Below are 57,542 nucleotides of genomic sequence, written 5' to 3'. Positions count from 1 at the left end.
ACTGAGCTCTCTCACGACGCACAGGAGAAGGATTACGACAGCGTTCGCACGGGCATTTCGCGTGGCGTCGCCCAGATGCTGTTCTTCCTGATTCCGTTCGCGCTGTACCTGATTGTCTTCGCGCGTCCGCTCAACATGATTTACTGTGCCGGCAAGTTCGATGAATCCGGCGTGGCGCTGGTGTCCGAGTTCCTTGTCTACCTGGCGTTCTCGCTGCCGCTCTACGGCGTGGTCGTGTTGATGCAGAAGAGCTTCTCTGCCTTGCTCGACATGAAGCCCTATAGCCGCTATTGCCTGTATTCTGCCATCGGCCAGGCCGGCTCGGTTCTGCTGTTTGGCGTTGTGCTGGGCTTCGGCATGCCGGCAATCGCGCTTTCGTATGTCGTCGACTACGTGATCTTGGTCGGTTGTTCGCTGTGGTGGCTGCGTCGTCGTCTGCGTGGCCTTCAGGTCAAATCTATCCTGCATGGCGGTTTCTTTGGCCTTTTGCTCGGTGGCCTGGGTGCTGCCGCAGGCGCCGGCGTCATGTGGGCGCTTGAGCACTTTGTCGGGGCACTTGGCGGCTCGATTCTGATTACTCTTGGCTATGTTTGCGTTGCGGGTGTCGTCTCGCTTGCTGTTACCTTTGGCCTTGCCGTCGTCCTTAAGATGCCCGAGGTCTCGGCGCTGCTTCGTCGTAAGTAGGTGCGCGTGGCCGGTCACGACAACATTCCAACGCTTGCCGAGCAGGTTTCGCGCGTTCCCACACAGCCCGGATGCTACCTTTGGAAGGATGCCAAGGGCGATGTCATCTACGTGGGCAAGGCGAAAAACCTACGCGCCCGTATGCGTCAATACGTGACACTGCAGGATGAGCGTCAAAAGATCCCGCTGATGATGCAGCTGGTGGCGAGCTTTGACTATATCGTGGTGGAGACCGAGCATGAGGCGTTGGTGCTCGAGCGCAATTTGATTGGTCAGTACCATCCGTACTTTAACGTCGACCTCAAGGATGACAAGAGCTACCCCTTTATCGCCATTACAAAGGGCGACCTGTATCCCGCTATCAAATATACGCGTGAGCGTCATAAGCCGGGAACGCGCTATTTTGGACCCTATACCGATAGCCGTGCGGCACGTGAGACGATAGATACGCTGCGCAAGGTTATCCCCATCTGCTCCGCATCCTGTGCGGAGTGGCGTCGTTGTCGTCGTATCGTCGAGTCCCACAAGGGCGAGGAAGACATCGTCAATATGATTTGCGCGCAAAACGGGCGTCCCTGCTTTGACTACCATGTCGGGCGCGGCCCGGGTGCGTGTGTCGGCGCGATTTCCCCGGCAGACTATGCCAAGAACGTCAAGCGTGTCGAGCGCTTTTTGTCGGGCCATCGCAAGGATGTCGTCGATGAGCTGACCTCCGAGATGACGGATGCCGCCGAGGCGCTCGACTTTGAGCGCGCGGCACGCGTCAAACGTCGTTTGGAGGTCATCAGGGGTCTGGACGATCGTCAGCAAGTCGTTTTTCCCTCCAGTGTCGATATCGATGTCATCGGTTTCTATCGCGAGGAGACCATCTCCGCCGCTTGCGTCTTTGTCGTGCGTGAGGGTCGAACGGTTCGAACCTGCGAGTTTATTCTCGATAAGGGTTTGGATGTCGACGAAGAGGAACTTCAATCGGGCTTTCTTAAGCGCTATTACGACGAGACGGCTGATATTCCAGCTGAGGTCAACCTTTCCGTCGAGCTTGAGGATGCGGAGGCGCTGGGGGAGTGGCTTGCGGGCAAGCGCGAGCGTTCCTGCCATCTCCATAGGCCGCAGCGTGGCGAAAAGCACCGTCTGCTCGATATGGCATCCAAAAATGCGCGCCATGCCCTCATGCGCTACATGATGCGAACGGGGTACGCTGACGACCGCACCAATCAAGCGCTCCTGGAGCTCGAAAGTGCGTTGGCGCTGCCGGCGCCGCCGCTGCGTATCGAGTGCTTCGATATCTCTACACTGCATGGCACCTTTACGGTCGCCTCGATGGTGGTGTTTACCAACGGGCGCGCCGACAAGAGCCAGTACCGTCGTTTTAAAATTCAGGCCGAATTGGACGAGGCAAACGACTTCGTGTCGATGTCCGAGGTTTTGGGACGACGCTATGCTCCCGAGCGCATGGCCGACGAGCGCTTTGGCTCGCGCCCCGATTTGCTCGTTGTCGATGGCGGTAAGCCGCAATTGACCGCTGCGATCAAGCAACTTGAAACTCTTGGGCTCGATATACCAGTTTGTGGCTTGGCAAAGGCCGATGAGGAGGTTTTCGTGCCTTGGGACGAGACTCCCGTCGTGCTTCCAACCGGGTCCGCGTCGCTCTATCTAATTAAACAGGTGCGCGATGAATCGCACCGTTTTGCCATCACGTTCCATCGCGAATTGCGCGATAAAGCCATGACGGTTTCGGTACTCGATGACGTTCCAGGCGTGGGACCCACCAGAAAACGTGCCCTTATGCGCCATTTTGGCTCGATGAAGCGTTTGCGTGCGGCAAGCGAGCAGGAGATTGCAGAAGTTCGAGGCGTTCCGGCCGATGTCGCCAAAGCGGTCCACGAGGCACTTGTTGCATGGAATGCCGAGCTCGCCCAGACATCGGCCAACCGTTCCGAAAACTAAATGCGCTTCTAAACAACTGATATACATGATTGGCCGATTTTCAATCATTTATTTCGCGGCGATTACCAGCCGATTTCTGGTTTTATTAACGCTAAAACGTTTGACTAGCCATGGTGAACAACCCTGCTATCCTGCGGGTTGACGAAGACTGATATCTCACCTCGTCGATACATACTGTCTGACGAATCGTTTGTCAATGAATTCGGTGAACGGTAGTAAATACCGTTCAAGCGTATGTATGTATCGGTCGCCGAGCGCGGCACCTCAGTTGGGTACGTCGGTAGGTAAGGTATATATCGTCCGCAAGTTGCGCGGGGGCAAGTCTAGGTGCTCCCGAGTAAGATTCTCTATTGATAGGAGAAGACATGGCCATCATCAACAAGGGTATGTCCAGGCGTTCGTTCCTCGGCCTCACCGGCAGCGTCGCTGCTGTCGCAGGGCTTGGTCTCACCGGCTGCGGCGGCAGCTCTAGCGACGAGGGTTCCGCTTCCGGTTCCACCGATTCCGCCAACCGTGGCGGCGGCGTGATCACCGCTGGTTCCGCTTACGCTCCGTCCAGCTTCGATCCCGCCAGCACCGGCTCCGCTGTGGGCCTGGGTGCTAACTGGCACGTCGTCGAGGGCCTCTACGGCATCGATTACCACGACTACAGCACCTTCAACGAGCTCGCCACCGACGATCCCAAGTCTGTGGACGACACCACTTTCGAGGTCACCATCCGCAAGGGCGCCAAGTTCTCCGATGGCACCGAGGTCACCGCTGACGATGTCGTTGCCTCCTACACCGCTTGCGCCGCTTCCGCTACCTATGCTCCGTTCTTCCAGCCCTTCGAGTCCATCGAGGCCAAGGACGCCAGCACCGTGACGGTCAAGACCAAGGTCCCCAACTTCTCCCTGCTCAAGGATCGTCTGGCCATCGTCCGCGTTACCCCGGCCACCCAGACCGAGGAGGATCGCGCCAAGCAGCCGATCGGCTCCGGCCCCTGGATGTACGACTCTATCTCCGATACCGAGATTACCCTGGTTCCCAACCCCGAGTACAACGGTGAGTATGCTGCCGAGGATAAGAAGATCCAGTACAGCATCCTGACCGACCCCACCGCTCGCGTTACCGCTCAGCAGGAGGGCTCCACGCTCGTTATGGAGCTCGTTACCGCTGACGCCGTCGACCAGCTCGAGAGCGCCGGCTGCAAGATCGATAACGTTCAGGGTTTCGGCACCCGTTTCATCATGTTCAACGTCGCCAAGGAGCCTTGGAACAACGTCAAGGTCCGTCAGGCTGTCATGTATGCGCTCGACACCGAGAAGATGGTCAGCAACACCTTCGCCGGCCTTGCCACCGCTGCCAGCTGCTACCTGCCCAAGAGCTTCACCAACTATCATGAGGCTTCCACGGTGTACAAGACCGACGCCAAGAAGGCTAAGAAGCTCATCGAGGAGTCTGGCATCACCCCGGGTGCCATCACCCTGCGCACCACCGACAACGAGCAGATTAAGGGCATGGCCGCCCAGGTCAAGAACGACCTCGACGCTCTCGGCTTCGATGTGACCATCCAGACCGATACCTCGCCGGCCACCTACGCTGCCATCGACGGCGGCGAAGCCTACGATATCCTCCTTGCCCCTGGCGATCCTTCCTGCTTCGGCGCCGACCCCGACCTGCTGCTCAACTGGTGGTACGGCGACAACGTCTGGATGCAGACCCGTTGCCCGTGGAAGGAGTCCGCTGAGTGGCAGAAGCTCCACGGTCTCATGGACGAGGCTCTTGCCGCCGAGGGCGACGAGCAGCAGAAGAAGTGGAACGAGTGCTTCGACATCATTGCCGACAACGCCGTTCTGTACCCCGTTGTCCACGTCAAGACCGTCTCCGCTTCCTGGGACGATCCGTCCACTGCGCCCAATGGCGAGGCCCTCGATGGCTTCAAGGGCATCGGCACGACGAGCATGTCCTTCAGGGGCGTTGCGACCGTCAAGGCGTAAGACTCGCTTGAGTCTGTATGCAGGATGTCGGTCGTTGGGACCGTATCCTCATAGTTGAAACAAAGACCCGGGCGGCAACGATGTCGCTCGGGTCTTGTAATGAGTATCCGTACTCATATACCAGTTGGTCCTACCGACAAAAGAAAGGGGAGAGAACGTGAACAACTTGCTACGTTTGATTGGAAGGCGTCTTGTGGCGCTGCCGATCATGGCATTGGGCGTCACCGTCCTGGTGTTCTTCCTTATGTCGTTCTCCAAGACCGACCCCGCCTACACGGCGTTGGGTGACGGTGCCTCGCCCGAGGCGGTTGCCGAGTACCATGAGAAGTATGGTCTGGACGACCCCTGGCCCGTGCGCTACGTGCGCTATATGGGCGATCTGATCCATGGCGACATGGGCACCTATGGTGCTGCTCGCAACTCCGTTGCCAAGCGCATCTCCACGGCCCTGCCCGTCACGATGCAGCTGACCTTCATCGGTCTTGCCATCGGTGCGGTCGTTTCGTTTTTGCTCGGCGTCATCGCGGCACTGTATCGCGACAAATGGCCGGACCAAGTGATCCGCGTCTTTTCCATCGCCGGCTTGGCAACCCCGTCGTTCTGGCTTGCCGTTCTGTTGATCCTGCTGTTCTCTTCCTACCTTAAGGTGCTCCCGGCATCGGGTGCTCTGCCTCACTTCACCACGAATCCGGTTGGCTATCTGGGACGTATGATCATGCCCGCTATCGCCTTGGCATTTCCGCTGACGGGCCAGATGACTCGTATCGTGCGTACCGCCATGGTCGAGGAGCTCGACAAGGATTATGTCCGTATGGCTCGCGGCGCCGGCGTTCCCGAGAAGGTCGTCGTCGGCATCAACGTTCTTCGCAATGCGCTGATCACCCCGGTCACCACCCTCGGTCTTAAGATCGGTTACCTCATGGGCGGCGCCGTCGTCATCGAGGTTATCTTCAACCTCCCCGGCATGGGCACCGCGATTCTGCAGGGCGTTCAGGGCAACGAGGCGAACCTGGTTCAGGGCGTCGTTATCGTCGTTGCTCTTGCCTTCATCATCATCAACATCGTGGTTGACATGCTCTACCTGCTCATCAACCCGCGCATCAGGACGGTGTAGATTATGGTAAAGATTCGAGAGAAGCAAACCGAGCAGCTCGAGAAGGCTGCCTCTAAGGGGCTCAAGCTCGGTGGCTGGAAGAAGATGACGCTGTCTTCTAAGATTGCAGCCGTCGTGCTGGTGCTGGTCGCCCTGACTGCGATTCTGGCGCCCCTTCTTGCCCCCTATAGCCCGGTCGAGATCTTTACGGCTCGCCAGGCTCCCGGCAACGGATTTATTTTCGGTACCGACGATAAGGGTCGCGACATTCTGTCGCGTATGCTCTACGGTGGTCGTTACTCGCTGATTATCGGCTTTGGCGCCACTGCCATGGCTCTGGTCTGCGGCTCGGTCGTGGGCGCCCTTGCAGCGGTTTCGCGCAAGGCCGTCTCCGAGACGATCATGCGTATCTTGGACATCATCATGTCCATCCCGGGCATCGCCCTCGCGGCCGTCTTCGTCTCCATCCTGGGCAACTCCGTGCCGTCGATCATCTTCGCCATCGGCTTTATGTACACTCCGCAGATTGCCCGTATCGTACGCGCTAATATCGTGTCCGAGTACGGCGAGGACTATGTCCGCGCGGTCATCGTTTCCGGCGCCAAGGCTCCGTGGATTTTGATCAAGCATGTTCTGCGTAACTGCATCGCCCCGATCATGGTCTTCACCGTTACCCTGGTCGCCGACGCCATCATCTTCGAGGCTTCGCTGACCTTCATCGGCGCTGGTATTCAGGAGCCCACCGCTACCTGGGGCAACATCCTCGCCGACGCCCGCGGCGGCGTGCTCGCCGGCCGTTGGTGGCAGGCGCTGTTCCCGGGCCTGGCCATCATGATCACCTGCCTGGCGCTCAACATCCTCTCCGAGGGCATTACCGACGCCATGGCCGCTGCTCCCTCCGCCGCCCTGGATCCGACCGATTCCTCCAAGCGTCGCGAGGCCGACCTGCTGGTCTCCGACCCCGTTCGCGCCTACAAGGAGCAGGCCCAGTCCCTCTCCGCTCGCCTTGGCGCCCTGCGCGATGTCGAGCTCAAGCGTGACGATCGCCATGTGCCCGACGAGTCTGTCGAACCGATTCTCTCGGTCCGTGACTTCTGCATTCAGTTTGAGCATCACGGTGATATCAACGTTGTCGACCATGTCAACTTTGACGTCCGTCCTGGTCAGACCATGGGCCTGGTGGGCGAGTCCGGTTGCGGTAAGTCCATCACCACGCTGGCCATCATGGGCCTGACCGATGAGGACGAGCACCTTTCCGGCGAGGTCCTCTGGGAGGGCCGTGACCTGCTCAAGATGAGTAAGAAGGAGTGGTTCGGCCTGCGCGGTACCGATATCGCTATGGTCTATCAGGACGCCCTGTCCTCGCTCAACCCCTCCATGCTCATCTCTGCCCAGATGAAGCAGCTCACTAAGCGCGGCGGAACCCGCAGCGCCGAGGAGCTTCTGGAGCTCGTCGGCCTCGATCCCAAGCGCACGCTCGAGAGCTATCCGCACGAGCTTTCCGGCGGCCAGCGTCAGCGTGTCCTGATCGCTATGGCCCTTACCCGCGACCCCAAGCTGGTCATCTGCGACGAGCCCACGACCGCTCTGGACGTTACCGTCCAGAAGCAGGTCATCAAGCTGCTCAACGATCTTCAGGCCAAACTCGGCTTTGCCATGATCTTCGTTTCGCACGACCTGGCGCTGGTCGCCGAGGTCGCCCACAACATCACGGTTATGTACGCTGGCCAGGTTATCGAGCAGGCGCCCACCAAGGAGCTGCTCACCAACCCGATTCACGAGTACACCCGCGGTCTTCTGGGTTCCGTTCTGTCCATCGAGAGCGGTTCGGGCCGCCTGCACCAGGTGCCTGGCGCCGTTCCGAGCCCGCGCGATTTCCCCAAGGGCGATCGCTTCGCGCCCCGCTCGAGCCATCCGCGTATTGGCCTGGACACCCGTCCGGTCTTCAAGCGCGTGCCCGGCACCGAGCACTTCTATTCCGAGCTCCCCGACGAGGTGCTCAAGGCAAATGGTTTGACCCCTCACGCGGAGGTGATGTAGATGAGCGAGACCGCAGTCAACGGCGTCGAGCCGATCATCTTCCTTGATGACGTCCACGTCACCTTTAGGACCCGTACCGGCTCGATTCTGCACCCCAACCTGGTTCACGCCGTCCAGGGTGTAACGATTAAGCTCAGGCCCGGTCAGACGATCGGCATCGTCGGCGAGTCCGGTTGCGGTAAGTCCACCACCGCCAACGTCATGTGCGGCCTGCAGGCCCCCACGAGCGGCAAGGTCTACTTTAAGGGCAAGGACGTTACCAAACGTACCGCCGAGGACCGTCGCCACATGGGTCGCGTCATCTCGGTCGTGTTCCAGAACCCGGCCACGGCGCTCAACCCCCGCATGGTCGTTCGCGAGCAGCTGCTCGACCCCATGCGCGTCCACAACCTGGGTACCGAGGCCGAGCAGGAGGAGCGCGTCAAGGAACTCTTGGAGCTCACCGGTCTGCCCAGCTCCGCTGCCGAGGTTCTTCCCGGCCAGCTTTCGGGCGGCCAGCGCCAGCGCGTCGCAATTGCCCGTGCCCTGTCGCTGAACCCCGACGCCATCATCGCCGACGAGCCCACCTCGGCTCTGGACGTTTCAGTCCGCGCACAGATTCTGAACCTGCTGACCGACCTTAAGAAGGAGCTCGGCCTGGCCATGGTGTTCATCAGCCATGACATCCAGACGGTCCGCTATATCTCTGACGACATCATCGTTATGAATGGCGGCAAGATCGTCGAGCAGGGCGAGGCCAAGCAGGTCTTCCAGCACCCCCAGGACCCCTACACCAAGATGCTGCTCGGCGCTGCGCCGTCGCTGCTGCATCCCAAGCTCGGCGAGTAGCCTCGCATTCCCTCCCGTGCGCCCGGTTCCCTTGCCGGGCGCACCTCCGTTGCGATTTCGAAAGGTTGGGTTCACGAGCCATGCCAAGTGCTCAGGAGCTACAACATCAATTTGATGAATATCGAGGCGCCATGCCCCGTCCATCAGATTTCGATCTCTTTTGGAAGGATCGCATGGCCGAGGCCGACGCCGTCGGGCTTGACTATGCGATCGAAACGGCATCGGTCGCCGATGCCGCGACCTGCCAGCTTTTCGACCTCTGGTATACCGGCATGTGTGGCGCGCGCCTGCATGCCAAGTACCTTAAACCCGTCTCGGACGAGCCCGTGCCATTGGTACTTCAGTTCCATGGGTATCCGGGTGCAAGCCGCAGCTGGTTTGAGCAGGCGACGTTTGCGGGCATGGGCATGGCACTCATCGCCCTCGACTGCCCCGGCCAAGGAGGTCCCTCCGAGGACATTGGTGGATTTGAGGGCACAACGGTTGCCGGTCATATCGTTGCCGGTATCGACGGCGACCCGGCCAACCTCTACTATGTCCGCTTGCACCAAGATATTCGCATCCTGTGCCGCATCGTTCGCGAGCTCGAGGGCATTGATCTTGCGCGTGTGTTTGTGAACGGCGCGTCGCAGGGTGGCGGTTTGGGCATTGCGACCTGTGCACTTAACAGCGAGCTTATCAATCGTGCCGCCATCCTCTATCCCTTCCTGTCAGATTTCCGCCTGGTCTGGGATTTGGATGCCGACGACATTGCCTACGAGGGCCTGCGCTATTGGTCTCGCTGGTTTGACGAGGACTCGACTCGTATTGACGAAGCCTATGCCAAGCTGGCGTACTTCGATTCCAAGAACTTTGCCCCTATGGTCAAATGCCCCGTGCTGTTTGGCACTGGCACAGCCGATATCGTCTGTCCGCCAGCGACGCAGTTTGCAGTCTATAACAACCTGACCTGCGAAAAGCGTCATGAGTTCTTTGAAGGCTTTGGCCACGAGGAGATTCAGGATTTTGACGATCTGATCATTCCGTTTTTCTGCAAGGGAGGGGAGGCTCATGTCTAAGTGCGAGAGCAATGTTGACGAGCTGATTGTCCCCGGGCTCGTGGGAATTCCTGGAACGGTTTCGTCAAGGCTCGCAGAATATCGGGACTGGCACGGTGATGTCCAAGCAGATGTTTCTGATTTAGAGACATGCGCTTCGAATCTTGAGATTCAAGGCCTGGCCATTACGGCGATTGACTTTGTTAACCCCTGCGCCCGTTACTCGGAGGTCTCCTTTGAGCTCGGTGACGATGCGATTCACGCTCGTTTGATCGAGCCTGTCGGTCGTGCCCGAGTATCTGAGCGCGTGCCGCTGTGCCTGATGTTCCACGACATCGATCGGCCTGTGCGCGGCTGGCATCACATGACGAGATTTGCCGCCATGGGGTATGCCGTCCTCGCGCTGGATGACGATGTTGCTGGTGCGGACGATCTGCAGCGGGGGATTTCTTCGCCCGCTTTTGTCGAGCGCGCCCGTTGGGGTTGCGCGCTGGCGAAGGTGGCGCGCAATCTTGATGGCATGGACCCCGACCGCATCTTTGCATGGGGCGAGGGTCTTGGCGGCGGAGTCGCACTGGCGGTTTCTGCTCTGGACGAGCGGGGCCTCGCCTGCACGGCGGTTGCCAATCCAATTCCCGGTGGCCTCGAGGCGCTGTCGTCTCGGGTGCGCGGATCGGTGCTCATGGGCACATCGCTTATGGATACCGTGAGCGATTCCAAGGATCAGTTTGCCGTATTCAACGGTCTTGAGTGTGACCGGAGGCATATCATCTATGCAAAATACGCTCACGAGCGCATCAATGCGTTCGAAAACGAAGTCGTCGACTTTTTTAACCAAACGTTCTACTCGTGTTCTTTGGCCTAGACGGCCTGGACACTGCCAACAAGAGTGGGTGGCATAGGGCCGCCCGCCAGACAACTAAGGAGATTCTTGTGGCAACTCAGAAATTCACCGGCGTTATCCCTCCCGTCGTTGTTCCCGATACCGAAGATCACCAGCTCGACGTTGCCTCCTTTGAGCGCAGCATCAACCGCATGATCGATGCCGGCGTCGATGGCCTGTTCTTCTTGGGATCCTCGGGCGAGGTCGTCTTCTCCACCGACGAGCGCCGTCGCCAGATTATCGCCGAGGCCGTTCGTATCGTCGACCACCGCGTTCCCGTTCTGGTCGGCATCATCGACACCGAGACCGAGCGCATGATCGAGCACGGTAAGGTCGCTCAGGAGCTGGGCGCCGATGCCCTCGTCGCCACCTGCCCGTTCTATGCCCTGCAGGGCATGACCGAGGTCGAGGAGCACTTCCGCATCCTGCATGAGGAACTCGACCTGCCCATCTTTGCTTACGACATCCCCGTGTGCGTCCACACCAAGCTCCCCTGGAAGCTCCTTGCCAAGCTCGGCGCCGAGGGCGTTCTGGCCGGCGTCAAGGATTCCTCGGGTGATGACATCTCGTTCCGCTACCTCGTTCAGGAGAACGAGAAGAACGGCCATCCGATGAGCATCCTCACCGGTCACGAGGTTGTTGTCGACGGCGCTTACCTCGGTGGTGCCGACGGTTCCGTCCCGGGCCTCGCCAACGTTGAGCCTGAGGGCTACGTGCGTCAATGGAAGGCCGCTCAGGCTGGTGACTGGGCTACCGTCAAGGCCGAGCAGGATCGCCTCAATGAGATTTCGCACATCTGGGATGTCACCTCGGGCGTCCAGGGCTATGCCGGTGGCGTCGGCGCCTTCAAGACCGCTATGAACCTCATGGGTATCTTCGACAGCCCGACCATGCCGCGCCCGGTGAAGGCCATGACCGGCGAGAACGTCGAGGCGATTAAGAAGGTCCTTCAGGACAACGGTCTCCTGTAAAGCTTCCCCAGGCACCCGATCTTGGGGCTCAAGTGGTCGGGCTTGACCCATTAGGTCAACGCCCGACCACTTTCACCCCAACCTCGGGCACCCGGGAAACCTTTACTAAGTTGCGGCGATAACACCGCCTTCATTTCCTGTAGTTGTTTTTTATCTCCTAAGGAGAGCGACATGGAGAACAAGTACGTCTGCTCTGTCGATATCGGCGGAACTAAGATCGCGACTGCCATCATGGAGTACCCGGCTGACGGCAGCGTGCCCCATCCCGTTTTTGAGGCCGAGGTTCCTACCGAGGCCCAGGAGGGCGGCGAGGCCGTCTTCCAGCGTATCGAGGCGTCCATCAAGGCTGCTCTCGAGGCGAATCCCGATGTCGAGGTCCTTGGCGTCGGTATCGGTGCCGCCGGCGTCGTCGATCCCAAGACGGGCGCCATCGCGTATGCCAACGAGATCATGCCCGGCTGGTCCGGCGTTCAGTTGGGGCCGCGTCTGCGCGAGGACCTCGGTCTTCCCGTTGCCGTTGTAGGCGACGTGCAGGCTCATGCACTGGGCGAGGCCCACTGGGGCGTCGGCAAGGGTAAGTTCTCCGTCTTGTGTCTTGGCATCGGTACGGGCATCGGCGGCGCATATGTCGAGAACGGCCGCGTGATGCAGGGCTTCCATGGTGCTGCCGGCCATATGGGCCACATCGAGTGCTCGGCTGCCGCCGGCATTCCCTGCGCCTGCGGGCGTTCCGGCCATCTGGAGTCGGTTGCTTCGGGCACTTCCATTGGTCGAATGTACGATGAGCGTTTTGGCCGCGTCGACCCCAGCCGTCCTTCGGTCGGTCGCGATGTGAACGACCTGTGCCGTGCGGGCGACGCAAAGGCGACCGAGGTCATCCATGACGCCGGCTTTGCGCTGGGCGCCAGCTTGGGCTCGCTCGCTAACATCCTGGACCCTGAGGTCATCGTGCTTTCGGGCGGCGTGATTCACCAAGGTCCCGATTGGCGTTCGCAGACGTGGAAGGATTCGGTGCACGAAGGCTATGCCAGCCAGGCGCTCGATCCGCTTCAGGACACGCCGATCCTCATCGGTTCTCTGGAGGGCGATGCTCCGCTCATCGGTGCCGCTGAGCATCTTCTTGCCTCGTTGAAGTAAAAGTATCTGCTGTAGGAGCCTCCCGAGACAACACGCCTCGGGAGGCTGTTCTAAGAAAGGTTGCAGCCTTATGACCGTCGATCCTTTGATTCAATCCCTGAAGGGCAAGCTCGTCGTGAGCGTTCAGGCGTATATGGGCGAGCCGCTTCGTACGCCCGAGACCATGGCGCAAATGTCTCGCGCTTGCGAGCTCGGCGGCGCCGCCGCCATTCGCTGCCAGGGCCTTGCCGACATTGCCGCCATTAAGGGTCGCTGTGAGGTTCCCGTCATCGGCCTGTGGAAGGATGGGCACGAGGGCGTTTACATCACGCCGACGCTGCGTCACGCTCGCGCCTGTGTTGCTGCCGGTGCCGATATCGTGGCGATCGACGCCACCGATCGTCCGCGCCCCGATGGCAAGACGGTCGAGGATACCTTCCGCCCGCTGCACGAGGAGGGTGTGCTCCTGATGGCGGATTGCGCCACCATCGAGGACATTCGCCGTGCTGTTGATATGGGCTTCGACCTTGTATCCACCACGCTTTCTCACGGCGTCGCCGCCATCGACTGCACCATGGCCGATGGCCCCGACCTGCCGCTCCTGCGTCAGGCGACCGAGGAATTCCCCGGCCTTCCCATCATTTGCGAGGGTCGCGTGCATACGCCCGAGGAGGCTCGCGCCGCGATCGATGCTGGCGCCTGGGCCGTTGTCGTCGGCACCGCCATCACGCACCCCACGAGTATTACGAGTTGGTTCAAGGCTGCGCTTGAGGCGTAAGACAGGCCTCGTATCCGCTCGGGGCGGTATACTCAATATAGGCAATTGACCGCGCGGGATCCGGGTTGCTGGGTCCCGCGCTTGTTTTCGGGAGGCAGCACATGCAAAAGGGAGATGCCATGGATGCGGCGGAGCGCTCGGAGCGCATCCCCGATATCGTCATCATCACCGGAATGTCCGGATCGGGCCGCACACAGGCCATGCACGTGTTCGAGGACATGGGCTATTTTTGCATCGATAACCTGCCTCCGCGTCTCATCGCCCAGCTTGCCGAGCTCGTCGGCATCAATACGGGCGTGGGCAGGCATCTCGCCGTCACCTGTGACCTGCGCAGCCAGGGCTTGTTCGATGAGCTGCTCGATGCCGTTGCCGCACTCGAGGAGCGCGAGATGAGCTGCGACATCGTGTTCCTGGAGGCTTCTGACGAGGTACTGATTCGTCGCTACAGCGAAAATCGCCGCCGTCATCCCATTGCCAAGCCGGGGGAGACTACGGCCGATGCCATTCAGCGCGAGCGCCTTCAGCTGCAGGGCGTGCGCGATCGAGCCGATATGATTATCGACACGAGCCGTCTGCGCACCTCTGCGCTGCGCAACAAGCTACGTATGGCATTTTCCGAGCTGTCCGACCAGCAGCTCATGGACGTCCATGTGTTCTCGTTTGGCTTTAAGCACGGCATGCCCGTCGAGGCGGACATTATGATCGACGTCCGCTTCCTGCCCAATCCGTTCTACGATCCCGAGATGCGCACCATGACCGGTCTCGATAAGAAAGTCTCCGACTTTGTTCTGGACCATCCTAAGACGCAGGAGTTCTGGAAGGCCTGGACGCAGCTGCTCGATACGGTCATGCCCGGTTATATCGCAGAGGGCAAGCCGCAGCTTTCTATCGCCATCGGCTGCACGGGCGGCCAGCACCGCAGCGTTGCTATTGCCGAGGCCACGGCCCGTTACCTAGAAGGCGCTCAGTACCACGTGAGCATCTCCCACCGCGACCTCTCGCGCGCCAACACGAAGGCATAGGCCTGCATGTCGTTTACCGCTGAGGTGCGTGACGAGCTTGCGCGCTGCGAACCCGAATGTGAATACTGCGACTTGTCGACGCTTGCCGCCCTCACGCGCGTGAGTGGTACGCTCTCGCTTACCGGCTCCGGGCGGTACCGTTTGACGGTTGCGACCGAGACGGGAGCCGTCGCGCGCACGATGATCACGCTGACGCATCGCATCCTTAAACTCAAAACGGAGTTCACCGTCCGCAAATCTGTATTGCATAAGGTTCGAAATTACCTCATCACCTTGCCCGATCAGCCCGATTTGGATAAGGCTTTGGTGCTGCTGGGTATCCTCGACCGGAGGGGAGGACTTGTCGCCGGCGTGCCCCGGCATATCGTTGCCCGTCCTTGCTGCAGACTTGCCTATATCCGCGGCGCGCTCATTGCGGGCGGCTTCGTGGCCGATCCACGCGGCGATTTTCATTTGGAGATCGCGGTGCAGGGCGAGCAATATGCCAAGGGGCTTTGCGACCTGTTGGGGCAGATTGGGGTCCATGCTCGTGTTAATGCACGGCGGGGGTCATATGCCGTGTACATTAAGAGCGCCGAGGAAATCGAGCATCTATTAAAGCTGATTGGTGCCAAGCGCAGCGTTGCCGAGATTGAGGAGGCGCGCGCGGTCAAGTTGGTTAAGAACGATGTGAACCGTCGCGTGAACGCCGAGCTCGCCAACCAGACCAGAAGCGCCGGTGCTGCCCAACATCAGCTTGCGCTTATCGATGAGCTCGAGCAGCGCGGCCTTCGCGATGCGCTTCCGGATGCCTTGGCGGTCTTTTGCGACCTGCGCGAGCGCTATCCCGATCTGTCGCTGCGTGATTTAGGGGAGATGGCTGACCCTCCCTTGTCGAAGTCGGCCCTCTACCATCGAGTTTTGAGGCTTGAAAAGCTCATTGAAGCAAATCGGTAGTTTAAAGTATCGACTTATATACGGATTTAGCTGCTATTTTATTCTTTAAAACGTTTTAACGTAAATTTGATTTTCAATTTCGACTATTCTCGTGAAATTCAAGTCAAAAAAAAGGTATATTAGGCGAGTGGTTAGTTTGTGGGCCTCAACGGCGGGCGCTGTAGCTTGCGGGGGCCTTACGAAAGGAGACACAATGGCAGTAAAGGTTGCTATTAACGGCTTCGGTCGCATCGGTCGTCTGGCTTTCCGTCAGATGTTCGGTCATGAGGGCTCCGAGATCGTCGCTATCAACGACCTCACCTCTCCCGATATGCTCGCTTACCTGCTGAAGTACGACTCCACGCAGGGCAACTACGCTCGCGATCACGAGGTCGTTGCTGGCGAGGATTCCATCACCGTTGACGGCAAGGAGATCAAGATCTACAAGGAGGCCGACGCCAACAACCTGCCTTGGGGCGACCTCGACGTCGACGTCGTTCTCGAGTGCACCGGCTTCTACACCAGCAAGGCTAAGGCTCAGGCCCACATCAACGCTGGCGCCAAGAAGGTCGTCATCTCCGCTCCGGCCGGCAGCGATCTGCCCACCATCGTGTACAACGTCAACCACGAGACGCTGACCGCTGAGGACAACATCATCTCCGCTGCTTCCTGCACCACCAACTGCCTCGCCCCGATGGCCAAGGGTCTGAACGACTTCGCTCCCATCGTGTCCGGCATCATGACCACCATTCACGCCTGGACCGGCGACCAGATGCCGCTCGACGGCCCGCAGCGCAAGGGCAACAAGCGTCGTAGCCGCGCCTGCGCCGTCAACATCGTCCCCAACACCACCGGTGCTGCCAAGGCTATCGGCCTGGTTCTCCCCGAGCTCAACGGTAAGCTCATCGGTGCCGCCCAGCGCGTCCCGACGCCGACCGGCTCCATCACCAACCTCTACGCTGTCGTTGACAAGAAGGTCACCGTCGACGAGGTCAACGCCGCTATGAAGGCCTACGCTTCCACCATCTCCGAGACCTTCGGTTACAACGAGGACGACATCGTCTCCACCGACATCATCGGCGAGACCCACGGCTCCATCTTCGACGCCACTCAGACCATGTGCTCTGACCTCGGCAACGGCCAGACCCTCGTTCAGGTCACCTCTTGGTACGACAACGAGAACTCCTACACCTCTCAGATGGTCCGCACCATCAAGTACTTCGAGAAGTTCGTTGCTTAATTTAGCTTTTAGCGAATAGCTCGTTGAGCGTCTAAAGAAGGGCGCGGCCTCATAGGGCTTACACCCTAGGGTCGCGCCCTTTTTATAGGAAATCGTCTGCCGTAATGGGAGGCAGACACGTACGAAAGGTAGAAGCAAACATGGCCTTTACCAAGAAGACCGTCCGCGACATCGATGTCGACGGCAAGCGCGTTCTCGTCCGCGTTGACTTCAACGTGCCTATCAAGGATGGCGTCGTTGGCGACACCACCCGCATCAAGGCTGCCCTGCCCACCATCAACTACCTCGTTGAGCACAACGCTCGCGTCATCCTCATGAGCCACCTCGGCCGTCCCGATGGCACCGGCTTCCAGCCTGAGCTCTCCCTTGAGCCTGTCGCCAAGAAGCTCGCTGAGCTCTCTGGTCTCGATGTTGCCTTTGTCGCCGACACCTACGGCGAGAAGGCTGCTGAGGCTGTTGCCGCCGTCGAGCCGGGCAAGGTCCTCGTTCTCGAGAACGTCCGTTTTGACAAGCGTGAGAAGAAGAACGATCCCGAGATCGCCAAGAAGCTCGCTTCCTATGGTGACGTCTTCGTTCTCGATGCTTTCGGTACCGCTCACCGCGCCCAGGGTTCCGTCGTGGGTCCCGCCGCTTACCTGCCTGCCGTCGCCGGCTTCCTGCTCGAGAAGGAGGTCGACACGCTGACTGGCATCTTCGCCGAGCCCGAGCGCCCCTTCGTCGCTATCGTCGGCGGTTCCAAGGTTTCCTCCAAGATCGGCGTTCTCGATCACCTCATCGACTCCGCTGATACCCTGATCATCGGTGGCGGCATGGCCTACACCTTCTTCCTGGCTCAGGGCCTGACCGTCGGTCAGTCCCTCAAGGAAGAGGACTGGGTCGAGCGCGCTGGCGAGATGCTCAAGAAGGCCGAGGAGAAGGGCGTCAAGATCCTGCTCCCCATCGACAACCGCGTTGCCGATCACTTTGGCGAGGACGCTGTCCCCGAGGTTGTCGCTTCCGACGCTATCCCCGACGATCGTGAGGGCATGGACATCGGCCCCAAGACCGAGGAGCTTTACGCCGAGGCCGTCAAGGGTGCCAAGACCGTGTTCTGGAACGGCCCCATGGGTGTCTTCGAGTTCGACAACTTCGCTCACGGCACCCAGGCTATCGCCGAGGCCGTCGCCGAGGCCGACTGCACCTCGATCATCGGCGGTGGCGACTCTGTCGCGGCTGTCAACAAGTTCAACCTGGCCGACAAGATGAGCTGGATCTCCACCGGTGGTGGCGCTTCCATGGAGCTCGTCGAGGGTAAGGCCCTGCCCGGAGTGGAGGCGCTTCTCGATGCCTAGTCGCACCCTTCTTATCGCTGGTAACTGGAAGATGAACAACGACGTCGCTGAGGCCGCCAAGCTCGCCGACGAGCTGGCTCAGGCTCTGCCCGAGGTTCCGGCTGGCGTCGAGGTGCTCGTCTGCCCTCCGACCATTGACATCACCACGGTTCATGACCGCATTCAGGCTGCCCCCATCGCCCTCGGTGCACAGAACGTGTACTGGGAGGCCAAGGGTGCCTTCACCGGTGAGTCCTCTTGCGACATGCTCAAGTCCGCTGGCTGCACCTACTGCATCATCGGCCACTCCGAGCGTCGCGACTACTTCCACGAGACCGACGAGGACCAGAACAAGAAGGCCAAGGCCCTCGTTGCCGCCGGTCTTGTTCCCGTCTTCTGCTGCGGCGAGTCCCTCGAGGTCCGCGAGGCTGGCACCTATGTCGAGCACGTCGTGAACCAGGTCAAGGCTGGCCTTGCTGGACTTGAGATCACCTGCCCCAAGCAGGTCGTCGTCGCCTACGAGCCCATCTGGGCCATCGGCACCGGAAAGACCGCTACCGCTGAGGACGCCCAGGAGGTCTGCGGCGCTATCCGTGAGACCCTCAAGGAGATGTTTGGCGAGGAGCTCGCCGACGGTATCCGCGTCCTGTACGGTGGTTCCGCTAAGCCCGGCAACATTGCCGAGCTCGTCGCCAAGCCCGACGTTGACGGCGCCCTCGTGGGCGGCGCTTCGCTCAAGGCTGCCGACTTCGCCTCTATGGTCGTCAAGGCAGGCGAGTAGGACATATGGCACAGCGTCATCTTCCTGCACTCCTGATCATCATGGATGGCTGCGGCCTTGCTCCGGCCGATGGCGAGAACGCCGTCGCCGCTGCCAAGACGCCCTTCCTTGATAGCCTGTACGAGAAGTATCCTCACACCACGCTCGGTGCTTCGGGCGAGGACGTGGGCCTTCCCGACGGTCAGATGGGCAACTCCGAGGTAGGCCACCTCAACATCGGTGCCGGCCGCATCGTGTTCCAGGAGCTTTCGCGCATCAACAATGCCATCAAGGACGGCTCCATCGCCAAGAACGAGGTCTTCGTCAAGGCTATGGACGACGTCAAGGCTGACGGCAAGACTCTCCACCTCATGGGCCTTATGAGCCCTGGCGGTGTTCATTCTCACATGAACCACGTCGAGGCTCTGGTCAAGATGGCTGCCCAGCATGGCATCAAGACCGTTCGCGTCCACGCCTTCATGGATGGCCGCGACGTTGACCCGCAGTCCGGTGCCGGCTACATGAGCGAGTTCTGCGCCTTCCTGGCTAAGATCTCCGAGGAGACCGGTTGCGACGCTCGCGTTGCCACCGTTTCGGGCCGCTATTGGGCCATGGACCGCGACAACCGTTGGGAGCGCATCCAGCGCGCCTACGACGTCATGGTTAACGCGTCCGATGCCGATACCGACCCCGTTGCCGGTATCAAGGCCTACTACGAGAAGGATCCGCGCGGCGACGAGTTCGTCGAGCCTTTCGCGGCCCACAACGAGGGCATCCACGAGGGCGACGCGGCCATCTTCTTCAACTTCCGTCCCGACCGCGCTCGTCAGATGACCCGCGTGTTCACGGACAAGGAGTTCGATGGCTTTGAGCGCGAGCAGATTAAGCTCTCGCACTTCGTGACGATGACCGAGTACGATCCGACGTTTGACGTCGAGGTCGCCTTCCCCAAGACGTTCCCCGAGAACGTCCTGGCCGACGTTATCGCCGCCAATGGCCTGAAGCAGCTGCACACCGCCGAGACCGAGAAGTACGCCCACGTGACGTTCTTCCTCAACGGCGGCATCGAGGAGCCCAAGGAGGGCGAGGAGCGCGTGCTCGTCGCTTCCCCCAAGGTCGCTACCTACGATCTGCAGCCCGAGATGAGCGCTCCCGAGGTTACCGAGAAGCTTGTTGCCGCTATCAACGAGGATCGCGCTGATTTCTACATCGTGAACTTCGCAAACTGCGACATGGTTGGTCACACCGGTGTCTTCGACGCTGCCGTTAAGGCCGTCGAGGCTGTTGACGATGCCCTGTCCAAGGTTGTCCCGGCGATTCTCGCCAAGGGCGGCTTTGCGCTGATTACCGCCGATCACGGCAACGCCGATCACATGTTTGACGTTGCTTCCGACGGTTCCAAGCATCCGTTTACGGCTCACACCACCAACCGTGTGCCGTTCATCATCGTTGATGAGAAGGCGCAGCTCACCGGTATCGAGGACGGCCGTCTTTCCGATATCGCTCCGACCATGCTCACCATGGCTGGCATTGAGCCTTCCGCCGAGATGACGGGTCGCGTACTCGCCACCGAGGCCTAATAGAAAACAAATACCGTTTTCTAGTAAGGGGGTTGTCCGCAACCGGACAACCCCCTTTTTGGTATTTCTGCCATTTCTACCCCGTCCCCAAATGGCAGGTGGGGGAGTGCTGGGGGTTGTGGTACAGTACTGGAGTTTGAATTGTTCTATTAAGGAGCTTATCTATGGGTCCGTTTCAGATTCTTCTGTTTGTCGTTTGGGCTGTCTCTGCCGTGGCGTTGACGATTCTCGTCCTGATGCATTCCGGTAAGGGCACCGGCGTTTCGGATATGATCGCTAGCTCGCTGTATAACTCCAGCTCTGCCACGGGCGTCATGGAGCAGAACCTCGATCGCCTGACCGTCATCATGGCTGTCGTATTTGCCGTGTGTGTCGTTCTGTGCATGTTCTTCTTCCCGCAGGGCATCGTCGGCTACTAAGCATCGGCGTATATACGTTTGTAAAGGGTCCCGCACGTGCGGGACCCTTTTTGTTTACAGACTTGTAACAGAGTCAAAATATCCCCACATACTTCGCCCAACTAAAGAAATTCTCGACCGTTAACCGGAATTAGCGCCATATTGTGCATAAAATGCGCTACTGTATTGCGAAACGTTGGTCCGCACTGCATAACCAGCCATAACGGCGGACCGCGTTTGAATGGTTCGAAAGGGCTGTCTCGACGTTGCCCGGCCGAATTCACTTTGTCCTATCTCATAAGGAGGATGGCATGGCTGATTCTATGTTCCACCAGCCCGTTATGGGTCGTCGCGCCTTTGTCGGCGGTACCCTTGCTGCGAGCTCCATGGCTTTTCTTGCCGCATGCGGCAAGAAGGGCGGCGACGCTTCCGGTTCTGAGTCCGGTTCGACGCTGAACTTCTACATCAACAACCCGGTCTGCATCGACCCCTACAACGTCCAGGAGGATCAGGGCACTCAGGTCGAGTACCAGCTCTTCGACGCTCTGACGGAGTACGATAACGAGAAGGGCGAGATCGTTCCGCTGGCTTGCGAGTCCTTTGAGGCTAACGACGACGCCACCGAGTTCACCTTCAAGATCAAGAAGGCTAAGTTCCACAACGGTGACGACGTTACCTCCAAGTCCTTCAAGCTCGGCTGGGAGCGCCTGGTCAACACTAAGTCAGCCATCGCTACCGAGTATGGTCCTTCCGAGGTCTCCTACCACCTTTCCATGGTCGAGGGCTATGACGATCTGCTTGCCGGTAATGCTACCGAGCTGTCCGGCGTTACCTGCCCGGATGACGAGACCCTCGTCGTCAAGCTGACTTCCGCCTACGCCGACTTCCCGTTCGTCGCCTCTCACCCGGCTCTGTCCCCGGTTCCCGAGTGCGCCGAGTCCGATGTCAAGAGCTTCTACCTTGCCCCGGTCGGTAACGGCCCGTTCATGATGGACGGCAAGTGGGAGGATGGTCAGGAGATCAACCTCAAGAAGTTTGACGATTACTATGGCGACAAGGCCAAGATCGACGCCATCCACTTCCAGGTCATCAAGGACGTGGAGACCGCTTACAAGGAGTTCCAGGCCGGCAACCTCGATGTCTGCGACGTTCCCGTTGCTCAGATCGACGCCGCCAAGAAGGACCGCGGCGAGTCCAAGGATGGCTACACCATGGGTGATGGCGAGCGCATGCTGCTCGGCTCCGAGCCTTCCACGTACTATCTGACGTGCAACACCACGGCCGAGCCGTTCAACAACGCTGACCTGCGCAGGGGTATCTCCCTGGCTATCAACCGTGAGGCCATCTGCAAGACCATCTTCAAGGGCACCCGTACCCCCGCTGACGGCATCGTTCCTCCGGGAATCGCCGGCTACAAGGAGGGCGCATGGGAGTTCTGCGCCTATGACGTCGACAAGGCTAACGAGTACCTCGACAAGGTCGCTCCCGCTGGCGCTAACGGCGATCGTGGCATCAATGTGACCCTGTCCTACAACCAGGACGGTGGCCACAAGGAGATCATGGAGTCCATCATCGGCGACCTCGCCAAGGTGGGCGTCACCGCCGTCTCCGATACTCCCGAGTGGTCTGCCCTGCTTGAGCAGTATCAGAACTTCAACTATCAGTTCGGCCGTCTGGGCTGGATCGCCGATTACCCGATCATGGACAACTTCCTGTACCCGCTGTTCCACTCCGACTCCCTCGGTGGCGACAACCGCTCTGGTTACAACAACTCCGAGTTCGATGCCAAGGTCGATGAGGCCCGTGCCACGGTTGACGACGACGAGCGCATCGCCAAGATGCAGGAGGCTGACGCTATGGTCGCCGCTGACTGCCCGGTTATCCCGGTGATGTTCTACACGCACACCATCGTCGGCTCCGATCGCGTCAAGTACCTCTATGTCGATCCGCAGAAGCACGCCGATCTGGGTACCGCTGAGCTCGCCTAAGAGTTTTGCAGCTTCCATGAGGGTCAAGTATTTACGTAGACCTCATGGGAAACATACAGTTCTCCCTAACCTGGGGTAAACTGGCTGATGGTAATTTTGGGATGCCGGTCTGGCGATCGGCATCCCATTTAGGTTAATCCCTAGATAGGGGAGTGGTATGGGTAAGTACATCGTTAAACGTGTGCTTCAGTTCATCCCGGTATTTTTGGGCGTTACGTTGATTCTGTTCGCCCTCCAGAATATTGTGCCGGGAGACCCGATCAAGCTGATCGGTGGAGACAAGGCTCTGTCCCCCGAGGTAGAGCTTCAACTTCGCGTGCGCTATCACCTGGTCCAGGCGGACGAGGACGGCAACGCGATCCTTGACGAGAACGGCGATCCCGTTCCAACGTCGCTTGTGGACCAATACTTGAATTACATGAATGGTCTGCTTCATGGCGATCTGGGCAATTCGTATCAGCGCAAGCTGCCGGTTGCGGAAATCTTTGCCCAGAAGTATCCGTATACGGTTAAACTCGCCGCGTGCGCCATTGTGCTCGAGGCAATCATGGGTATCGGTGCGGGTATCATTTCGGCGGTAAAGCGCTATTCCTTCTGGGATATTTTGGTAACGCTCACCACGTCGATCCTCGTTGCTGTTCCTGCCTTCTGGCTCGGCATGCTGCTGCAGCTGTTCTTTGGCGTCATCCTTAAGGATGCCACCGGCGGCGCTTTCTCCATGCCGATTTCGGGTGCCGGCGGCTCCAGCTCTCAGTATCAGGATTGGATGCACTATGTGCTTCCGACCATCACGCTGGCTTCGGTTTCGACCGCCTATGCTGCCCGCATCATGCGCTCGCAGCTACTCGACGTCATGAATCAGGATTACATCCGCACGGCAAAGGCCAAGGGTCTCTCCAATCGCGCGATCATCGTCAAGCATGCGCTTAAGAATGCACTCATCCCCGTTGTTACCTATATTGGTGTCGACTTCGGCGGCATGCTTTCGGGCGCCATCCTGACCGAGACGGTCTTTAACTGGCCCGGTATCGGCTCTGAGGTCTACCGCGCCATTAGCATGCGCGACTGGCCCATCGTTATGGGCGGCGTTACGCTCATCGTTGTCGTCGTTATGGTGATCAACCTTCTCGTCGACATTAGCTATGCATTCCTCGACCCGCGTATCCGCCTCGGCGGTCCGTCGGATAAGGCCTAAGGGAGGTACGTCTCATGCAGGAAACTGATTCTCAGTCTCAGGAGCAGGCTACCGCCACCAAGGCCGCATCTGCTCCCGCCAAGTCCCGCACGCTGTGGGGCGACGCTTTCAAGCGTCTTCGCAAGAATAAGCTCGCCGTTATCGGTATCTGCTGGATTATCATCGTCGTTTTGGTTGCCTTGACCGCAGACCTGTGGGCTAAGCCCTGGCTCGGGTCGCCGACGGCTTCTGACTCGACGACCATGGCCGAGACTTCGCTGCTGGCTCCGTGTGCCGAGCACCCGTTTGGTACCGACGCCCTTGGCCGCGACATTCTCGTCCGAGTTATCTACGGCGCGCGCGTTTCGCTTTCCGTCGGTATTATGGCCACCGCCATCTCCACGGTGATCGGTCTGATCATGGGCGCCCTGGCCGGTTTCTATGGCGGCATCTGGGATACGATCATCATGCGCTTCGCGGATATCTTCCTGGCGTTCCCGTACGTGCTGTTCGTTGTCGCCATGATCGCCGTTATCGGCCGTGGTCTTCAAAATGTTTTCATCGCCATCGGTATTCTCGGCTGGCCCTCGATTGCCCGTGTCTTCCGATCTGCAATCTTGACGGTCAAGGAAAACGACTATGTTGACGCCGCTCGCGCTATGGGTGCATCCGATGCCCGTATCGTTATGCGCCACATCTTCCCGAACTCCGTTGCTTCCATCGTGGTCTATGCGACCATGAACATCGGTGGCGCTATTCTGACCGAGTCCGCTCTGTCCTTCCTCGGTATGGGCGTTATTCCGCCTACGCCTTCGTGGGGCTCTATGATTCAGGACGGTCAGCAGTATCTTCTGACTGCTCCCTGGATGATGATCATGCCCGGTCTGGCAATTCTCTCGACGGTGCTCGCCTTCACCCTGCTGGGTGACGGTCTGCGCGACGCCCTCGACGTCAAGATGAAGGACGCATAAGGATGAAGAAGAACAAGAACTATGTGGACCTGAAGGACCAGCCGGTTCCCGAGGGCCAGCATCTGCTCGAGGTCGATGACCTTAAGATGTATTTCCATACCGAGGATGGCGTCGTCCGCGCTGTCGACGGTGTGTCCTACACACTCGATCGCGGCGAGACTCTGGGTGTCGTCGGCGAGTCCGGCTCCGGTAAGTCCGTGACCGCCATGACTATCATGGGCCTCATCTCGATGCCTCCGGGAAAGATTGAGGGCGGTGACGTTCGCTATCGCGGCCGTTCCATCCTCCACATGACCGAGGAAGAGATGCAGCACATTCGCGGTAACGATATCGCGATGATCTTCCAGGATCCTATGACCTCCTTGAACCCGGTCTATAAGATTGGTAAGCAGGTGGGCGAGGGCCTTCGTCTGCACCGTGGTTACTCCAAGCAGGAGGCGCTCAAGCGCGCCACTGAGCTTTTGGACCTCGTTGGCATTCCCGAGCCCGAGAAGCGCGTCAATGAGTATCCGCACCAGTTCTCTGGTGGTATGCGTCAGCGCGTTATGATTGCCATGGCCCTTGCCTGCGATCCCGATATTCTGATTGCCGACGAGCCCACGACTGCCCTGGACGTTACCATCCAGGCTCAGATTATTGAGCTTATGCAGGAAATGCAGGAGAAGAACGGCAACGCCATCATCATGATTACCCATGACCTGGGTGTTGTTGCCGATATGGCCGACAAGATTATGGTTATGTACGCCGGCCGTCCCGTCGAGTTCGGTACTGCTGAGGAAATCTTCTACGAGAGCCGCCACCCCTACACCTGGGGCCTGATCCGCTCCATCCCGGAGCAGGCCATCGATGAGAAGAAGCCGCTTACGCCGATTCACGGCAACCCGCCTTCGCTCATGAACCTGCCCGAGGGCTGCGTGTTCTCGCCTCGTTGCCCCTATGCAACCGATAAGTGCCGCAAGCAGCGCCCCGAGCGCGTTGTCACCGAGTCCGGCCACTATTCTGCGTGCCATTATTCCGGTGACCCCGAGTTCCTCAAGAACGCTCCCGAGACGTCTCGTACGCGCAAGGATTCCAAGAAGGGAGGCGAGGCGTAAATGGCAGACAATAACGAGCGCACTCCGCTGCTGAAGGTCGAGCACCTCTCTAAGGAGTTCCCCGCTGAGTCCGGCATGTTCGCCAAGCGTTTTTCCAAGCGCGTCGTCTCTGCTGTAAACGACATCTCTTTTGAGATTTATCCGGGCGAGACCTTTGGTCTGGTTGGTGAGTCTGGTTGCGGTAAGTCCACGACGGGCCGCACGATTATGCGCTTGACCAAGCCGACTGCCGGTAAGGTGTTCTTCCAGGGCAAAGATGTTGCCGAGATGAGCAAGCATGAGATCAAGGACATGCGTCGCGAGATGCAGTTTATCTTCCAGGATCCCTATGCTTCGCTGAATCCTCGTATGACCATCGGCGAGATTGTCTCCGAGCCCATGACCATTCACGGCGTGGGCACCAAAGAGGAGCGCATTGAGCGTGTCCGCGAGCTTCTCGACGTCGTTGGACTGAACCCCGAGCACATCAACCGCTATCCGCATGAGTTCTCGGGCGGCCAGCGCCAGCGTGTCGGCATTGCCCGCGCCTTTGCGCTCAAGCCCAAGCTGATTATCTGCGATGAGCCCGTCTCTGCGCTTGACGTATCCATTCAGGCCCAGGTTCTGAACCTTCTTAAGGAGCTCCAGGACAAGTTCGGTACGGCTTATCTCTTCATTGCTCACGACCTCTCTGTCGTGCAGCACATTTCTGATCGCGTTGCCGTTATGTATCTGGGCAAGATGGTCGAGGTTTCGGACTGGAAGACGCTCTACAGTGAGCCGCACCACCCGTACACGCAGTCGCTGCTGTCTGCCGTGCCGGTGCCCGATCCAGATATCCAGAAGACCCGCAAACGCATCATCCTCGCTGGCGACCCGCCGTCGCCGCTGGATCCGCCGACCGGCTGCCGTTTCCACACGCGCTGCCCGATCGCGCAGGGCATCTGCTCCGAGAAGCTTCCTGAGTTTAAGGAAGTTGCACCGGGTCACTGCTGCGCCTGCCACTTCGCCGAGCCGTTCCCGATCAAGGAATCGCACATCGACCTGTAGTCGGTTGTTTTCGTCCGGGCCCGCCCTGGTGTTATTTTTCAGAACGTCCTCGGACATGTCGGAAGCCCCGCTGCGCGCTACGCGCCGCGGGGCTTCCTCCGTCCTGCGGAATGTTCTGAAAAATAACACCAGGGCGGGCCCTGCGGTAACTCGGCAGGGGGAGTGCGATTCCGTGATCGCTCACTTAGCCTAATTCGTAATTGAGTGAGGCCGGAGCTTTAGCTCCGGCCTCCCCATATAAGGGCTCGGCAAAGCCGAGCCACTAAATTCTTATCAGCCTCAGAATATGCTTGAGAATTGTGCCTGAAGTACGTATTAGCAGGTCCCGGATCGGTGTTGCCTCCCGGCGCATTCCGCAGGGGGAGCGATATTTTGCAGCACGAAGTGCGTAGCAAAATATCGCCCATGCCCGAGGACGCGCCGGGAGGCAACACCGATTCGGGGCCGGGCATACGGATCTACCTGCGCATTTACAAATTCGTAAACTTTTTTGAAAAAAGTGCTTGCACAGTTCTCGAATCATAGGTTATTATCTTCCTCGTTGAACGCGCGGGTCCAACAAAACGAACCGCGAGTCAACAACATAGCATGTCGGAGTGGCGGAATTGGCAGACGCGCTAGCTTGAGGTGCTAGTGACCGCTTTTTGGTCATGCGGGTTCAAGTCCCGCCTCCGACACCATCGCATCTGAGAAGCCTCTTCGGAGGCTTTTTTGTTACCGATAGACGGTGGGGTCCACGATGGAAACGCTTGAACGCAACGAGTGGGCAGACGTTGCCCAACTAGTCGAGATCACGAGCGATGCTGTCATCATCTGCGAACTCGACGGAACCATTCTGCATGTGAATAATCGCTTACTTGGTTTGATGTGCGAGGAACGCGCCGACGTCATCGGTGGAGATGTTAAAGACGTCCTGTACTCGTCCGCTTTTGAACGTGCGACGGAACATCGTCTGCCATTTGAAACTGATGGCTCCGAGAACGAACTGATGCTCAAGCTGAGTGACGGCTCTTTTATCCCCGTCTTGGTTCGTGCGGGCTCCGTAACGCCTTCACGCATCTTTGGGCGCCGTGCACCACGTGTCCTGGTGGCGCTTCACAGTATCGAGGAACAGTATTCTCACGACCGTCAACTCAAGCGTGCGTTATCGGAGCTTAGAGTGGCGAACAAACGTCTCTCTGGCACGCTCTCGGTCATTATGAGCACTGTGGGCTCCGATGAGTTGCCCAGCCTGCTTGATACCGTTTTGAACCAGCTTGTAGGAACGCTCGATGCTTCGGGTGCCGCTATCTATTTTTCTGAGAGCGGCGGTTTTAAGCTACGCGGTGTTTCCAAGGAGCTGTACGATAGCTACCTGCCCGAGTTTTTGCCGTATGGCGCTGGCATTCCGACGTATGTTCTTCGCGAGTCGCGTGCCTGTCGCTTGTCGATTCAACAGGACCTTGAGGGCGATAGGGCCGCCTCCGGTATGTTCATGGACTTGGACAATCGTTCTAAGCACCTGTTGCGCGTGCAGGATATGCCTCCGTACCGCAGCGAGATTTGTCTTCCCGTTTTTTACGGTACGCAGATCCTTGGCGTGCTGGAAGTTGGTTGGAAACGCCCCCAGGCACCGCTCGCCTATGACGTTAATGTACTCGAGGTCATTTGCGATTACCTGTCTATCCAGCTGGTCGGCATGGCATCGAGCCTTCGCTCTCGTCGTACGGCCGAGCTCGGCCGCTCGCTCAATGTCTTACGTGATGAGTTGTTTACCTTTCTAGACGATTCCGCCGCGGCTACCCAGGCGGTATCGTCCGAGATCTGCAATATGCTCAACTGCCATTTTTGTCCTGTTGAGTATGACGCCAGTCTGGACTCCTACGTCATAGATTTTGAAGGCGGCAGTCGCGTTGTTTTGCCGGACGATCCCGAGAAGCTATTCTTTTCCACGACGGCGCCGGCGGCACGTCTGGGGGCTGGCCCTGATGGCTTTGAGGCATCTGTTTTGGGCGGCACGAGTGCCGAGGACCTTAAACACGTCCGTATAACTCGCGTTGACGAATCGATGCCTATGGGAGGCTGGCTTAGGGCGCATGGTCTGCCTTGTCAAGGTCTCTACGTCGACTCCGGCATCGAGGCGGGGCGCCCGCGCTCTGAGGGTGATGGCAAACACAGTAACGACGCGATTGTTCCTGCTTCTGTTGCGAAGAGCCCGACTACGCGCGCGCTGCTGCTTCGTGATGGTAGCCAAGAGCCGATTGATGACCTCGAATATGACTACTTGGTGCACTTGGCGCATGACTTTGAACTGATCTACGAAGGCGAATCTCAAAAGCGCGAGGAGCGCCATATCGCTCAGACCCTTCAGATTGGCATGAGAAATTCCCTGGGGGATGTTCCGGGTATCGCAACCGATTCGGTGTACCTGTCGGCCACGAACTCGGCGTTGGTCGGCGGCGATTTCTATACGCTCATCCGTCTTCCCGACGACTGCGCCGTCATGATTCTGGGTGATGTGTCTGGCAAAGGCATTGAGGCCGCATCGATGTCCGCGCTCGTCAAGACGGCCCTGACGGCATATGCTTGGGAGGGCGCTGGACCGGCCCGCATGGCACGCTCCCTTAACAGCATGCTCATGGGCTTTTCGAGGGTCGAGACGTTCGTGACGGCCTTTATCGCCAAGATTGACCTTAAAGCCGGACGCGCAACGTATTGTTCGGCGGGCCATCCTCCGACCATGGTCATCAGGCCAGAGTCGATGCCGCTGGGTGGCGGCGAGGCCCGTGGGGGAGAGGTTGAGCTGCTTGGGTGCCAATCGGGCGTAATCGGTGCCTTTGAGAGCATGGTGTACGAGACAGGCGTGTTTACGTTCGCCCCCGGCGACATGCTCTTCATGTATACGGATGGAACGATTGAGGCCCGCGACCGCACCGGAGCGTTCTTTGGCGAGCAGCGCTTGCGCGACCTTCTGCTTTCTGTTTCGGGGGAGGGCGTGTCGGGCATTTGCGGCAAGGTCTTGGGCGAGCTTGACCGATTTACCGAATCGGCGCTGGACGATGACATTGCATTGGCGTCCCTTGAGTTTTTACGGGGTCGTTCATAGACGACGCTGGGCGGGTTGAATCCGCACGGTTGGGAAAACGAATGCATCGAGTGGGCTTTTTTGGGGAACCATGGTCGTATGAATGAGTGGAATGACATAGCGGTTTTGACGCCACCGGGTGATGTCGACATCGCCTCGGTGCCCGTGCTGCGCCGACGGTTGGATAATTTGATCGACCGGGGCGTGCGTCGCATTGTCATCAATTGCCAGGCCGTGGGCTTTATCGACTCGACGGGTTTGGCGTTTTTGCTTACACGTGCCAGAGAGCTCATGAGGCGAGAGGGCCTGCTTTCGCTTGTTAACGCCTCCGATGAGGTTATTCGCTTTTTGGAGATTGCCCGACTTGTCGACATCCTGCATGTTGCGGGTCCGGCACGGGAGTCTATTCCCGCCATTCCGGTGGGGGAGCTGCCTCGCTGGAGTAAGAGCGTCGAGGTCCGTCAGGGTATCGAGAATCTTCCATACTATCGACATCGCATTGCCGAACTCCTTGAATCGCTTCCGTTGCGTCGCGACGAGCGCTACGATGTCGCATTGGCGTCGGGGGAGGCGCTGGGTAATGCCTATGACCATGCGGGCGGTATCGGGTGCGTCCTGACGGTTCAGGCCTATGGCGATCGCGTTGTGGTCGAGGTGCTTGATCGGGGTGCCGGCTACTCTATCGATGAAACGAGCGAACCGGTCGCATCTGAGGAGCGCGGCCGTGGTATCAAGCTTATGCGTATGCTCGTCGATAACGTGGAGGTTGCTCGTCGTACAGACGGCGCCGGCACGCGCGTGCAGATGGTGAAGCTGTTTAACGGAGCGCTGGAATCGTGTGCCTAGCCAATCGTTTTAGCGCGTTTGGCTACCAAGAACATGCGGCAGGCAACTTTTTTGAAAAAAGTACTTGCGTCTTTAGGACAACTCGCGTAAATTAATAACCCGCAAGCGGACATGGCTCAGTTGGTAGAGCACAACCTTGCCAAGGTTGGGGTCGCGGGTTCGAGCCCCGTTGTCCGCTCCATTGCATTTCCGGACCGTTTAGGCGGTCCTTTTTCGGCGAAGTGGCCAAGTGGTAAGGCAGAGGCCTGCAAAGCCTTTACCCCCGGTTCGAATCCGGGCTTCGCCTCCAGGCAACATCCGGGCGCTCCGGTGCCCGTTTTGTTTTACATATGCGGACATGGCTCAGTTGGTAGAGCACAACCTTGCCAAGGTTGGGGTCGCGGGTTCGAGCCCCGTTGTCCGCTCCAAACGCAGCAGCCCGACTACTACGGTAGCCGGGCTTTTTTGTACCCGTCGCCTGGGCTCGAACCCGAGAGGGAGCGAGCGTTTTGGGGCGTGGCCGTGGCGTTGTTTGCCGCGAATGTTCGCTTTGGGCGTATCATCGTGGGCATCTCGCAAAACCTCGTTGCAAGGGAGACTCGTCACATGGCTACAGAAAAGTCCTCTTCGCGCTCATGGATGTCCGATGCCGCGATCTATCAGATTTACCCGCGCTCGTTTAAGGATTCGACTGGTTCGGGTCTGGGCGATATCGCGGGCATTACCCAGCAGATGGACTATCTTGAACGGCTGGGTATCGAGGCCATCTGGCTGAGTCCGTTTTACCCATCACCTCTTGTCGATGGTGGCTATGATGTGGCGGACTACTGCGATGTCGACCCTCGTCTCGGCTCGCTTGAGGACTTCGATGACATGATCGCCGCGGCTCACGCGCGCGGCATCAAGGTCATCGTCGACATCGTGCCCAACCATTCATCCAACCAGCACCCCTGGTTCAAAGCCGCTCTTGCCGCCGGCCCCGGATCGCCCGAGCGCGCCCGTTATATCTTCCGCGATGGTCGCGGCGAGCATGGCGAGCTGCCTCCCACCAATTGGAATGCCAACTTTGGCGGCCCCGCCTGGACGCGTGTTGCGGACGGTCAGTGGTATCTGCACATGTTTACGCCCGAGCAGCCGGACTTTGACTGGTCATGCCCCGAGGTTCACGCGTTCTTTTGTTACGTCCTGACGTTTTGGAGCGATCGAGGCGTCGATGGCTTTCGCATTGATGTGGCACACGGTCTTGCCAAGGATCTCGACCGCGATGACCTCGACCGATGGCATCTTGCCGAGGGCGATGACATGGTTGACGACGGCACCCATCCGCTGTGGGACCGCAACGAGGTCCACGAGATCTATCGCGAGTGGCGCCGCGTGTTCGACCGCTATAATCCGCCGCGTAGCGCCGTTGCCGAGGCGTGGGCGCTGCCCGAGCGCCAGTATCTCTACGCGCGCCCCAGCGAGCTTGGCCAGACATTCAACTTTGAGTTCGCCAAAGCCACTTGGACCTATGATGACATGCACGCTGCAATCGAGGAGGGCTTGAAGGCGGCCATCGAATCCGATTCCGCCTCGACCTGGGTACTCTCCAACCACGACGTGCCGCGTGTGGCGACACGCTATGCCCTGCCGCAAATCAAGGCGACGCGCTACCATCAGATTGCGCTCGACTGGCTCTTACGCGACGGGTTGTCTTATGACGAGGACCGTGAACTCGGCGAGCGCCGCGCGCGGGCGGCCCTTTTGCTTGAGCTGGCGCTTCCGGGCTCGGCATACGTGTATCAGGGTGAGGAGCTCGGCCTTTTTGAGGTGGCTGACATCCCGTGGGCTGCACTTGAAGATCCTACTGCGACCAATACGCACGGACCGAAGCGCGAGAAGGGGCGCGACGGCTGTCGTGTGCCCCTGCCGTGGGTGGCGGCGGACGATCCCGCGCAGGGCGGATCGTTTGGGTTTTCGCCGGCGGACGCCGATGCGGCGCCCCATCTGCCGCAGCCTGCATGGTTTTCCGATTACGCTGCCGATAGGGAAGCAGCGGACCCGACATCGATGCTTGCGCTCTATCGTGACGCCCTCTGGCTGCGGCGCAAGCTGCGCGGGTGCGCCAACGATCTTGCGTGGCTCGATCTTGACGGGCGCACCGGCCTTGCGGATGGTGCCGAGGGCGCTGAGGGTGGCGTCATCGCCTATCGCCGCGACAACGGCTGGGCGTGTGTGACGAACTTCGGCGCAGCACCTGTGGAGCTGCCGGCGGGCAGGGTCCTGCTCACCTCATCACCGCTTGTAGACGGTAGGCTCGCTCAGGACAGCTCTGCCTGGATCATGCTCGGTGAGATGTAAGGGCCTCTTGCGGCGAGCTTGCGTTTGCCTACACCTTCCGTGGTGGCTGATGTCTTCGCGAGGTTCGCGAGGGTATCGCAAAACTTTTCAAAAAAAGTTCTTGCATAGGATGCGGGCATCACGTAAGATTAATCCCCGTAAGCGGACATGGCTCAGTTGGTAGAGCACAACCTTGCCAAGGTTGGGGTCGCGGGTTCGAGCCCCGTTGTCCGCTCTATTTGGGCGTTTAGCTCAGGGGGAGAGCGCTTCCCTGACACGGAAGAGGTCAGAAGTTCAAATCTTCTAACGCCCACCAAATGTTCGCAGCTCAGAGGCTATGTCCTCTGGGCTGTTTTGTTTTGCTACCAAGCACGCCGCCAAATAAGCCACCAAATATTGATCCAAGGTCCGTACGCGATGGTCTTCGCATCCCGTAGAGGTGCCGGCAGATTGCATACGTCCTGGCCGATCGTGACCGCAACATGTTGGTCAAGCATAATCTTTTGGATTCTTTTGGCGTGAGCGGCTTGGTTTTGGTAGGATTTGTCAGCGGCTTGACTAAGGGGGTTTTATAACTGCCATGCAGGTAGCCGTGTTGGTAACGTTTTACCGACTTGCCAAGAACCCCTCATAATTAATGCGTCTGCAAAATGACCAATTGCTTTGACCTGCTGAAACACTATATGTTGTGTTTGAACTAAAAAAAGAATACAGGATATAGATGCGTCTTTGTCGTATGATAGATGGCGGACAGAGAACGAAGACCTTATTCGTCCCATTTGGACACGCCTTTGAGCCGCTTGATCGGCCGCGAGGATTGTCCGCATGAGGACCTATGGTTTATCGAGAACACAGATTGCGCGACGGCGCCGCAAGACAGGGGCAAGCCCTGCCGGGCATCGTTTGGCTCTGAAGCGCAATGAGGCTACGACGCGAAAGAGGCAAGAGGATGAAGATTATCAAGCGCAGCGGCACCGAGGTTGTCTTTGACATCGATAAGATCGTCAATGCCATCCGCGCCGCAAACTTGGAGGTCGAGGAGAGCTCTCGTCTTACCGACCGCCAGGTGGTTTACGCGGCACAAAACGTCGCCGAGGCATGCGAGAACGCGGGCCACACCGTGTCGGTCGAGGAGATTCAGGATTTGGTCGAGGACGAGATCATGCGTCTCGACTGCTACGAGGTTGCCCGCCACTACATCATCTATCGCTATGTTCAGAGCCTGAAGCGCCAGAAGAACACGACCGACGACAAGATTCTGTCGTTGATCGAGTGCAACAACGAAGAGGTCAAGCAAGAGAACTCCAACAAGAACCCGACCGTCAATTCCGTTCAGCGTGACTACATGGCCGGCGAGATCTCCAAGGACCTGACTCAGCGTGTGCTGCTGCCCCAAGAGATCGTGGATGCCCATAATGAGGGTCTGATTCATTTCCACGATTCGGATTACTTTGCCCAGCACATGCACAACTGCGATCTGGTGAACCTGGAGGACATGCTCCAGAACGGCACTGTTATCTCGGGTACGCTGATTGAGAAGCCGCACAGCTTCTCGACCGCCTGCAACATCGCGACGCAGATCATCGCTCAGGTTGCTTCCTCTCAGTACGGTGGCCAGTCGATTTCGCTGACCCATCTTGCCCCGTTCGTCGAGGTGAGCCGTCAAAAGATTCGCGGCGAGGTCGCCCGCGAGCTCGAGGAGCTCGGCGTTTCCGCATCTCCCGAAAAGGTCCGCGAGGTTGTTGAGGACCGTCTGCGTGACGAGATTCGTCGCGGCGTCCAGACGATCCAGTATCAGGTCGTGACGCTTATGACCACGAACGGCCAGGCGCCGTTCGTGACGGTCTTTATGTATCTTAACGAGGCCCGTACGCCTCAGGAGAAGCACGACCTTGCCATGATCGTGGAGGAGACGCTTCGCCAGCGCTACGAGGGCGTTAAGAACGAGGCCGGCGTGTGGATTACCCCGGCATTCCCCAAGCTCATTTATGTACTCGAGGACGATAACGTTCACGAGAATTCCCCGTACTTCTACCTGACCCAGCTGGCCGCGAAGTGCACCGCCAAGCGCATGGTGCCCGACTATATCTCTGAGAAGAAGATGCGCGAGCTCAAGCTGTCGAAGGGCGAGACCGCGGGCAACGGCGACTGCTATACCTGCATGGGTTGCCGCAGCTTCCTGACGCCCGATCGCTCCGGTAACGGATTTAACAACGTGGCCAACGCGCTGAACTATGACCCGAACAAGCCCAAGTACTACGGTCGCTTTAACCAGGGCGTTGTGACCATCAACCTGCCCGATGTCGCGCTGAGCTCGCATCAGGACATGGACAAGTTCTGGAAGATCTTCGACGAGCGCCTTGAGCTGTGCCACCGCGCCCTGCTGTGCCGTCATGAGCGTCTGATGGGTACGCTTTCGGATGCCGCACCGATTCTTTGGCAGTACGGTGCCCTCGCCCGCCTGAAGAAGGGCGAGACGATCGACAAGCTGCTCGTGGGCGGTTACTCCACCATTAGTCTGGGTTATGCCGGCCTGTATGAGTGCGTCAAGTACATGACGGGCCACAGCCACACCGAGAAGGAGGGCACGCCCTTTGCCATGGCCGTCATGCAGCGCATGAACGACAAGTGCGCGGAGTGGAAGGCCGAAAGCGATATTGACTTCTCGCTGTACGGTACCCCGCTTGAGTCGACGACCTACAAGTTCGCCAAGTGCCTGCAGCGTCGTTTCGGCATCATCCCGGGCGTGACGGACAAGGGCTACATCACCAACAGCTACCACGTCCACGTGTCCGAGGAGATTGACGCATTCGACAAGCTCAAGTTCGAGGGTATGTTCCAGCAGCTTTCGCCGGGCGGTGCCATCTCCTACGTCGAGGTTCCCAACATGCAGGACAACCTCAAGGCTGTCATCCGCGTGATGCAGTACATCTACGACAACATCATGTACGCCGAACTCAACACCAAGAGCGATTACTGCCAGGTGTGCGGCTACGACGGTGAGATCAAGATTGTCGAGGATGACGGCAAGCTGGTGTGGGAGTGCCCCAACTGCGGCAATCGTGACCAGGAGAAGATGAACGTCGCCCGTCGTACGTGCGGCTACATCGGTACCCAGTTCTGGAACCAGGGTCGAACCGAGGAGATCCGCGACCGCGTGCTGCATCTCTAATACCGCTCCGGGGCTGAGCCGAGAGGGCCGCTTGGGCATTTGCTCGCTATTTCGGACAGTCCTGCGCAAGACGAAGGCCACATTAAGTGGCCTTCTTTGCGTGCGGAACTCATATCGAGCAAAAGCCCAAGCGGCTCTCTTGGCTCAGCCAAGTTGACGTAGTTGAGATGCGGCGCGCAGTCTGCTCACTCCTCGAAGTTCTTAGCGGACATGAGTTGACTTGCAACAACGCTTTGCTTGCGGAGTCGGTTGAGTTGCAACAAAGTTTTTATTAGACCTCGAACCCTATACTCGATGTTCGCTTCGTTCATTGAGTTGCCCTTTGCATGAGGCCGGGACATATCGTCCCGCCCGCAGTTTCGCAGGCCGAAGGCCGAGAATGTTTGAGGACGGGATGATATACTCCAGACCCCCAGGAAGGTTACCTATGAACTACGCGAACATTAAGTATTTCGACATTGCTGATGGGGAAGGCGTTCGTACTTCTCTGTTTGTGAGCGGGTGCCGTCGTGGGTGCAAGAACTGCTTTAACTCTGTTGCGTGGGACTTTGCTGCGGGCGAGCCCTTTGATCGCGCCGTCGAGGACAAGATTATCGAGAGCCTCGACCATCCCTTTATCGATGGTCTGACGATTCTGGGCGGGGAGCCTATGGAACCTGAGAATCAGGTGGGGCTCGTTGATTTCATTGAGCGCGTTCGTGCCGCTTATCCTGCGGGGTCAGGAAAGACCATTTGGTGTTTTACCGGCGACGTGCTCGAGGAACTTATGCCGGGCGGTCGTCACCATACCGAGGTCACGGACCGTATCCTTGCCTGCCTCGATATGTTGGTGGATGGCCCGTTTGTTCAGGATCTGTACGATATCTCATTGCGCTTTAGGGGCTCGAGTAACCAGCGTGTGATCGATATGAACGCTACGCGCGACCGTGCTGAGCGTGAGGGCGTTGCGCTTTGTGATGCGGTTGAACTTTGGCGTGATGATCCGGTCTATTCGACCCATACTATGTAGCTTGTGGTCGATGCCAAAGGACGTGGTACCATAGCGCGAACGTGAAATCGGAAAAGTGAGGCCCAGATGGTCGATCAGGAAAAAGTCGAGGCCGCCATTAAGCTGTTGCTTGAGGGCATAGGCGAGGACCCAACTCGTGAGGGCCTGCTGGAGACCCCGGCGCGCGTTGCCCGTATGTATGGTGAGATCGCCGGCGGTATGGACCAGAGTGCCGAGGAGCACCTGTCCAAAACCTTTGCCGTCGCTTCGAACGATTTGGTTATCGAGCGCGACATCACGTTCTACTCGCTGTGTGAACATCATCTGTTGCCGTTTTATGGCAAGGCCGCCATTGGTTATATCCCTAACGGTCGGGTGGCTGGGCTTTCCAAGCTCGCTCGCACGGTTGAGGTTTATGCCCGTCGTCTGCAGCTGCAGGAGCAACTGTGTGCGCAGGTTGCCGACGCTCTTATGGATTATCTCGCTCCCCAGGGAGCGATTGTGCTCATGGAGGCTGAGCATATGTGCATGACCATGCGCGGCGTGCAAAAGCCCGGCACCAAGACCGTGACGCTCGCTCGCCGCGGCGTCTTTGAGACCGATCCCGCGCTCGAGGAGCGGTTCTTTAGGATGCTGGACCGTTAGCATGAGGGTCGTCAACGACTTTACATCGAAGACCGATGAGGGGACGTCGCGTCGCGGCTTTATGGCTTCGGGCCTGGCCCCCTTTGGTGCCATGCCTCGCATTGATTACATTTGTGCCAACGGGCTGTTTCGGCGGCACCTGGGCAACATTGCGCAGTTGGAATCGGGGCGCATCTTCTGCCGCCACGGTATTGACCATCTGCTCGATGTCGCTCGCATTATGTGGATCAAGAATCTCGAGGAGCAGCTCCAATTTGACCGCGAGGTCATCTACGCCACGGCACTTCTTCACGATATCGGCAAAGATGAACAGTATGAATCGGGTATATCCCATGATGTTGCAAGTGAACGCGTCGCTGATGCGATTCTCGGCGGCATGCCCGATGATGTGGCGTTTGAGCCGGCCGATGCCGCAGCCATTAAGACGGCCATTCTGGGCCATCGAAAGCTGCGCGTGAACAGCCAACCGCTTGAGCGTCTGCTCTATGCAGCCGACAAAGCGTCGCGCGCCTGCTTTGCATGCCCCGCGCGCAATGCTTGCAACTGGAGCGATGATAAAAAGAACCTGTCGATTCGCGTATAGTTAGTTTGCGCGGTCGGGGCTCTAAACGAAGGAGACGATCGCGATGAGCAACAAGAAACTGCCCGAGAATGCAACCAAGACCGAAGGCGCCGAGCTCGCCCGCCGTGGAAGGGGCGAAATATCCACCGCAACGGCGGTGCCCCACGTGAGCTATGACGATCTGCGCCATGCCGATCGCATTACTATCGACGGTCTCGAGGTCTTTGCCAATCACGGCGTGTATCCCGAAGAGAACGCGCTGGGCCAGAAGTTCATCGTGTCCCTGGTGCTCTATGCCGACCTGCGTGCAGCGGGGGAGCACGATAACCTGGACGCCTCGATTGACTACGGCTCGGTGTGCCACGATGTCGATGGCTATCTGCGCGAGCATACCTTTAAGCTCATCGAGGCCGCAGCCGAGGGCGTGGCCCAGATGCTGCTGCGTCGTTATCCCTTGCTGCTCGGTGTGCGCATTAAGCTCGATAAGCCGTGGGCGCCTGTTGGCCTGCCCTTGGCAAGCTGCGGTGTCGAGATCGAGCGCGTGCGCTAACCGACCCTAAAGCCCGTCGGCGGGCAGTTTTTTGAGTCGCTGCGACAGAGCTCTATTGTTGGGGCAGTACGTGTCGAGCAGGGTGTGGAACCGCTGGTTGTGGCTCGGCTCGAGTAGATGGACGAGCTCGTGGGCGACAACCATGTCGAGGCATTCGACGGGATAGGCGGCAAGTTCTCGTGCGATGCGAACGGCGCCGGATTTGGGCGTGCATGAGCCCCAACGCGTTTTCATGCTGCGTACGGAAACGCGGGAAACGGCGACACCCATTGCGATTTCGTATGCGTGCACCATATCGCGTAGCGCCGATGTGACTTCGGACGTATAGAGCTGGTCGATGTGGGCTTGGAGCTCATCGGACGTTAGGCCGTCGAGGATTGCGTGCCGCTTTGCCTGTGGGCTTTCGTCCGATTCATCGGTACCCATAAAACTTGCGAAGGTGGCCTGTTTGGGTCGCGGTGCGGGTGATGCAAAGTTGTGATCGAGCGCATCCTGTACCGTGACGGGCTTGCCCCAAAGTGCAATGATGGACGAGGGACTGAGCGGCTCTCGCGCCGTCGCCTGACGTCGCTCACGCTGGGCAAGTCGGTTGACAATCCAGGCACTGTTGCGCTTTACAAACGCTTCGATGCGCTCGCGGCTGGCGCCGAGCGGTGCACTGGCGTGGACCTCACCACTCGATGTGACGCGTAGGTTGAAGTTCTTGACGCGCTTTTTGGTAACTACGACGGGGATGGGCGTCCCATCCGGTCGGGATACGGAAATCGTAAACTGCTGCGTCAAAAGCGGTCCTTCAGATTGGGGACGGGCCGGCATGTCGACCGTTCGGCATGCCGGCCCGCTCAAGGGATGTGGAATTAATAACGCTCGAAGAAGGCAAGCGCGTTGTCGCTGCAGAGCTTTTGCATCACGGTCTTGCCAAAATGCTTGGAAAGCATGTTCTGGAACTCGGGCATCTTGCTGGCATCGGAGAGGAAAGCGGGCACAGTGGCGCCGTCCCAGTCGCCGCCGAGCGCGATGACGTCCTCGCCGCCCAGGTCGAGCCAGTGCTCGATATGTGCCGCCAGCTGGTCGAAGGTGACGTCTGCGGCGGTCTTGTCGGTTGCGTCGTTGGAAAGGAACTCGCTGCAGTAGTTGAGGCCGACGATGCCACCCATGTCGCGAATGGTACGGAACTGGTCGTCGGTAAGGTTGCGTTTGGCGCCGCAAACCGCACGGGAGTTGGAGTGGCTGGCGACGAAGGGACGCGTGGCGCGGGCGGCGACCTCGTCAAAGCACTCATCGTTGAGGTGGGAGACGTCGAGCACCATGCCGGCGTGCTCCATCTGCGTAAGCGCCTCGATGCCGGCGGCGGTGAGGCCGGCGTGGGTGTCGTGGCCGCTCGCGAGCGGTCCCTGCGCGTTCCAGCTGAGTGATGACATGAGTACGCCCAAGCTCTTGAGCACCTCGATCAGCGCGGGGTCCTCGGCAAAGAACGTGGCGTTTTCGATGGTGTGGATGCAGGCGACTTTGCCGTCCTTGAGCGCGGGGCGAATGTCTGCGGCGCTGCGCACGTTGACCATGCGGTCGTGGTTGAGCATTGCCTGGCCGCTCATGTGCGCCATGATTTGCGCCTGGAAGCGCGCGGCGTGGGCGGTGGGAATCTCGTCGGGGACAAACGTGGCGAAGCACTGTGCCCATGGCGTGTTGCCGATCTTTGCGAGCGAGATGGCGCAGGCATTGCCCTCGATGAGGTCGAAATCTTGCGGATGCGTTTCGTCGCCGGGGAAATAGCCGTCGGTGCCAGCGGTAAAGCGCAGGTCGAGATCGAGCGTGGCCCAGCCGATGCGGTCAGCGGTGTCGCAGTGTAGGTCAAATACGGGATATGCCATGGTTCCTCCGGTTGCAGCGTTTCTTTGCAAACTGTCTTTGAATTGTATGACTAGGGTATAGTTAGCGCCATATGTTCATGGCGGCCCACGTTGTGCGCCGCCCTTATCACGGAGGTTTCCATGTCCAACCAGGGCAAGAAGGTCAAGACCCATTATCGCGGCACGCTCGATGACGGCACGCAGTTCGATAGCTCCTACGATCGCGGCGAGCCGCTGGAGTTCACCTGCGGCGCCGGTCAGATGATCAAGGGCTTCGACGCCGCTGTTGTCGACATGCAGGTGGGCGAGAAGAAGACCGTGCACATTCCTGCTGCCGATGCTTACGGCGAGCACAATCCCGAGATGGTTATTACCTTCCCGGCCGAACAGGTTCCCAACATCGAGCAGATCGAGAAGGGCATGAAGCTCTTCCTGTCCACGCCGAGCGGCATGCCCGTCCCCGCCGTGGTCATCGACGTAACGCCCGAGGCCGTGACGCTCGACGCCAACCACGAGCTGGCCGGCAAGGACCTCAACTTTGATATCGAGCTCGTCGAGGTCGAGGGTTAGAGTATGCCTGAACGCTTGGTTTCGACGACATGCTTGGGAAATCTCAACGATCCGTCCTATGAACTCCTGCTTCGCCGGAAGTTGGGCGGCGTCTTTGAAGTTGACGAGCTGCTGCTCGATTGGGACCAGGCTGATGTATGCGCGTTTGTGGGCGTGACGGAGCTGGGGCGCACGGTCGATGTTCGGCTGGATACCGCTGACGGCGGTCGTCTTGCCGACGGCGACGTGCTCGCCATCGACCGTTCGGGCATGGTGCCCGTGGCGGTTGTCGTGCGCCTGCGCAGCGCCGAGGTTTATTTGGTCGAAGTTGACCGCATGGACCCGATTGTGCTCGCGCATGCGTGCTGGGAGATCGGCAATATGCACGCGCCGCTTTTCCGAGGCGATTCGGACGAGCATACCGTGCGCATGTATACGCCGGTGCAGCCTGTTTTGGGCCGCATGCTCCAGGGCGTCGAGGGCGTTCGGCTCTCGACGGTTACCCGTGAACTCGATGCGGACCGGCGCTTTGCGTCGAGTGCGGCGGATGCCGTTGTGAGTATGGCTCCAGACTTTACGATCGTAAAGAAGGCGCGCGGTTAACGTGCGTATGAGTAAGACGGACTTTGAGAGGCAACTATTCAAAGTCAGTCTTGCTGTTGATAGGAGGCTTTGGGGGAAGCATATGGGTCTTGAGGGAATCAAGCTGATTGCATGCGATTTGGACGGCACGTTGCTGCATCCGGGGGAGCGCGAACCGCGTTCCGAGGCCTTTGAGCTTATCGATGAGCTGCATCGTCGCGGTATCGTGTTTATGCCGGCGAGCGGCCGTCAATATGCGAGCTTGCGCTATCTGTTTGCCCCGGTGGCCGATGAGCTCGCCTATGTATGCGAAAACGGAGCCCTGGTGATGAGCGAGGGACGTGCCGTTGTCAAGCGCTCTATGGAGCGTGACCTGGCGATGGATATCGCGAATGCCGTGGTCGCCTACCCCCATGCCGACGTAACCCTTTCTTGCGAGGGGCACCTCTACACCATGAGCGGCAACGATGCGTTCGTCGACCATTTGCGCTATGAGGTCCATTGTGATGTGGCGGTAGTCGACCGTCCCGAAGACATTGACGAGGACGTCATTAAGATTGCCTTCCAGACGCCCAAGGTGAATCAGCCGGCGGCGCTGGAGTATTTTGTGCGTCGCTTTAGCGATCGGGTTGATGTGATGACGTCGGGAACCGAGTGGACGGACTTTATCGGCTTTGATTCGGGTAAGGGTTCCGCGCTTGCCGATTACGGTCGTGCCCTGGGTATTTCGCCCGATGAGATGATGGCGTTTGGCGATAACGAAAACGACCGCGACATGCTCAACGTCGTGGGCCATCCTTATCTAATGGAGAGCTGCAATCCCTCTATGCGTGGCATCAACGACCACGTCCGCTACGTGCGCACGGTCGAAGAGGAACTGCGCCGTCTGCTCGCCGAGTAGGTTTTCGGGACATACCTAGAAATCTATTTTTTGCTGCAAAGTGCGAAAAGGTGGATTTAAGGCATGTTCCAAACATTTACCGGCAGTCGGGGCAGAGACCCTCGAAGATGGTGTAGTGCGACGTGACGTGCCAGCCGATTTGCTCGGACGCCTTGGCGTCGAGCTGGGCATCGAAGGGGAGCGGTACGTCGATGACGCGGCTGCACGAGGTGCAGATGATATGTGCGTGCGGCTCGATGGTGCGATCGAAGCGACTTCCGCCCGGCGTCTTGATGGAGAGAATCTCGCCGGCGTCGGCCAAGAGATTGAGGTTGCGGTAGACCGTGCCGCGGCTGATTTTGTCATCTTGCGCGCGCACGACGTTGTAGATTTCGTCGGCGGTGGGATGGTTATAGCTTTGGCGCACGGCGTCAAGAACCAGCTTTCGCTGCCTGGTATTCCTTCTTTGCACCGCCATGCGCCTCGCCTCTTTTCTATCAACGGTCGTAGGTAAATGATACCGTATTTAGCACACAATACTAATAACGAGGACTGAAACCGTCTTCATTGGCAAGTGGGGCTCGGGCCTGGGCGCCTACGAGGCGAAAACGCGTTCCCATGCGCTCGTAGGAGGCATGAAGCGCCTCGAGATGAGATAGGATGTTTGCCGGAGCCCCCTGTATCTCCATCTCGACTGAGCCGTCTTCCATGTTACGCACCCAGCCGGTGAGTGCGCGTGCCTGCGCGAGGTTGGTGTTGGTAAAGCGAAAGCCAACGCCTTGGACTTGCCCCTCCCAGCGCAGGAAATAGCGCAGGGGAGTATCTTGAGTGGCCTCGTCGCTTGCGAGCACAGTAAGCCTGCGGCGCAGCTCGAGCTCAACGCCAGAGGGCTTTTGGGGTTCGCGGCTGCCGCCGGCGACGCCCGAGAAAAGCTTGTCGAAAAAACCCATCGCTATGCCTGCTTGCCTGCGTCGGCCGGGAAGGTAATGCCGGCCTGCTGGCGCACGGCATCCATGATGCGCAGTGAAACGAGCGTGACATCGCGGTAGTGGCCAAGCTCGTGGCGTCCCGCCGGGGTCTCCCAAATCTCTTCCTTAACGTTGTCGATGCCGCTGATGGCGGTGATAAAGTCGGCGAGCTCGTACTCCATGGTGTTATTCGATTTGGGCAGGTCGAGCACAATGCCGCTGTCATCCTGCTCGCGTGGGGCCTCGGTCGCCGATCCGCGCACGACGTCACCGCGATAGTCGATGCGTACGTTGTGGGGCGTGGACAGATGGTCGATCTGGATGGTGCCTCGCTCGCCTTCGATTTGCGAGGGCAGCAGGTCATTCGTGATCTTGGAATGCGCGAGTTCAACCGAGATGCGACCGCCGCCGTAACTGGCAAGGATGGAGCCGCAGCCGTCAATGGGCCCGTGCGTGAGCTTTTGCGTGGCAGGGTCGAGCAGCGTGGTCATGCTGGTGATGCCGGAGGGCATGCCGAAAATCTCGACCATGGGCTCGACGGTGTAGACGCCAATGTCCATGAGGGAACCCGATGCCATATTGCAGTCGAAGATATTGGTGGCGCGTCCCGCGAGAATCTCGTTGTAGCGCGAGGAATATTTGCCAAAGCGCAATGAGGCGCGGCGGATGGGGGCGATCTCGCCCAGGGCGTCCTCGATGGCGTGGAAAGCGGGGTCGTGGAGGGGACGCATGGCCTCGAGGGCCACGACACCTGCTGCCTCGGCAGCGCGGAAGACTTCCAGCGTCTGCGCTTCGGTGGCGCAGAAGGGCTTCTCGACGATGACATGCTTGCCACCGGCGATGCAGGCAAGGGCCTGCTCGTAGTGGAGCGCATTGGGGCTGCCGATGTAGACGGCGTCGACGTCGTCGGCGGACGCAAGCTCGTCAAGTGCGGTGAAGTTACGCTCGCCGCCGTGTTCGGCGGTAAAGGCGGCGCCGCGCTCGGCATCGCGCGAGAGCGTGCCCACAAACGCGGCTTGGTCGTTGGCGTTGACGACCTGGATAAAGTCGTCGGTAATCATGGATGTGCCGATGGTCGCTATACGCAGCATGTATCCCCCTCGTGCCGTTCGGTTTACAGGATGAGTGTAGCGCGAGGGGGCAGGAAATAGCGTGCGAAAACGCCGTTACAGGTCGCTCTCGTTAAAGCCGGTGTCGATATCGAGGTTACTGCCGTCGGCCGCCGTGGTGGCGAGCTCATCGCAGCGCTCGTTGAGCTCGTGACCGGCGTGACCCTTAACCCAGATGAACTCAACCTTGTGCTTGCTTTTGGCAGTGAGTAGGCGCTCCCACAGGTCGCGGTTCTTGACGGGCTGCTTGTTGGCGGTTTTCCACGCGCGCTTTTTCCAGCCGTCGATCCAGTGTTTGTTGAAGGCGTTGACGACGTACTGCGAATCGGAATGGACCTCGACCTCGCAGGGGCGGTTGAGTGCCTCGAGCGCCACGATAACGGCCATGAGCTCCATGCGGTTGTTGGTGGTCTTGGCGTAACCGCGCGAAAGCTCGGAGGTGAAGGTCTTGCCGGCGGGGTTGGTGTATTTGAGCACGGCGCCGTAGCCGCCGCGTCCCGGATTTGATCGGGCCGAGCCGTCGGTATAGATGATGACCTTCACATGGTTCCTTTCATTGGGTACGTTTCGTGTGAGTGACCATTGTAGCGCCATGCCCGCCGGGGGCTAGCAATCTACGATTTCTACCCCGTCTTCCGACAGTTAGTTGGCATGGATGATGCGGTTGAGTTCGTCGAGGTATTGCTGCAAGAGGGGAGAGGGCTTGCGCTCGTCGTGCATGATATAGCCTACGCGCATCGTTGGGGCGTCTGCTAACGGGATCGATGCCATACCCCATTGCATTTCATTGGAGAGGACTCCGGTCGACAGGGTGTAACCGTTCGACGTGATAAGTAAGTTAGTAAGTGTTCCGCGGTCCGAGATTCGTATGTTGCGGTCGCAAGGGATATAGCTAAACGGTTCCTCGGCGTAATAGAAGGAATTTGAGGTTCCCTGCTCAAAGCTGTAGCGCGTATATGGTGTGAGGTCGGCAAGGGACAGCTGAGGGCGGCGTGCGAGCGGGTGGCGCTCGCTCACGAAGACGTGGACCGTCGCGTCGAATAGGGGATGGAAGCTTGCACGGGCATCGGCGAAGGCCTTTTGCAGAACGCGGGCGTTAAAGTCATCCAGATACAGAATGCCGATATCGCTGCGAAACGCACGGACGTCATCGATGATCTGCGATGTGGTGGTCTCGCGCATGATGAACTCGAACTTGCTGTCGCGGCAGCGCTCGACCACGTTGACAAAGGCCTCGACCGAAAAGGCGTAGTGCTGGGCGGAAATGGCGAGGCGGGCTTGCGGGGTACCGCCGTCCTCGTAGCGCGCCTCGAGCATGTCGGCCTGCTCTACGACCTGGCGCGCATAGCCCAAAAGCTCGGTGCCGTCGTTGGTGAGCGTGACGCCGCGGCTGGAGCGCGTAAAGATCTCCAGATGGAGCTCCTGTTCCAGGCTTTTGACGGCATTGGAGATATTGGACTGTGCCGTATAGAGGCGCTGAGCTGCGGCGTTGATTGAACCGGACTCTGCCACGGCGATCAAAAAACGAAGCTGCTGAAGGGTCATCGACGCCATCCTCTCGATCGATATCTATAAAACAGATAACAGGTTAGCGCTTTTAAGTGATTGACCAAGAGAAACAATGCTCGTACTATTCAAAACACACAAAGGCGGTAGGTAATTAAGCCAATCACGGAACCGGGATGCGAAAGGAGGCCCGCATATGAATTGCTTACCAAGACGAATGCCGGGCTCCTGTTTGCGCCCGTCGGCGTGATCAGGAGACAGCGACTTACTTCTCTCTTTTTATCTACTTTTGTTCGATCAAGGAGATCATCATGAGCCAGTTCATCAACAACCCCGAGCACACCTTTGGTTTCGATACCCTGCAGCTGCACGTTGGCCAGGAGAGCGCCGATCCCGCATCCGACTCCCGCGCCGTGCCTATCTACCAGACCACGAGCTATGTGTTCCGCAACTCCCAGCACGCCGCCGACCGCTTTGGTCTTGCCGACGCCGGCAACATCTACGGCCGTCTGACCAACTCCACCCAGGGCGTCTTCGAGGACCGTATCGCCGCACTCGAGGGTGGCGTGGCGGGTCTTGCCGTCGCCTCCGGTGCTGCTGCCATCACCTATACCCTGCAGGCTCTTGCCCAGGCCGGTGACCACGTGGTAGCTCAGAAGACCATCTACGGTGGCTCCTACAACCTGCTGGAGCACACGCTCTCCCAGTTTGGTGTCGAGACCACGTTTGTCGATGCCCACAACCTGGAAGAGGTCGAGGGTGCCATCAAGGACAACACTACGGTCATCTATCTCGAGACGCTCGGCAACCCCAACTCCGACATCCCCAACATCGACGCCATCTCCGAGGTCGCCAAGAAGCACGGCCTGCCGGTCGTCGTCGATAACACCTTCGGCACCCCGTATCTGTTCCGTCCGCTGGAGCATGGCGCCAACATCGTCGTCCACTCCGCGACCAAGTTCATCGGCGGTCACGGCACCTCGCTGGGCGGTGTGATCGTCGACGGCGGTAACTTCGATTGGAAGGCGAGCGGAAAGTACGCCCAGATCGCTGAGCCCAACCCCTCCTACCACGGTGTTTCGTTTGCCGAGGCCGCCGGTCCCGCCGCCTTCGCAACCTATGTCCGCGCAATCCTGCTGCGTGACGAGGGCGCCTGCATCAGCCCGTTCAACGCCTGGGTCCTGCTCCAGGGCACCGAGACTCTGTCGCTGCGCGTTGACCGTCATGTCGAGAACACCAAGAAGGTCGTTGAGTTCCTGGCTGGTGACAGCCACGTCGCCAAGGTGAACCACCCGAGCCTGCCTGAGCACCCCGATCACGAGCTCTATCAGAAGTACTTCCCACGTGGCGGTGCCTCGATCTTTACCTTTGAGATTAAGGGTGGCCAGGAGGCAGCTTGGAAGTTCATCGATCATCTGCAGGTGTTCTCGCTGCTCGCCAACGTGGCCGACGTCAAGTCGCTCGTCGTGCACCCGGCTACCACCACGCACTCCCAGCTCTCTGCCGAGGAGCTCGCCGAGCAGAACATCACGCCCTCCACGATCCGTCTTTCCATCGGTACCGAGAACGCCGAGGATATCATTTGGGATCTGAAGCAGGCCTTCGCCGCGCTGGACGAGTAAGGCGACTTGTGCAAGGACCCCTTGCGACTCGATAGGTATAACTGCATAAAATGCCTGCTCAAGGCGCCTGCGCGAACAATGGTTGCACGGGCGCTTTTTTGCATAGAGAGGGTGCTAAAACAGGGCTTTTGGCACGCTTTATGCATTCGAGTTGTGGAAAACTCCTGTTAAGAGGATGTGAGTTTTACGCAATTGACGTGCGCCTTTTGAGTAAAACCGCAGGTCGCGATTTGCTCGGGGTACTATGCAGCGCGATCGAATCACACGCAGCTCAAACGCAGCAAAAACACACTACGGAGGTTTCCAGCTACATGAGGATCGATTCGCGAAAACCGAAAGCCGCCGCCCTTTCCGCCGCTCTGACTGTGGCACTTTTGGCGGGCGCCGGCGCAACTGATGCCCACGCGGCAACACTATCCGATATGGTCGGATCTGCGCCGTCCGAGGCGACGCTGGTGCAGCCCGTCGACTACCGCGGCGACGGTTATGGCTCTATGCAGGAGTGGAACGCCTCGATGGGGGCCAAGCGCGATTCCCTGGAGATGCGCGCTCAGATCATTATGAATATCTATGGCGACTATGCCACCGATGACGAGCGCGCTGTGCTGCAGGGCTGCATCGACGGTGCGGGTAGCCTGTTGACGATGGGGGAGGTCGACGCCAAGTCGACCGAGCTCGATGAGCTGCGCACTGCGCTTGAGGATGCCAAGCGCGAAGCGCTCGAGGCTGCCGCCGCCGAGGCGGAGGCTGCCGCCGCCCAGGCTTCGTACTACAACGCCGGTTACACTCCATCCTACGCGTCTGCCGCGTCCTACGCGAACGGATCGGGCCTGACGCGCTCTGCGGGTGTCAATAACTACAACGGTCGCCGCGAGACTTATTACAGCAGCAATGTGCTTTATCACTATCGCACGGGCGAATGGACTCAGGATTCTGAGGGCTTCTGGCGCGATTCCGACGGCTATTACGTTGTTGCCGCGGGCGATATGGCCCAGGGCTCGACCTTTACGGGCTCCAAGGGTGATTGCAAGGTCTATGACTCCGGCTGCGCTGCCGGAACCACCGACTACTACACCGGTTGGTAATTTTTCTGCATCACGGATATCTGGCGGACGGGCGTCTTTACCGAGCTTTAGGGCAACGTAAGGACGTCCGTTCTATGTATGCGTTTGAGTTAACAGAGCCCTTACCGTGGCGGTACGCTGGGCGTATGGATGCGGGGCACACTGGTTCTTGAGAAATAAAGTCTTTCTCTTGGAGGAAGTGGTCTTGTGAATGCTCGAGATATCGCCGTTGCCGCCGTCGCGTTGACGCTTGGCTGCCTTGGTCCCACGGCCGCGCTCGTCGCGGGCATGCAGGGGACATGCGGGGCTGCTCCTATCGTGGTCGGCGCGCTGATCGCGGCCACGCTGCTGGGAAGCGCGGGCGTGGTTCTTTGCCGCGATGACGAGGACGAGGTGCCGGAGTCGCAACGCTAGCTGTTGTGAGATTGGCCGCCGGTCATAGACGAAGATGAAGGCCGCCGCAGGGGAAAGGTCCCCTTGCGGCGGTTTTGCTGTTAAGACTGTTGAATGCGGCGCGTTGGCGCTACCAGCTTTTCTCGATATCGCGGATGCGCCGATAGAGCCACTCGTTTTGCGGTGCCTGGATATGGTGTTTGGCTGCGAGGCGGCAGATGGTGCCCGCGAACTCATCAACCTCGGTTTTGCGCCTTGCGATGCGGTCCTGCGCCATCGAGGGCATACCGGCGGGGTCGATTCCCTCGATGAGGTGCACCATTTGCGTCAGGTCTGCCTCGGTCAGCTCAACGCCCTCGGCGTTGGCAACCGCAAGCGTCTCGCGCATTGCGGAGACAAAACAGCGGCGCTGCTCGGAGCCCGGCTCCGTGGCGCTTCCGTAGGTCCCGCCGTAGGCCATGCAGGTCTGGTTGATGCCGTCGTTGAGCATGAGTTTGGCCCACATGCGGTGGGCGATGTCGTCCTCGACGGTATGGGCGATGCCACAGCGCGTATAGAGCTCGTCGATGGCGGTAACGGTTGCGGGCTTGGTGCCCGCTGCCGCGCCAAAGCGAATCTCGCCCGCATTGGTAAAGGTGAGCGCGCCGTTGAGGAACACGGCGTCCATGCCCTGGCAGATACCAAGAACGGTATGCTCCCAGCCAAAGCGTTCGGCAATCTTTTGCTCGCTCGTAATGCCGTTGCACAGCGAGGCGATGAGTGTGTTGGGTCCCACGACACGCTCCATAGTCTTGAGTGCTTGGTCGAGACCGGTGGTCTTGACCGTCAGGATGACCAGATCGGCGGGCGCTGCCTCGCTGGCGCGGACGGACGTGAGATCGCAAGGCTTTCCGTTGACGGTGAGCGCATCGCCCGCGTGACGCTCTAAACGGGCGTCATCCATAACGTATTCGACGGCGTCATTGCCGAGGGCCTTGGCAATCATGCTGCCGTAGAGCAGGCCGACGCCGCCCTTGCCGATAAAAGCGACCTTGTTGATCTGCATGTGAATCATCTCCCCATATAAAAGGCGCCCGCGTAAGGGGCGCCTGATGGATTGTATGCTGCCAGGGTGATTGGTGGGTGCGCGGGGCGGCTGTTATGAAAAAGAAACTATTGCGCTGTGCGCTTATGCCGCGGGGCAGACCGCAAAGACGCGGGCGGGGTATCCGACGCCATCGCGGACCTTGGGGAAGGTGCAGAAGATGACGGCACCCGTAGCTGGAAGCTCGTCCAGATGGTCCATGACTTCGATCTGATAGCGGTCGACCGAGAGGATGTACTGCTCGCCGGGGTAGGGGTAGGCGTCCTCGCGCGTGGTGATGGTCGCCGGATCGGTATCTGCGGGCTCGTGGCCGATGGCGCCGATATTGCGTTCCTCTACAAGCCACTTGATAGTATCGAGGTCCCAGCCGGGGTAGTGGGGCTGGCCGTCCTTGTCCTTGTTTTCGAGGTCGGCGAGCTTGGACCAGTCGGAGCGGAAGGCGACGAAGGCGTCCTCGGGAATGCGACCGTGCTCGTCCTCCCAGGCTTTGAGGTCCTTGATGGTCAGGATAAAGTCGGGATTTGCGGCGCACTCCTCGTGCTTGTCGATCACGCAGAGCGGATGCATAAACTCGATGGGTTCAATCTCTCCAAGGGAACGACCCTCAACATGGAAATGCCGCGGTGCGTCGACATGCGTGCCGTACTGCGAAGCGACCGAATACTGGAAGCAACGCATGGGCGCGAGCATGTCCCCGGGCGTGTCGGGCAGGTAGTCGAAGAGCTTGGTGGACTCAAATGGCTTAAAGCCAAACCAGTGCGGGGTGTCGCACGAGAGCGTGTGGGTGAGGTCGACCCAGCGATAATCGGTGCTTTTGAGCTGGGATGCGAGGTTCCAAAGGTCGAGCGCGGGCATGGGCGACTCCTTTCATCGGGCTTTTTGCTGATGTTAAAGCGGTGCCGTGACGGCCTGATTTCTGCTGCGTTACGATACGTTCTCAATTGCGATTCCGATGTGTTTCGATGACGTGACGGGTTTGTTTCGCCTTGTCAGGGCTTCGATGGGAGGGGAGGGGCCGTGCAATATCGCGTTGACCCCAAAAGCGGCAACCGTATCTCGGCGTTGGGGCTGGGCTGCATGAGGTTTCCCGGTGCGCCGGGACGCCCGGATGCGAAGACAGCCGACGCCATCATCTCCCGTGCGGTGGAGCAGGGGATTAATTATCTGGACACCGCGTATCTCTATCCCGGTAACGAGGCGTGCGTGGGCGCCTCGCTTGAGCGCTTGGGGCTGCGTGACCGGGTGTTGCTGGCGACTAAGTTGCCGCATGCTTCGTGCAAGTGCGCGGAGGATTTCGACCGGTTCTTCGACGAGCAACTGCGCCGCCTGCAGACCGACCATATCGACTATTACCTTATGCACAACATCACCTCGCCTACGCAGTGGGAGCGCGTGGTGGCGCTGGGCATCGAGGACTGGATTGCCCGCCAAAAGGCTGCAGGGTGTATTCGTCAGATAGGCTTTTCGTACCACGGCAGCGCGGCGGACTTCCTTACGATGCTCGATGCGTATGATTGGGACTTTTGCCAGATCCAGTACAACTACGCTGGAGAGCGATATCAGGCGGGAACGGCAGGACTCATGGCGGCTGCGGAGCGCGGACTCGCGGTGTTTGTGATGGAGCCGCTGCTAGGCGGGCGTCTGGCGGGCAAGCTGCCGCCGCGGGCCCGTGCTGTGCTCGATGGTGCTCGTGACCCGCATTTGCGCACCCCTGCCGCCTGGGGGCTTTCGTGGGTGTGGAACCATCCTCAGGTAACGATGCTGCTATCGGGTATGACCGATACCGCGCAGGTGGATGAGAACGCGGCGTTGGCCGATCGGGCCCTGCCGGATTCGATGACAGCTACTCAGCTCGATGCCATCGCACGCGTGCTGACGGAGTTTGAAAAATCGAATCGCGTGCCCTGCACGGGATGCGGCTATTGCATGCCGTGTCCTAAAGGCATCAATATCCCTGGATGTTTTGCCGCCTACAACGCGAGCTATGCGCACAGCTGGTTTACGGGGCTGTCGCAATACTTTACGGCGAGCGCGGTGCGGACGAACGAGCCCAAGCTGGTGAGCAATTGTGTCAAGTGCGGCAAATGCGCACGCCACTGCCCGCAGCACATCGATATTCCCGAGCGTCTCGACGATGTGCGCCGACGTTTCCAGCCTGGCCCCGTGACGGCGGTGCTTAAGGTCTTCGGCAAAACGCGCTCCTCATGACCCTTTTATAACTTGCGGTGGAATAGTTCCTGTTTGCGGCAGAATAGGGGCCAAACAGGAACTATTTCACCGCAACTGAAGGGGGCTGTCGTGGGCCATCGGGATTCATGTGATGATTCGCGTGAGGTTCGTTGGGGCATTTTGGGCGCTGGGCGCATTTCTCATCGATTTGCATCGTCGCTCAAGAAGGTCGACGGGGCACGGCTGGTGGCTGCGGCCGGTCGCACTCCTGCACATGTCGAGGAATTTTGCCGAGCGTTTTCGATCGATGCTGCGCATGGCCATGCCTCGGCCGACGATAGCGGCGATGCGGCTTATGACGCGCTGATTGCCGACCCCGATGTCGACGCAATCTACTTGGCTCTTCCGCATGGCATGCATACGCGTTGGGCCTGTCGCGCGCTGTGCGCCGGAAAGGCCGTGCTGTGCGAAAAGCCGGCCGTTTTGAGTGAGGAAGAGGCTCTCTCGATCGCCTCCACCTCTCGCGAGCGCGGCGTGCTGTTTATGGAGGCGATGAAGAATCGGTTTTGCCCGATGCGCACTCGCGTGAAAGACTTGCTTGCGTCGGGTGAGCTTGGCCGTATTGTCTCGATTGAAAGCGTGCAAAAGCTCGATTACGGCGAGTCTCCTTCGGGCTATCTGCTTGATCCGCTGCAGGGCGGCTGTCTATATGACATGGGCTGTTATGCGGTCGGTTGGTTTGAGGATTTGCTCGCGGGCGCGTGCGAGGTTTCGTCCCGTGAAGTTCGCTGGCGTGACGTATCAGGCGGCCGTGTCGATTGGGCCGACGAGATCCATATGAGCGTCGGCGGTATACCCATTCATATGGTGTGCGACGGCAAAGCAGCATATGAAAGCCGCTTAACGATTGCCTGTGAGCGGGGCTCGTTGGAAATCGAGCGTCTCCATCGCCCCGAGCTCGCCCATGTGAAGTACTCCGACGGTCGAGTACTCGAAATCGATGCACCATTTGAGGTCGATGATTTTTACGGTGAGGCATCGCATGCGACACAGCTCATTCAGGCGGGGAAACTCGAAAGCCCCATCATGTCCCTAGCCGCTACACAGCGCTGTGCGCACATCATCGATGCGATTCGCTTGAAACTTTAGGGCGTGGGGCTCGGCGGACCGTGCCCCTGATGCCCCTTTTATAACTTGCGGTGGAATACGGTCTGTTTGCGCCAAAATAAGGCACCAATAGACCGTATTTCACCGCAACTGATGAAGAGGGAGTTGGAGATGCTGACGATCGGGTGTCATCTTTCGACGACGAAGGGCTATCGGGCAATGGGGGAGACGGCGCTGTCCATTGGCGCCAATACCTTTGCGTTCTTTACGCGCAACCCGCGCGGTGGCAAGGCAAAAGAACTTGACATGGATGACGTGGCGGCTCTGCGCGAGCTTATGGCGCAAAACGACTTTGGACCGCTGGTGGCGCATGCCCCGTATACCTATAACCCCTGCTCCGCTAAGGAGCGGGCGCGCGAGTTTGCCTTGGAGGCAATGGCCGAGGACTTGCAGCGTCTGGAAGCACTGCCCGGCAACTACTACAACTTCCATCCCGGTGCGCATGTGGGGCAGGGCTCCGACGTCGGCATTCAGATGATTGTCGACACGCTGTGCCAGGTGATGTTTGAGGGGCAGCAGACGACGGTATTACTCGAGACCATGGCAGGAAAGGGCACCGAGGTGGGCCGTAGCTTTGAAGAACTGGCGTGCATTATCGAGGGCGTTGCCGCCAAGCGCCCAGAGCTGTCCGATAAGCTGGGCGTTTGTTTGGACACCTGCCATGTGAGCGATGCCGGCTACGACATCATCCATGATCTGGACGACGTACTCGACGAGTTCGACCGCGTGGTGGGTATCGATCGCTTGCATGCCGTACACATCAACGATTCGAAGAACCCTTGTGGCGCCCATAAAGATCGTCACGAGTGCATCGGCAAGGGATACCTTGGCAGCGAGGAATTTGGTGGCGGTATGCAGGTTATGCAGAATATTGTATCGAATGGCCGTTTGCGTTCGCTGCCGTTTATTTTGGAGACTCCGAACGAACTTGCAGGTTATGCAGCTGAAATTAGACTATTAAGGTCATTGCAGCAGTAATGACTGTCATAAAGTAGAGTATTCCATTCACGTTATGGGTTTGTTTCAATCAGTTTTCTCGTTGCAGATTCGTAATTCCAGGTGCATAATAGCCAACAGTTTTTGCAGACCTCTGAATCAAACGAGGTCACCGGAAGGAGACTGATTATGAAGCTCAAGAAGCTTGGCGCATTTGCCGCCACGGGTGCCATGGCGCTCGCCCTCGCACTGACGGGCTGCGGCTCGTCCAACGCCACCTCTGGTTCTGATGCCGGTTCCAGCAGCTCTGACGACGCTAAGGTCGAGAAGGTCGACGGCTCCAAGGAGTACGCGCTCGTCAAGGACGGTACGCTGACCGTCGGCACCTCTGCCGAGTACGCTCCGTTTGAGTATAAGGACGACAACGGCGACTATCAGGGCTTTGACCTTGAGCTCATCAAGGCTATCGGCGACAAGCTGGGCCTGGATGTCGAGTATGTCAACAATGACTTTGACACGCTGGTTCCGGGCGTCGCTTCGGGCGCCAAGTATGACGTCTCCATCGCGGCTATCACCGACACGCCCGAGCGTGAGAAGGAAGTCACTTTCTCTGATTCCTACTACATGGACGATCAGGCTATCGTGACCAAGGTCGATAACACCGACATCACGGCCGACAACTACAGCGAGAAGCTCAACAACGCCGACGCTACCATCATCGTCCAGTCTGGCTCGACCGCCGAGGCCTTTGCCCAGGAGAACTTCCCGAAGGCCAAGATCGTCCCCTACAAGGACGCCACCGAGTGCTTCAGCGCTCTGCAGTCCGATAAGGGCGACGCCGTAGTTACCAACCGCTCCGTTGCCAGCCAGCTGACCGCCGAGCAGTTCAACACCTGCCAGACCATCAAGCAGATCAGCACCGGCGAGGAGTACGCCATCGCCATCAACCAGGGCAACACCAAGCTCAAGGACGACATCAACCAGGCCATCAAGGACCTGACCGACGACGGTACCGTCGACGCCCTCATGGCTAAGTACAATATCAAGTAAAATAACTACTTGATTGCGCGCGGGCCCTTTCCGTTTTGCGGAGAGGGCCTTTGCGCTTCTCTTGGCGGAGAGCATTTCCGTCTCGTTTTGCCGGCAACTTCTACGATAGGAGCCACCTTGTCTCGACTGAACAAAGGGGCCGCGGAGCAGCGTTTTCCACTGTCCGCCTTGCTCCAAAAGCTAGCCTGCGTCATGGCCGTGGCGCTCGCGCTGGTGTGCGCGGGGGCATATGCGCCCACGACCGCCCAGGCGCTTGAGACCGCAAAGATTACCGCCCGACCCAACACCGGTTCGGGCAGCGATGTGGTCGGCGGCACCGAGACGCGCATTACCTGGGAAGTTCAGGCCGATGTCGACGAGGAGCTGAGCGGTCTTTCTTTGACGTTTGTCGACGGCACGACGTTTGGTACCGATGACACGCGATTGACGATGCTCTCGGGCGAGGACCTCATGGATCGTACGCCCATGAAGCCCACGTGCAAGGCTGACGGCCAGACGCTCAAGATCGACTTTGGCGAGACGGCGCCTGCCGGCGGCTTTTTCCGTGTCGAGGTTTACGGCGTGACCTTCCCCGTCGAGGGCGGCGATGAGGCCTTTAGCGGCACCTATACGCTTGCCGACGGGTCGACCAAGAAGATCTCCAAGATTCCGTCGGTGGAGATCAAGGGCGTGACGGCCTTCGATAACTTCCTGGCTGACCTTAAAGAGCAGCCGTGGGTCGAGGCGTGGAACTCCAATATGTTCCTGCGCCTGTTCCTGAACCCGGTCATTTTGGTCCAGAGCCTGCCGATTGTCTTCAAGGGCTTCCTTATGTCGCTCTCAATCGTGCTCGTGGCATTTCCGTTGGCCATTCCCTTTGGCTTTGCGCTGTCGCTCATGCGCATTTCCAAGTCGCGCATCCTTCGCTGCCTTGCCGGCATCTATGTGAATATCATCCGCGGCACGCCGGCGTTCTTGCAGATCTACATTGCGTTCTTTGGCTTGCCGCTGGCCGGTGTCAAAGTGGACGACTATGTGCTGGGTGTTATCGTCATGGCCATGAACTCGTCTGCGTACCTGTGCGAGATCTTCCGTGCCGGTATTCAGTCGATCCCCAAGGGCCAAAACGAGGCTGCTCGCTCGCTGGGCATGAATGCCTTCCAGACGCTGCTCTATGTCATGATTCCGCAGACGTTCCGCAATGTTTTGCCTACGCTGACCAGCGAGTTTATCTTGCTTTACAAGGATACGTCGCTGCTTGCCGCCGTGGGTGTGGTCGAGATCGTCATGAACGCCCGCACCATCGTGGCCACGACGGGCTCCATCACGCCGTATGTGGTTGCCGCTCTGTTCTATCTGGTCATTACCCTGCCGCTTGCGCGCTTGGTGAGCGGTCTTGAGGCGAGACTTCTGGGGACGGCCGAAACCAAAAAGAAGCGTCCCACCAAGAGCGCCGGACAGGTTGTCGCGACGCCCGCCGATCATATCGCCGGTCTGTAAGGAGGTCCTGTCATGAGTGAAACGAATTCCAACGAGGTCGTTGTCAGCATCAAGAACCTCCAAAAGGCTTTTGGCGATAACGTGGTTCTGCGTGATATCGATCTGGACGTGCACAAGGGTGAGGTCGTTGTGGTCCTGGGCCCCTCGGGCTCGGGCAAGTCGACGATGCTTC

52 protein-coding genes and 6 tRNA genes (2 of these 58 running past the window's edge) are annotated in these 57,542 nt (G+C 58.9%); 49 read left to right on the top strand and 9 right to left on the bottom strand.

Going from position 1 to position 57,542, the window contains the following annotated elements:
• The 37 genes from murJ to folB form a co-directional block, all read left to right on the top strand.
• Positions 1–684: the final stretch of a murein biosynthesis integral membrane protein MurJ gene (gene murJ, locus DWY05_RS04175; RefSeq protein ID WP_117759563.1), read on the top strand. Its footprint begins 897 nt before the window's first position; 684 of the gene's 1,581 nt are visible here — the last part of the coding sequence; its start codon lies beyond the left edge, outside the window; its stop codon occupies positions 682–684.
• Between the two features lie 6 nt (positions 685–690).
• Positions 691–2,631 carry an excinuclease ABC subunit UvrC gene (gene uvrC / locus DWY05_RS04170; protein WP_370448085.1) on the top strand — a complete coding sequence of 647 codons (1,941 nt, stop codon included), beginning with the start codon at positions 691–693 and terminating at the stop codon, positions 2,629–2,631.
• Between the two features lie 365 nt (positions 2,632–2,996).
• Positions 2,997–4,610: an ABC transporter substrate-binding protein gene (locus tag DWY05_RS04165; RefSeq protein WP_035138897.1), complete on the top strand. Its 1,614-nt coding sequence runs from the start codon at positions 2,997–2,999 to the stop codon at positions 4,608–4,610.
• 157 nt (positions 4,611–4,767) lie between these two features.
• Complete coding sequence (locus DWY05_RS04160) at positions 4,768–5,724, top strand: ABC transporter permease (RefSeq protein WP_035138896.1); 957 nt, start codon at positions 4,768–4,770, stop codon at positions 5,722–5,724.
• 3 nt (positions 5,725–5,727) lie between these two features.
• Positions 5,728–7,743 carry a dipeptide/oligopeptide/nickel ABC transporter permease/ATP-binding protein gene (locus DWY05_RS04155; RefSeq protein WP_099431432.1) on the top strand — a complete coding sequence of 672 codons (2,016 nt, stop codon included), beginning with the start codon at positions 5,728–5,730 and terminating at the stop codon, positions 7,741–7,743.
• Entirely contained in the window at positions 7,744–8,571 is an 828-nt protein-coding gene (locus tag DWY05_RS04150; RefSeq protein ID WP_117820742.1) for an ABC transporter ATP-binding protein, read from the top strand.
• A gap of 80 nt (positions 8,572–8,651) precedes the next feature.
• The gene (locus DWY05_RS04145) at positions 8,652–9,629 is read left to right on the top strand and encodes an acetylxylan esterase (protein ID WP_117820741.1); all 978 of its coding nucleotides are present in this window, start codon (positions 8,652–8,654) and stop codon (positions 9,627–9,629) included.
• Positions 9,622–10,473 carry an acetylxylan esterase gene (locus tag DWY05_RS04140; protein ID WP_117820740.1) on the top strand — a complete coding sequence of 284 codons (852 nt, stop codon included), beginning with the start codon at positions 9,622–9,624 and terminating at the stop codon, positions 10,471–10,473. The genes DWY05_RS04145 and DWY05_RS04140 overlap by 8 nt, the downstream gene beginning before the upstream one ends.
• A gap of 68 nt (positions 10,474–10,541) precedes the next feature.
• Positions 10,542–11,462, top strand: a complete 921-nt coding sequence (locus DWY05_RS04135; RefSeq protein ID WP_035138887.1) for a dihydrodipicolinate synthase family protein — start codon at positions 10,542–10,544, stop codon at positions 11,460–11,462.
• 171 nt (positions 11,463–11,633) lie between these two features.
• Entirely contained in the window at positions 11,634–12,599 is a 966-nt protein-coding gene (locus DWY05_RS04130; RefSeq protein ID WP_022094876.1) for an ROK family protein, read from the top strand.
• Positions 12,600–12,669: 70 nt separating this feature from the next.
• Positions 12,670–13,356 (top strand): N-acetylmannosamine-6-phosphate 2-epimerase, encoded by a 687-nt coding sequence (locus DWY05_RS04125; RefSeq protein ID WP_022094877.1) that lies wholly within the window; start codon positions 12,670–12,672, stop codon positions 13,354–13,356.
• A gap of 101 nt (positions 13,357–13,457) precedes the next feature.
• Positions 13,458–14,378, top strand: a complete 921-nt coding sequence (gene rapZ / locus DWY05_RS04120; protein WP_022094878.1) for an RNase adapter RapZ — start codon at positions 13,458–13,460, stop codon at positions 14,376–14,378.
• Positions 14,379–14,384: 6 nt separating this feature from the next.
• Positions 14,385–15,314, top strand: coding sequence for a DNA-binding protein WhiA (whiA, locus tag DWY05_RS04115; RefSeq protein ID WP_117820739.1), 930 nt, complete (start codon positions 14,385–14,387; stop codon positions 15,312–15,314).
• A 193-nt stretch (positions 15,315–15,507) separates the two neighbouring features.
• Positions 15,508–16,533 carry a type I glyceraldehyde-3-phosphate dehydrogenase gene (gap, locus tag DWY05_RS04110; protein WP_099431436.1) on the top strand — a complete coding sequence of 342 codons (1,026 nt, stop codon included), beginning with the start codon at positions 15,508–15,510 and terminating at the stop codon, positions 16,531–16,533.
• A 140-nt stretch (positions 16,534–16,673) separates the two neighbouring features.
• Positions 16,674–17,864: a phosphoglycerate kinase gene (pgk, locus tag DWY05_RS04105; protein WP_117564871.1), complete on the top strand. Its 1,191-nt coding sequence runs from the start codon at positions 16,674–16,676 to the stop codon at positions 17,862–17,864.
• The gene (gene tpiA / locus DWY05_RS04100; RefSeq protein WP_117635934.1) at positions 17,857–18,624 is read left to right on the top strand and encodes a triose-phosphate isomerase; all 768 of its coding nucleotides are present in this window, start codon (positions 17,857–17,859) and stop codon (positions 18,622–18,624) included. Before pgk ends, tpiA begins: the two co-directional genes overlap by 8 nt.
• Positions 18,625–18,629: 5 nt before the next feature.
• The gene (gpmI, locus tag DWY05_RS04095) at positions 18,630–20,183 is read left to right on the top strand and encodes a 2,3-bisphosphoglycerate-independent phosphoglycerate mutase (protein ID WP_117837213.1); all 1,554 of its coding nucleotides are present in this window, start codon (positions 18,630–18,632) and stop codon (positions 20,181–20,183) included.
• Between the two features lie 164 nt (positions 20,184–20,347).
• Complete coding sequence (secG, locus tag DWY05_RS04090) at positions 20,348–20,602, top strand: preprotein translocase subunit SecG (protein ID WP_006236144.1); 255 nt, start codon at positions 20,348–20,350, stop codon at positions 20,600–20,602.
• Positions 20,603–20,892: 290 nt separating this feature from the next.
• Entirely contained in the window at positions 20,893–22,569 is a 1,677-nt protein-coding gene (locus DWY05_RS04085; protein ID WP_117635932.1) for an ABC transporter substrate-binding protein, read from the top strand.
• Positions 22,570–22,726: 157 nt separating this feature from the next.
• Entirely contained in the window at positions 22,727–23,764 is a 1,038-nt protein-coding gene (locus DWY05_RS04080) for an ABC transporter permease (RefSeq protein ID WP_117635931.1), read from the top strand.
• 14 nt (positions 23,765–23,778) lie between these two features.
• Positions 23,779–24,714 carry an ABC transporter permease gene (locus DWY05_RS04075; protein ID WP_117635930.1) on the top strand — a complete coding sequence of 312 codons (936 nt, stop codon included), beginning with the start codon at positions 23,779–23,781 and terminating at the stop codon, positions 24,712–24,714.
• 2 nt (positions 24,715–24,716) lie between these two features.
• Positions 24,717–25,808, top strand: a complete 1,092-nt coding sequence (locus tag DWY05_RS04070; protein ID WP_117635929.1) for an ABC transporter ATP-binding protein — start codon at positions 24,717–24,719, stop codon at positions 25,806–25,808.
• The gene (locus tag DWY05_RS04065; protein ID WP_006236139.1) at positions 25,809–26,837 is read left to right on the top strand and encodes an ABC transporter ATP-binding protein; all 1,029 of its coding nucleotides are present in this window, start codon (positions 25,809–25,811) and stop codon (positions 26,835–26,837) included.
• 590 nt (positions 26,838–27,427) lie between these two features.
• A tRNA-Leu gene (locus DWY05_RS04060) sits at positions 27,428–27,517 on the top strand.
• Between the two features lie 59 nt (positions 27,518–27,576).
• The gene (locus DWY05_RS04055; RefSeq protein WP_117820738.1) at positions 27,577–29,922 is read left to right on the top strand and encodes a GAF domain-containing SpoIIE family protein phosphatase; all 2,346 of its coding nucleotides are present in this window, start codon (positions 27,577–27,579) and stop codon (positions 29,920–29,922) included.
• A 78-nt stretch (positions 29,923–30,000) separates the two neighbouring features.
• On the top strand, positions 30,001–30,747 hold the full coding sequence (locus tag DWY05_RS04050; protein ID WP_117820737.1) for an anti-sigma factor antagonist: 747 nt from the start codon (positions 30,001–30,003) through the stop codon (positions 30,745–30,747).
• Positions 30,748–30,852: 105 nt separating this feature from the next.
• Positions 30,853–30,928 (top strand) — tRNA-Gly (locus DWY05_RS04045).
• A gap of 34 nt (positions 30,929–30,962) precedes the next feature.
• Positions 30,963–31,036, top strand: a tRNA-Cys gene (locus tag DWY05_RS04040).
• Between the two features lie 42 nt (positions 31,037–31,078).
• A tRNA-Gly gene (locus DWY05_RS04035) sits at positions 31,079–31,154 on the top strand.
• A gap of 178 nt (positions 31,155–31,332) precedes the next feature.
• Positions 31,333–33,066 carry a glycoside hydrolase family 13 protein gene (locus DWY05_RS04030; protein ID WP_147335203.1) on the top strand — a complete coding sequence of 578 codons (1,734 nt, stop codon included), beginning with the start codon at positions 31,333–31,335 and terminating at the stop codon, positions 33,064–33,066.
• Positions 33,067–33,207: 141 nt separating this feature from the next.
• Positions 33,208–33,280, top strand: a tRNA-Gly gene (locus DWY05_RS04025).
• Between the two features lie 6 nt (positions 33,281–33,286).
• Positions 33,287–33,361, top strand: a tRNA-Val gene (locus tag DWY05_RS04020).
• Positions 33,362–33,994: 633 nt separating this feature from the next.
• Complete coding sequence (nrdD, locus tag DWY05_RS04015; protein ID WP_022094397.1) at positions 33,995–36,217, top strand: anaerobic ribonucleoside-triphosphate reductase; 2,223 nt, start codon at positions 33,995–33,997, stop codon at positions 36,215–36,217.
• A 427-nt stretch (positions 36,218–36,644) separates the two neighbouring features.
• Positions 36,645–37,226: an anaerobic ribonucleoside-triphosphate reductase activating protein gene (gene nrdG / locus DWY05_RS04010; protein ID WP_117820735.1), complete on the top strand. Its 582-nt coding sequence runs from the start codon at positions 36,645–36,647 to the stop codon at positions 37,224–37,226.
• Between the two features lie 66 nt (positions 37,227–37,292).
• Positions 37,293–37,850 (top strand): GTP cyclohydrolase I FolE, encoded by a 558-nt coding sequence (folE, locus tag DWY05_RS04005; RefSeq protein ID WP_117820734.1) that lies wholly within the window; start codon positions 37,293–37,295, stop codon positions 37,848–37,850.
• A gap of 1 nt (position 37,851) precedes the next feature.
• Complete coding sequence (locus tag DWY05_RS04000) at positions 37,852–38,433, top strand: HD domain-containing protein (RefSeq protein ID WP_199409559.1); 582 nt, start codon at positions 37,852–37,854, stop codon at positions 38,431–38,433.
• A 43-nt stretch (positions 38,434–38,476) separates the two neighbouring features.
• Positions 38,477–38,962 carry a dihydroneopterin aldolase gene (gene folB, locus DWY05_RS03995; protein WP_117820733.1) on the top strand — a complete coding sequence of 162 codons (486 nt, stop codon included), beginning with the start codon at positions 38,477–38,479 and terminating at the stop codon, positions 38,960–38,962.
• Positions 38,963–38,968: 6 nt separating this feature from the next.
• Here folB and DWY05_RS03990 read toward each other — a convergent pair whose 3' ends face one another.
• On the bottom strand, positions 38,969–39,745 hold the full coding sequence (locus DWY05_RS03990) for a M48 family metallopeptidase (protein ID WP_158558687.1): 777 nt from the start codon (positions 39,743–39,745) through the stop codon (positions 38,969–38,971).
• Between the two features lie 74 nt (positions 39,746–39,819).
• Positions 39,820–40,833 (bottom strand): dipeptidase, encoded by a 1,014-nt coding sequence (locus DWY05_RS03985; protein ID WP_089572972.1) that lies wholly within the window; start codon positions 40,831–40,833, stop codon positions 39,820–39,822.
• A 120-nt stretch (positions 40,834–40,953) separates the two neighbouring features.
• Between DWY05_RS03985 and DWY05_RS03980 the strand changes: the two genes are divergently transcribed.
• From DWY05_RS03980 to DWY05_RS03970, 3 genes are all read left to right on the top strand, one after another.
• Complete coding sequence (locus DWY05_RS03980) at positions 40,954–41,382, top strand: peptidylprolyl isomerase (RefSeq protein WP_055286916.1); 429 nt, start codon at positions 40,954–40,956, stop codon at positions 41,380–41,382.
• A 3-nt stretch (positions 41,383–41,385) separates the two neighbouring features.
• On the top strand, positions 41,386–41,964 hold the full coding sequence (locus DWY05_RS03975; protein ID WP_117820731.1) for an urease accessory protein UreE: 579 nt from the start codon (positions 41,386–41,388) through the stop codon (positions 41,962–41,964).
• Positions 41,965–42,046: 82 nt separating this feature from the next.
• Entirely contained in the window at positions 42,047–42,844 is a 798-nt protein-coding gene (locus tag DWY05_RS03970; protein WP_158558686.1) for an HAD-IIB family hydrolase, read from the top strand.
• A gap of 76 nt (positions 42,845–42,920) precedes the next feature.
• On the opposite strand, the gene DWY05_RS03965 is transcribed toward DWY05_RS03970, so the two are convergent.
• The 5 genes from DWY05_RS03965 to DWY05_RS03945 all read right to left on the bottom strand — a co-directional run bounded on the left by DWY05_RS03965 (position 42,921) and on the right by DWY05_RS03945 (position 46,445).
• Positions 42,921–43,301 carry a Fur family transcriptional regulator gene (locus tag DWY05_RS03965; protein WP_172677978.1) on the bottom strand — a complete coding sequence of 127 codons (381 nt, stop codon included), beginning with the start codon at positions 43,299–43,301 and terminating at the stop codon, positions 42,921–42,923.
• A gap of 61 nt (positions 43,302–43,362) precedes the next feature.
• Complete coding sequence (locus DWY05_RS03960; protein WP_117820729.1) at positions 43,363–43,773, bottom strand: acylphosphatase; 411 nt, start codon at positions 43,771–43,773, stop codon at positions 43,363–43,365.
• 2 nt (positions 43,774–43,775) lie between these two features.
• Positions 43,776–44,882, bottom strand: coding sequence for a Gfo/Idh/MocA family protein (locus DWY05_RS03955; RefSeq protein WP_117820728.1), 1,107 nt, complete (start codon positions 44,880–44,882; stop codon positions 43,776–43,778).
• Positions 44,883–44,957: 75 nt separating this feature from the next.
• A complete protein-coding gene (rnhA, locus tag DWY05_RS03950) occupies positions 44,958–45,494 on the bottom strand; it encodes a ribonuclease HI (protein ID WP_117820727.1) in 537 nt (178 codons plus the stop codon).
• 48 nt (positions 45,495–45,542) lie between these two features.
• Positions 45,543–46,445, bottom strand: coding sequence for a LysR family transcriptional regulator (locus tag DWY05_RS03945; protein ID WP_117757381.1), 903 nt, complete (start codon positions 46,443–46,445; stop codon positions 45,543–45,545).
• Positions 46,446–46,717: 272 nt separating this feature from the next.
• On the opposite strand from DWY05_RS03945, the gene DWY05_RS03940 reads away from it, so the two are divergent.
• The 3 genes from DWY05_RS03940 (at position 46,718) to DWY05_RS03930 (ending at position 49,506) form a co-directional block, all read left to right on the top strand.
• Positions 46,718–48,028 carry an O-acetylhomoserine aminocarboxypropyltransferase/cysteine synthase family protein gene (locus DWY05_RS03940; RefSeq protein ID WP_117820726.1) on the top strand — a complete coding sequence of 437 codons (1,311 nt, stop codon included), beginning with the start codon at positions 46,718–46,720 and terminating at the stop codon, positions 48,026–48,028.
• Between the two features lie 311 nt (positions 48,029–48,339).
• Positions 48,340–49,113: a hypothetical protein gene (locus tag DWY05_RS03935; protein WP_117820725.1), complete on the top strand. Its 774-nt coding sequence runs from the start codon at positions 48,340–48,342 to the stop codon at positions 49,111–49,113.
• Positions 49,114–49,299: 186 nt separating this feature from the next.
• Positions 49,300–49,506 carry a hypothetical protein gene (locus tag DWY05_RS03930; RefSeq protein ID WP_117820724.1) on the top strand — a complete coding sequence of 69 codons (207 nt, stop codon included), beginning with the start codon at positions 49,300–49,302 and terminating at the stop codon, positions 49,504–49,506.
• Positions 49,507–49,615: 109 nt separating this feature from the next.
• Here the strand turns inward: DWY05_RS03930 and DWY05_RS03925 are convergent, their stop codons facing one another.
• Together DWY05_RS03925 and DWY05_RS03920 are read right to left on the bottom strand one after the other, a co-directional pair.
• Complete coding sequence (locus DWY05_RS03925) at positions 49,616–50,530, bottom strand: ketopantoate reductase family protein (RefSeq protein ID WP_233503990.1); 915 nt, start codon at positions 50,528–50,530, stop codon at positions 49,616–49,618.
• 123 nt (positions 50,531–50,653) lie between these two features.
• Positions 50,654–51,424, bottom strand: coding sequence for a cyclase family protein (locus tag DWY05_RS03920; protein ID WP_117820722.1), 771 nt, complete (start codon positions 51,422–51,424; stop codon positions 50,654–50,656).
• Positions 51,425–51,586: 162 nt separating this feature from the next.
• Here DWY05_RS03920 and DWY05_RS03915 point away from each other — a divergent pair, with 162 nt between their 5' ends.
• From DWY05_RS03915 to DWY05_RS03890, 6 genes are all read left to right on the top strand, one after another.
• A complete protein-coding gene (locus DWY05_RS03915; protein WP_117820721.1) occupies positions 51,587–52,777 on the top strand; it encodes an aldo/keto reductase in 1,191 nt (396 codons plus the stop codon).
• Positions 52,778–52,867: 90 nt separating this feature from the next.
• Positions 52,868–53,887, top strand: coding sequence for a Gfo/Idh/MocA family protein (locus DWY05_RS03910; RefSeq protein ID WP_117820720.1), 1,020 nt, complete (start codon positions 52,868–52,870; stop codon positions 53,885–53,887).
• Positions 53,888–54,016: 129 nt separating this feature from the next.
• Positions 54,017–54,883, top strand: a complete 867-nt coding sequence (locus tag DWY05_RS03905; RefSeq protein WP_117798015.1) for a deoxyribonuclease IV — start codon at positions 54,017–54,019, stop codon at positions 54,881–54,883.
• A 147-nt stretch (positions 54,884–55,030) separates the two neighbouring features.
• On the top strand, positions 55,031–55,891 hold the full coding sequence (locus DWY05_RS03900; protein ID WP_099431468.1) for an ABC transporter substrate-binding protein: 861 nt from the start codon (positions 55,031–55,033) through the stop codon (positions 55,889–55,891).
• 117 nt (positions 55,892–56,008) lie between these two features.
• Complete coding sequence (locus tag DWY05_RS03895) at positions 56,009–57,370, top strand: ABC transporter permease subunit (protein WP_233503989.1); 1,362 nt, start codon at positions 56,009–56,011, stop codon at positions 57,368–57,370.
• A 12-nt stretch (positions 57,371–57,382) separates the two neighbouring features.
• Positions 57,383–57,542: the start of an amino acid ABC transporter ATP-binding protein gene (locus DWY05_RS03890; RefSeq protein WP_117820719.1), read on the top strand. Its footprint extends 590 nt past the window's final position; the window shows 160 of its 750 coding nt (coding positions 1–160); the start codon lies at positions 57,383–57,385; its stop codon lies beyond the right edge, outside the window.

Origin of the sequence: Collinsella sp. AF23-4AC (assembly GCF_003462685.1) — a bacterium.
Lineage (GTDB): Bacteria > Actinomycetota > Coriobacteriia > Coriobacteriales > Coriobacteriaceae > Collinsella.
The sequence above is the reverse complement of the archived record's forward strand: the minus strand, read 5'-3'. Positions and strand labels throughout refer to the sequence as shown.

What these genes read in the sequence shown, in the direction of transcription:
- DWY05_RS04165 (WP_035138897.1), top strand. Translation starts at nt 2,997, where the DNA reads ATGGCCATCATCAACAAGGGTATGTCCAGGCGTTCGTTCCTCGGCCTC.
- DWY05_RS04155 (WP_099431432.1), top strand. Translation starts at nt 5,728, where the DNA reads ATGGTAAAGATTCGAGAGAAGCAAACCGAGCAGCTCGAGAAGGCTGCC.
- DWY05_RS04150 (WP_117820742.1), top strand. Translation starts at nt 7,744, where the DNA reads ATGAGCGAGACCGCAGTCAACGGCGTCGAGCCGATCATCTTCCTTGAT.
- DWY05_RS04145 (WP_117820741.1), top strand. Translation starts at nt 8,652, where the DNA reads ATGCCAAGTGCTCAGGAGCTACAACATCAATTTGATGAATATCGAGGC.
- DWY05_RS04140 (WP_117820740.1), top strand. Translation starts at nt 9,622, where the DNA reads ATGTCTAAGTGCGAGAGCAATGTTGACGAGCTGATTGTCCCCGGGCTC.
- DWY05_RS04130 (WP_022094876.1), top strand. Translation starts at nt 11,634, where the DNA reads ATGGAGAACAAGTACGTCTGCTCTGTCGATATCGGCGGAACTAAGATC.
- DWY05_RS04125 (WP_022094877.1), top strand. Translation starts at nt 12,670, where the DNA reads ATGACCGTCGATCCTTTGATTCAATCCCTGAAGGGCAAGCTCGTCGTG.
- rapZ (WP_022094878.1), top strand. Translation starts at nt 13,458, where the DNA reads ATGCAAAAGGGAGATGCCATGGATGCGGCGGAGCGCTCGGAGCGCATC.
- whiA (WP_117820739.1), top strand. Translation starts at nt 14,385, where the DNA reads ATGTCGTTTACCGCTGAGGTGCGTGACGAGCTTGCGCGCTGCGAACCC.
- gap (WP_099431436.1), top strand. Translation starts at nt 15,508, where the DNA reads ATGGCAGTAAAGGTTGCTATTAACGGCTTCGGTCGCATCGGTCGTCTG.
- pgk (WP_117564871.1), top strand. Translation starts at nt 16,674, where the DNA reads ATGGCCTTTACCAAGAAGACCGTCCGCGACATCGATGTCGACGGCAAG.
- tpiA (WP_117635934.1), top strand. Translation starts at nt 17,857, where the DNA reads ATGCCTAGTCGCACCCTTCTTATCGCTGGTAACTGGAAGATGAACAAC.
- gpmI (WP_117837213.1), top strand. Translation starts at nt 18,630, where the DNA reads ATGGCACAGCGTCATCTTCCTGCACTCCTGATCATCATGGATGGCTGC.
- secG (WP_006236144.1), top strand. Translation starts at nt 20,348, where the DNA reads ATGGGTCCGTTTCAGATTCTTCTGTTTGTCGTTTGGGCTGTCTCTGCC.
- DWY05_RS04085 (WP_117635932.1), top strand. Translation starts at nt 20,893, where the DNA reads ATGGCTGATTCTATGTTCCACCAGCCCGTTATGGGTCGTCGCGCCTTT.
- DWY05_RS04080 (WP_117635931.1), top strand. Translation starts at nt 22,727, where the DNA reads ATGGGTAAGTACATCGTTAAACGTGTGCTTCAGTTCATCCCGGTATTT.
- DWY05_RS04075 (WP_117635930.1), top strand. Translation starts at nt 23,779, where the DNA reads ATGCAGGAAACTGATTCTCAGTCTCAGGAGCAGGCTACCGCCACCAAG.
- DWY05_RS04070 (WP_117635929.1), top strand. Translation starts at nt 24,717, where the DNA reads ATGAAGAAGAACAAGAACTATGTGGACCTGAAGGACCAGCCGGTTCCC.
- DWY05_RS04065 (WP_006236139.1), top strand. Translation starts at nt 25,809, where the DNA reads ATGGCAGACAATAACGAGCGCACTCCGCTGCTGAAGGTCGAGCACCTC.
- DWY05_RS04055 (WP_117820738.1), top strand. Translation starts at nt 27,577, where the DNA reads ATGGAAACGCTTGAACGCAACGAGTGGGCAGACGTTGCCCAACTAGTC.
- DWY05_RS04050 (WP_117820737.1), top strand. Translation starts at nt 30,001, where the DNA reads ATGAATGAGTGGAATGACATAGCGGTTTTGACGCCACCGGGTGATGTC.
- DWY05_RS04030 (WP_147335203.1), top strand. Translation starts at nt 31,333, where the DNA reads ATGGCTACAGAAAAGTCCTCTTCGCGCTCATGGATGTCCGATGCCGCG.
- nrdD (WP_022094397.1), top strand. Translation starts at nt 33,995, where the DNA reads ATGAAGATTATCAAGCGCAGCGGCACCGAGGTTGTCTTTGACATCGAT.
- nrdG (WP_117820735.1), top strand. Translation starts at nt 36,645, where the DNA reads ATGAACTACGCGAACATTAAGTATTTCGACATTGCTGATGGGGAAGGC.
- folE (WP_117820734.1), top strand. Translation starts at nt 37,293, where the DNA reads ATGGTCGATCAGGAAAAAGTCGAGGCCGCCATTAAGCTGTTGCTTGAG.
- DWY05_RS04000 (WP_199409559.1), top strand. Translation starts at nt 37,852, where the DNA reads ATGAGGGTCGTCAACGACTTTACATCGAAGACCGATGAGGGGACGTCG.
- folB (WP_117820733.1), top strand. Translation starts at nt 38,477, where the DNA reads ATGAGCAACAAGAAACTGCCCGAGAATGCAACCAAGACCGAAGGCGCC.
- DWY05_RS03985 (WP_089572972.1), bottom strand. Translation starts at nt 40,833, where the DNA reads ATGGCATATCCCGTATTTGACCTACACTGCGACACCGCTGACCGCATC.
- DWY05_RS03980 (WP_055286916.1), top strand. Translation starts at nt 40,954, where the DNA reads ATGTCCAACCAGGGCAAGAAGGTCAAGACCCATTATCGCGGCACGCTC.
- DWY05_RS03975 (WP_117820731.1), top strand. Translation starts at nt 41,386, where the DNA reads ATGCCTGAACGCTTGGTTTCGACGACATGCTTGGGAAATCTCAACGAT.
- DWY05_RS03970 (WP_158558686.1), top strand. Translation starts at nt 42,047, where the DNA reads ATGGGTCTTGAGGGAATCAAGCTGATTGCATGCGATTTGGACGGCACG.
- DWY05_RS03965 (WP_172677978.1), bottom strand. Translation starts at nt 43,301, where the DNA reads ATGGCGGTGCAAAGAAGGAATACCAGGCAGCGAAAGCTGGTTCTTGAC.
- DWY05_RS03960 (WP_117820729.1), bottom strand. Translation starts at nt 43,773, where the DNA reads ATGGGTTTTTTCGACAAGCTTTTCTCGGGCGTCGCCGGCGGCAGCCGC.
- DWY05_RS03955 (WP_117820728.1), bottom strand. Translation starts at nt 44,882, where the DNA reads ATGCTGCGTATAGCGACCATCGGCACATCCATGATTACCGACGACTTT.
- rnhA (WP_117820727.1), bottom strand. Translation starts at nt 45,494, where the DNA reads ATGGCGCTACAATGGTCACTCACACGAAACGTACCCAATGAAAGGAAC.
- DWY05_RS03945 (WP_117757381.1), bottom strand. Translation starts at nt 46,445, where the DNA reads ATGACCCTTCAGCAGCTTCGTTTTTTGATCGCCGTGGCAGAGTCCGGT.
- DWY05_RS03940 (WP_117820726.1), top strand. Translation starts at nt 46,718, where the DNA reads ATGAGCCAGTTCATCAACAACCCCGAGCACACCTTTGGTTTCGATACC.
- DWY05_RS03935 (WP_117820725.1), top strand. Translation starts at nt 48,340, where the DNA reads ATGAGGATCGATTCGCGAAAACCGAAAGCCGCCGCCCTTTCCGCCGCT.
- DWY05_RS03925 (WP_233503990.1), bottom strand. Translation starts at nt 50,530, where the DNA reads ATGCAGATCAACAAGGTCGCTTTTATCGGCAAGGGCGGCGTCGGCCTG.
- DWY05_RS03920 (WP_117820722.1), bottom strand. Translation starts at nt 51,424, where the DNA reads ATGCCCGCGCTCGACCTTTGGAACCTCGCATCCCAGCTCAAAAGCACC.
- DWY05_RS03905 (WP_117798015.1), top strand. Translation starts at nt 54,017, where the DNA reads ATGCTGACGATCGGGTGTCATCTTTCGACGACGAAGGGCTATCGGGCA.
- DWY05_RS03900 (WP_099431468.1), top strand. Translation starts at nt 55,031, where the DNA reads ATGAAGCTCAAGAAGCTTGGCGCATTTGCCGCCACGGGTGCCATGGCG.